Origin of the sequence: uncultured Alteromonas sp., from assembly GCF_963976965.1 — a bacterium.
Taxonomy (GTDB): domain Bacteria; phylum Pseudomonadota; class Gammaproteobacteria; order Enterobacterales; family Alteromonadaceae; genus Alteromonas; species Alteromonas naphthalenivorans.
Genome location: NZ_CAXBMP010000005.1, coordinates 1 through 57,671 on the forward strand (window position 1 = coordinate 1; position 57,671 = coordinate 57,671).

Here is a 57,671-nt window from a genome sequence, read left to right on the forward strand (position 1 = left end):
TAACCCACGAAAATGCGGGGGCTAGCACTTTTACAGGGAGTCATTGTGTCTATGTAGTAAAGTAAATTTTAAGGAAGTAGAGAATATGCCTGAATGGGGAAAGACTGCGACGTGGTTAATGTTAGTTACTGCTATCGTAGTGTTTTTGGCTGCTGTATTTGTAGTTGGTTCAACGATTGGGAGGCTATTCATATTAGGGGCTATTGAACTATCCATTCCCCAAATCGGAATCATTTGTGCTGGGGTCACTTCTGTTTCTGTTTTTGTACGTTGCGTTAAAAAATTGGAAGGTCGGGTAAAGAACGTGGGTGTGTAACATGCCACTTTATAAACAGCATGGATATAAAATTCAGTGGGTTTAACACGGGTATTCTAAAACAGATTGTAAGTAAAGTACTGCTAATAAGGTTTTCAAAATGGGCAATGAAAGTCATAACATGCACCTGCATTCATACTCACTAAGGTAGTTATGAGTATTGAAAAACCAACAATTTGGGGGAATGGTTCATACAAGCCTTCAGCTAAATGTCCTCAATGCGCATTGATAATGCACCTCAAAAACCAATGCCCACACTGTCATTATTGGTTAACTGATTTTGAAAAGCGGAAGCAGCAATACTTTTGGAAACAACAAAAGAGAGCTTCAATTCTAAAAGGTATTGTACTATTTCCTGCATTGCTCTTATTGTTGTACGTGGTTTTTACGTTATTTCTATACTGAGATAGCTATTTTGTATATTCACGCAAGGATGTTCCATGAATATTAGTGTAAATTTCATTTATATCGTTTTAATAGTTTTCTCCATCGCTCCAACCATCCTGTCTGTTTTTCTAGCTCGAAAACAAAAGCGCTCAATGTGGATTGCGGGTCTGGTCACTTTTTTTCTTGGCCTGTTCACATGGATAGGTAGTTGGATTTATCTTGGTGTTATGAATCTCATGCCTCCCAAACATGCAGCTAGTGAGTAGCCGTATAGCATCGCGCTCAACGTTTTACATGACCACATGAGCAAACCATTTGAGCACACGTCAATACGCCTTACACTTCGGCGTCTATCGGGCTAAAAAAGAGTGATAATTTTGCTTAGGTGAGTTATTGAAATATAGAAAGGATTAGAATGGTTACCCTGAGAGACTTCAATCAAAACGATATTGATAGGTTAGTGCACATCTTAAATGATGAGGCGGTCACCAAGTTTCTTTCTACTAAAATCCCTAATCCTTATACAAAAGAGGATGCGGCTTGGTGGGTTAATGAGGGCAGTCAATCTGGCATCATTAAAGCCATTTCTTACGACGATGTTTTAGTTGGTTGCATTGGCGTTAATCGAGGGCAGTTTGAATACGAGCGTTCTGGTGAGGTTGGCTATTGGCTTGATAAGCGCTATTGGCGTAAGGGCATAACAGCCGAGGCTATTCGGCAAATATCTGACTTTGTATTTACCCATACCAATATCGTGAGACTGTTTGGCGCTGTGTTTGCGGGTAACCACGCCTCTATGCAGTTGCTTTTGAAATCAGGCTTTAGCGAAGAAGCTATACTGAAAAAAGCCATTTATAAAAATGGAGGTTTTTACGACAAGCATGTTTTCGCGAAATTGAACTAGATTCATTACTGACTTTTTAACGCTATGTATAGTTAAAGAGCGCTTCTCAGGTAAAACCATAAAAGCTGTAGGGAAATAAAACACTTCTTTTAATACATCCCTAGCGAGCATATATCTCAGCCTTCGTTCAAGTAACAATATGATAACAACATGGGCTAATCACACGTAGTGATGGTATAAATAGAAATATTGTCACTGCGAGCGCCGGTGTGCTCGCCAATAACTTAAAAATTAAGGTGCTATTGTGGACTTTTTACTCAATATTTTAATTTCAGTTGGGTTTGTTATTTTTATCATTTTTATTGTCGGGTTGATGGCGGCAAAGAAGCTAAATTCGAAACAAGATTAACGGAGGCTCCCTCCCCCGTTATTACTGCTACTTATTGATAGATACCGCACTTAAAAAGGCGCAAATTTATCTTGCGGTTGAGATGGTACTGTCCACCTTTCAAGGGCATCAACATCAACGCTTTTTACACTTTGTGGTGGCATCTGACCGCGATTACCATACAACCAGAGTACGAAGTTGGTTCTTTCGCCACTGGTGATAGGCTGTGCCGCATGCGGTACGTTTCCACGGTGAAGCATAGCGCTGCCAGGCGTAAACGTTAGTGGGTTTACTTTCCCTGCTTTTACATCATAAAAATCCACTGTCGAACCCGTAAATGTTTCACCCGGAACGTTTAGATTAATATTTAACGTTACTGCTGACGCGTCGGTATGCGGTCTTATCGACGTATCGGTATTTGGCTGATAATGAATTGAAAAGCCAAAGGTTTGCGCGTCGTATCCCATAATTTCTGGAAACAACAATCGAGCGATAGGGCGCATATATGTGTCTAGCATAGTGCGATAAAACGCTTGGAAACTTGGCGCAGCCAAATAACCTTCTGAACGCTTATCTAGCATGGCACCACGGCGATTTAATACTATGCCGTACGGCGGTCTTAGTGCAATTTTGGCATCCCACACTTTTTCAAGATAGGCGCGTAACTCAACCAGCCTTTCAGGGTCGAAGAATTGGAATTGATACACGTCAGGTGATACCTCTTCTAATAGCGCTTTCACCTCTGTTTCTTTTTCAGGATTTTCCCACGCTTGCGTGACTGCGCTGCGTAATTTGGCATCTAGTAAAGAATCATCAAGGGTGAATAGGTTGTCTTTTTCACTGGCTTCCCACTCGCTCCACGCGTTGCTAAGCAACTCGTTATTTGAACTCCAAAACTGTTGCACGGATGGCGCACGATGAAGCATAGCCTCGCGGCTTGGTAAATCTAAAGCACGTGCTTGCTGTAATTGAGTAAATGTCATAATAAATTATCTCCAATGGCAAAATGGGGGCCAGGCGTTGTATTTCAAACCGGGCCCCAAACCTATGCCTATAATCTATTACACCTGATTTAGTTAATAAATGCGGCTATTCTGGAAACAGAATTAAGATTTAGAAGATAATCAAAAATGGATATTCGCTGCGATGATTTGCGATTTTCGCTTCAGTACATCAGTATTGTTTCCACCAGCGGTGTTAGTAAACTACATCGAATAGTTTTGGAAAAGGAGCATACCAATGAAGTTTCTTATTTTTTTAGGCACTGTTCGGGATAGCACGCCACCTAGGCCCGCTCGTCTTGGGGAGCGCGTGGCAAAAGCGGTAATGGCCTGTTTGCAGCTTCGCTATGACGAGCATGAAGTGGAGTTAATAGACCCATTAGATTATCCCTTAGACGCTATCTTTAAGCCCCATTTTGCCTATGCCAAAGGTAAGGCGCCTGCAGAATTAAATACATTGGCAGAGAAAATTGCCAATTGCGATGGTTATGTCATGGTTAGCCCCGAGTACAATCACTCTATGAGCCCTGCCCTTGCTAATTTGCTTAATCACTTCGGTAGCTCGTTATTTGCTTACAAGCCTAGTGCTATTGTCACTTATTCAGCTGGGCAATGGGGTGGTATGCGGGCAGCGGTAGGCATGCGTACTTTTTTGTCTGAGTTAGGCTGCTTGCCAGTGTCGGCTATGATTCATATTCCCAAGGCGCAACAAGTATTCGAAGAGAATGGTGAGATGTGTTCAGGGGAAGACCAGTCTTCGTGGTTTGATTACTTCACTCGTACTTTGAATCAATTGATGTGGTGGGCAGAAGCAGCCAAGCGCCATAGTGAAGATGTTAACCCTCATGAGGTGATTCAAAATTTTAAAACAGCACCGTCAGAGCGTAATGCGCCCTAAGGTAAAAAGCGCAATGCCTTCTAAATTAAAGAGGGCAATCGGGGCAAACTACCCAACCCGCACGTTGACGTGCTTTTAATTTGAGTTACTGCCGGTAAGTATGACGAAACCTATCTACATCGCTTTAGCTTTGCTGTATAACAAGCCTCTTCTTACCTTGTCGAGCGCACAGGAAACAAAATGAAAATATTAATACGTAATTTAGACAGACAAACTACACAAGAAGAGCTTGCGAGTTTATTCGAAGCTTTCGGTTCTGTGCAGTCTTGCACCATTGTGGTTGATGAAAAGAGCGGTGCCTCTAAAGGCTTTGGATTTGTAGAAATGCCTAAGCCAGGTGAAGCTAAAGCGGCCATTAAGTCGTTAAACAATCATGCGTTAGGCGATGCGAATATCCGCGTTAAGAAAGCAGAAGATAAACCCGAAACAAAGTAAATCCGATACAAAGAAAATAGTGGTAGTGCAAACCCTCCAGCATTGGTTCTCATTTTAAGTGGGATCTATATCAAGCTGGGGTCATATAAAGAAGTGAAGGTATGTATGAATATAGAAATCATAAAAGCAGATTATTTTGACGACGCACATAAGCAAGCTATTCCTTATTTGCTAAACGAATATGCGAAAGATCCTATGGGCGGCGCTGAGGCACTTTCTAAACATACCTACGACAACTTAGTCGATAAACTCTCTACACTACCCCATGCCTTTAGTATTCTTGCTTATGTTGACGGCAAACCCGCTGGGCTAATAAATTGCTTTGAAGCATTTTCTACTTTTGCCTGCAAACCACTTATTAATACTCACGATATCGCTGTGTTGCCAGCGTTCCGTGGTTTAGGGCTTAGCCAAAAAATGTTAGATAAAGTAGAGGAAATAGCGCTAGAGAAAGGCTGCTGCAAGATTACCTTAGAAGTATTAAGTAATAACACAGTGGCAAAATCGGCCTATGAAAAGTTTGGCTTTACCAGCTATGAACTGGCGGAAGGTGAAGGCCACGCGCTATTTTGGCAAAAGAAGCTAGGATAGCCTAAACGTGGAAAACGCACTTTTAATTATAACCACCGTGGTAGTTGGCCTAATTTGCGCCACGGCACTTATATTAGGCGCTATAGACTTACTTGCTAGGGCGTCTGAAATAGGGGTGAAAGGGCTTGTTCTTTACGTGTTGTGCTGGCTCTTGTTAAGCCCATTTATTGCAGCAGTTTCATTGCTGTAGGCTTTTACGTACTGTACAAGATAGTTGCACTTGCCTTCACAAAACGCACGCCATCGTAACTTGCCGCGCCTAGCTCAGTCTTAGCCAAACCTAAGTTCCAGCCTAGCCCCACTTCCACCAAACAAACAGCAGTAAAAAGCCAAACAAATACACCAAGCCTACATAGCTAAGCAATGTTACCCACCAGCTGGCTTTTGCATCTTCATGCAGCGAAGCACTTTTTACCAAACGATGATTTAGCCATGCAAACATGGGCGTGGTAACAAAGGCCAGTGTCATAGCAAAGCCTAACATGGCCAGCAGCGCAGATTTGAAAAACAGTACGATACTAAAACTAATGGCTGCCATAGCCAGTAGCACGGGAACGAATACTGCGTCACGCGCCATTTTCTTTGGTAATACCAACGAAATGGCTTCGGCAATCACGCGGGCATAGCCATCATAAACGGTTAATGCCGACCCGAATATACAAAGAAAGGCTACCACGGCAATAAGCCAGTGTGCCCAATCGCCAATGGTATTGGCGTAAAGGCTAACTAATTGCTGGGAAAAGCCTATACCGCCTGTTGCAAGTGTTTCGCCACTTCCGTGTAATACCAATGCGCCTAAGCCTAAAAAAAGTAAGGCTAGAATGGTGGTCACCGCATAACCTAGGTTAAAGTCGAACAAGGCATTTTTTGGCGTTACTGGTTGGTTTTGGCACTGGCGCCTTAACCATAACGACGTGATGCTAGATATCTCTATTGGTGCGGGCATCCACCCCATAGTGACCACTAAAAACCCTACGGTCGCGAGCGTCCAGGGTGATGGTGATTCAAAGCTAGGTGGCCTAGGCTCTAAATTCACCACTGCGGCGCAAAAGGCAGCGACGGTAGCCAACACCAGCACCCCCATGATGGCTTTTGCCACCCCTTCAAGGGCTTCAAAATGCCCTGCTAGCAATATAAACAGTATAGCCCCTAAAATAGCGGCCGACGCGATGGCAATAGAGACATTGAAAGGCAAAAAATAAGACAACAAACTTGCAGCAAATAACAAAAGTGCGGCGGCATTCACCACTGAAGCCAAGGCATTTAGGCACAATGCCACAATTAAATAACCCTTACCCATCTTATGGTAACCGAACTGCAAGGTTTGCCTAGTACTGATGGTATAGCTAACGCCTGCACGGAAAAAAGGGTACTTTAAAACGTTAACCGCCAGAATAAGTACCACCAACTGCCAACCGAATTTCGCACCAGCTTGGGTGGAGGCAACAAGATGGCTTCCGCCAACGGCGGCAGTGGCCATTAGAACGCCTGGGCCAAGTAACTGCACCATGCGCATGAAGCGTTGATAATGTGTGAGTGAAGTACTGTCGCTCAATCTTTTCCCTTAATCGCAAACTGCTAGAAGCGGTTACGGAGTATACCTATTCCCGTCACAAAATTGCGAGCTTCCAACAGTATTAGATTAAAATGAGTAAGAATTAGTACTTATTTAAAACGTATATAGCGCGCCGGTAAATACAAATTGGCTATCATCAGGGTAATCCCCTCGCTCGAAGCCGTCGCCTTTCAGCAGATAAGCCGCACCAATAGCTAGCCTAAGTGAAGGTTTTACCTCCCAACGCCATCTTGCTTCTAACTGTTGCCCAATGAAGTTATCTACAGACTCTGGGGCTTTTTGATACCACATGGCCTTATAGCTCACCATGATATTATGTTCTTTCGAAGGTTTGGTCACACTTCTCGCGCCCACTGTGTATAAGTTTTTTCGGGGCATAGCCTGATAAACATCTGTTGGGCCAAAATCGAAACGTCTTACACCATAAAGGCTATCAAAGTCGGTAATGGTATTATCTGCGCTATCATTGTCGCCGCTAATCGCGTCTATTTCCGCCCTTAGAAAGGTAAAGTCAGTGATTTTTTTACCCAAATTAGCGTGCACCATCCAGCTTTCTACATCTAGCTCAGTAGTATCACTTGCACTTGCGGTTTGGTGTGACGTGCCGGTTTGCCCAATCACTTCAATATTGGCTTTCCATAACTCTGCAAACGGTTTGGTGTACTCAACGGCAAGTGTATATATGTCACGATTTTTCGTGGCAAGTTTTTCAGAGTCTTCCTCTTTTAACCAGTAACTGTGAAGCTTCACGTTTTTATCTGGTGAAGTGACATATAAACCAAAGAACTCACGCTCACTGTAGCTTTTATCAAAAGCCCGTTCTGCGTCGGCCACTGCCCCGCTGTCGCTGGGTAATCGACTGACTGGCAGCAAGTAAAAACCACGGATGTTCCAATCGCTAACTTGATAATCTACCAGTACCCCATCGAATGCATTTTTGGTATTGCGGTACACGCCTTGTCCTATCAGCCTTCGACTGCCATGATCAAAGGTCACTCGTCCCGCCGTAATACCTTTTAAATATTGACTGTCTTGGGGCGTATAACGAGCGAAAAACTGTAAGGGCTCTAGCGTATTCACCTGCGCTGATTTTAACGTGGGGTCATTATCATCTAGCCATACGCGGGAGTCGGCTAACTCAAGAGTTACATTGAACACATCCCAATTAGCCTGTGCTTTCACTAACAGGCGAGATGAAACTCGTCGATTTACTTGGGCTCTATCTTCACTGGATGAAGGAAAAATAGGGTTATTGAGGTGTTCGTATTTAAGTCTATAAGAGCCACTAATATCAAATCTGGGGGCCTGGGCTTTCAAGGTCTGAGGTTTCAATGTTTTGATTTTCAAACTGTCAGCAGAGCTGATATTTGGGCTAGACGTAACACTTACTTCTGGAATGGGCTCTGCGCTGGCATTGGCATTGGCGGAAAACGCGAATGCGGCAGCCACAACAGTGCAGGGTAAAAAAAGATAAAACGCAACATTCTTAACTGGGTTTAGCCACCCATTTATACTACTGCATGTATACATTTACTGCTCTCTCGCTGGTTTTCCGCCGCTTTGGCAATGCTTATAGCTTGGTTAAAATACCAATTGGCAGACTAATCATTGAGCATATTCTCAACGCCTGAAGTAAATATGTGCATTGAAAGTTTTCCTTATATCTTTGGTATACACAGAGAGTAAATATATGTTTTACCTTACTTTGAGCTCACAAAAAAAGAGAGCAAGCTCTCTTTTTTAATAAAACTCTGGTATAGCCTTTACCGGTTATCGCATTGTCGCAAGTACTAAACCGTTAGCGCCTGTCGAAGTTAACCGGCTTTTTAGGATCTTGGTAAAAACCGTCTTTTAACAACCGTTTAAAGCGAGTTAGTTTCCCTTCTAATGTCAGTTCTTCTAAGCCTTTGTTGAAAAGCTCAATAAGAAGCCTGTCGTCATTTCTCCCCTTTGCTACCAGTAAATGCGTGGTGACGGTAGAGATAAACGGGTCGATAGTCATTACCGCTTGGCGCTGCTCTGCTGTAAAGTCTCGTTGAAGCAAGTACCAACCAGTAAGATCATCTATTGGAAATAAATCTATTTCACCGCTTACTAATGCCTCTAAATTCTCTTTGTCTGTAGCGTAAGTCGTTACTGTTGGGGTATTTTTAATATAAGTCGCTAGCTCGTTATTGTACAAATAGCCTTCTGTCACCCCCATTTTTTTGTCTTTAAGTTCGTCAAAACTCGACCATGACGCTATGTCAGACTTAGCATTTACATAAAAGACTAAGCTTTCGGCAGTGATAGGGTCGCTGTGCCAGAATTTCTCGCCTCTAGCGCGCACAAAATTACCGTAAGACAGTGCATCAAATTCGCCATTCAATGTGGCTTCTACCGCTTCATCCCACGGCATTGAGACAAATTCAACCACCACTCCGGTTTCTAAAAAAGCCTGTGAAATAATGTGGTTAATATAGCCGTTGTGCTCCATCTCTGAAGAGGTGTAAGGTGCATATTCAGTGGTAGCAATTTTAATTTTTAGCCAGGCATGCCCCCAGCTTTGCAGTGGGACTAACGCCAAAAGTAGTGTGAAAATAGCTAATAAACGCATAATCTTCCCTTAGAAATAGATACCTAAATTAATATTCAATCTGTGTGTTGTTTCTTGTCGACCACCTAGGTCTAAGCCCACGCCTGGACCGCCAGAAAACCACATATTTTTCCCTTGAATACTATCTACATAAACAAACAATTTGTCCCAGCCAAAACTACAGCCATTTATCCACTGCGATGAATCTCGGCCTGACGCTTCGTCACCCTGCGCCACACTGTACTCGGTATAACACGTAAGTGAGTTAATACGGGTGAATTTATAAGGTACGGAATACACCAAATTCGCCGAATATGTCGACCCATCGGCAGCCGCTAAGAATGGAAAGGTAAATGCAGAAAGCGAAATTCTATCGGTCGCTTGGCCTTCCGGTGCAGCTAAGTCGTACTCGTAATCAATGTATTGTAGTTCTACTTTAAAATCACCTTGCTGATGACGAACGTGAACGGCGTAAGCCGTCATGTCACCCTCTTCTAGTGTATCTAAATTTAATATATCGCCATATTGGTAAGACACACCAATGTCGGTAGTACTCCTAGGCAGCAGCTTCGCGGTATAGTTTGCACGTAAGTTGTATTGCCCATCTTCTTGGTTACGAAACTCACCATCATCGGCCACATCGAATGAGTAACGGCCAAATTCAGCGGCATCGTTATATTCATCATTCATGAAGTAAGCAGCTTGAAAGTCCCAATTACCGTAATCATGATTTATCTTAATACCGGCTTCATAGTCATCTTCAAAGCCTAAGTAGTAATTTACCGAAAACCAGAAGTTGTTTGAACCAAAGGGCTGTAAGCCGAAAGGAGTTTGGGTGATACCTGCGGTAATGTCGGTCGATTCGTCCCAATGGTAGGTAAGTTCGGCAAAGCGAATAGTGTCGAAATCGGTATTCTCGTACCATCGGTATTCTGCTTTATAGCTAAACTGATCTGACTCGCCAGCGACACCTAACTTAATAGATTCAAATTCGAATCCATCTCTTATCTCAGGTAGCTGCCAGTCTTGATGACCATAGTTAACCCGCACGTGGCCGCTTAAGGTAAAGGGCAGTTCGTCCGCCTTCACTGTTTGCGTATTGCAACCAAGAAGTACAGCTAAGGAAAGTAGTGGAAGTTGTCTGTTCATTCCTTGTCCTAATGTCAATTTACTCACAATGTGATGCACTCCATCATGGAAACCATTACTGTGATATATATTCCTTCAGTACAAATTATATAGAGTGAACCTTACAAAAAGATCATTGTCGTACACGAAATATGTAAAGCGCATTTGTCGATGAAGTACATTTCATTTGCGTTAAATAGTCGGTAATATTTCACAAAATTTACGTAAAACAAGATTCTATGCAGCATCACATTTCAGCTATTACCTTCCTTGTAGACAATTACGACAGTGCTATTGCCTATTTCACCCAAACCCTTAATTTTTCACTTACCGAAGACAGAGATAAAGGGGAAGGATCGCGCTTTGTATTAGTCACACCGAAAGGCAGTGCGACGTCACTCTTGTTAGCTAAAGCTAAATCGGACGAAGATAAAGCGATGATTGGAAAGCAAGCTGGGGGTAAAGTTTTTATGATTTTACATACCGATGACTTTTGGCGCGATCATCAATCAATGTGTGATAAAGGCGTTGAATTTTTAGAAACGCCGCGAGAAGAAGCTTACGGTACAGTAGCTATTTTTAAAGATTGTTTTGGCAATAAGTGGGATTTACTTCAGCCTGCGCCTGCCAACCTTAATTAGGTGTAACTACACCCTCTGGAGATTTGTTTTGTCCCCCATGAAGCGTTCAATCATTACCGACATTGTGGCTATATTAGCCATTGCGATACTCATTGCAACGGCGTTTTATGGGCTTGAAGCCAGAAAAGAAGTTATCTATTTATGTGATAACTTTACGCCAGGGGTATCGAAAAATAGTGTTGAACGACAATTAAATACCACCAATTTACTGGTATGGGATACCGAATTTTTAGCGGTTGGTAGCCGAATAGTGGCCTATAGCCCGCTAAACTTCGGCTACATGCACTGCCGTGTTGAATTCAACAGACAAGACATTGTGGTGTTTTCAGTGGTGGAATAACCCATTTTTCGCTCAGAAATAGTGCAATATTTACAAGTCAGCAACTTACCGTTTACTCTGCGGTTAAAAGTCGTAAAGCTGTGCGTACCAATAGATTTTAAGCTAAGCATGTTATCTAACCACAGCCCTGTATACCCTATCAGCGTAAACGTATAATTACAGCGTGTCTTATCAACTAAGAATCGCCACTTATGCAAAACTCCAATCACAGTGTTATCGAAGATATCTTTGCATTAGTTAGTGCCGGGTTATTCGTGGCATTTGGTGTATTTCTATTCCAGTCTCAAGATTTGATGGTGGGTGGCGCTGCGGGTATCGCATTGCTGGGGACTTACGCAATTGATATGGACTTTGGTGTTCTATTTTTCCTAATTAACTTGCCCTTTTATACCCTTGCTTGGACTCGCATCAGCAAGCGCTTCACATTGAATACGTTTATTTCTGTGACCACGGTATCGGTCTTAACTGAGCAGATCCCAGCCTTCGTCGACATTTCTAGCATTGATCCTATTTTTGCTGCCATTTTTGGTGGCTTGCTTATAGGCGTGGGCATGCTGATTATGTTCAGACATAGCTCTAGTTTAGGCGGCTTGGGTATTTTAGCGTTTTACCTGCAGTCTCGATTTAATGTGCGCGCAGGTACATTTCAACTTACGGTAGACAGCGTTATTCTGCTTTGCGGGCTTTTCTTTATTCCATGGCATTTAGTGCTTATTTCGATTCTAGCCGCGTTCTGCTTAAATATGGTCATTTCGTTAAACCATCGCCCAGAACGTTATATACCTGCGAATAAAGAGAGTGAAAAGTCGCCTGAAAAAAAGGGGCCTAGCGTGCAGTCGTGTGCAACAGTAAACACTAATCTACACGCTCAAAACAACTAGTCTGTTAATTTTTCGCCTGCGCTAAACGTAAAAAACCCGGCCATATCAATGCCGGGTTTTTATATTATTCCTAACGTAACGCTTTGTATCCTTGTCGCTACCCTACTGCTTTTTTCTGCACAGGCTTAAACGGTCGACTTACTAGTCCTCGATTCACCCTAGGGCGAGAAAACGAAGTACGCATACAAACCTCACTTACGTGATATACCCACAACAGTCGAAGATGAAATATTCATCTCAATACTGAAAGTGGGACGTTAGTATAGGCACAAGCGAGTGAAAAACACCCCATTGTTTCGGTGAATGGTCATTCATCAGCGCATTTACAAGAATGTAAACTACTGTAAGTACTAGCGATATTTCACTATGCGAGGTACACGGGCTGATACTCGGGTTAACAATTCGTAATCTATGCTACCGGCAGCTTCTGCCACCTCGTTAATAGGTACATTCTCACCCCAAAGTTCTACCCTATCGCCAATGTTAACGTTCGAAATATGGGTAACGTCGATGGTGATCATGTCCATAGACACACGCCCTGCTAGGCCAACGCGCTCGCCGTTTACGGCAACAGGCGTACCGTTAGGGCAATGTCTTGGGTAACCATCAGCATAACCAATACCTACCGTAGCAATGCGGCTATCTTTTTGCGCCACCCAGTTTTGACCGTAACCAACCGACTCGCCTTTTGGCACATCGCGAAGGGCAATAATACTAGAACGTAACGTCATGGTAGGGGCTAATGCCACATTGGCCGTATTTGGCTGGCCGCCGTAAACCGCAATGCCTAGGCGGTTCCAATCGCCACGGCTTTGTGGCCATTCAATGGTGGCCGGAGAATTAGCGATACTGACAGGAAGCGCTAACTGTGTAGCTATCTGTAAAAACGCACTAAGTTGCTTCTGCGTGAAGTCGTTACTGGTGTCGTCTGCACAGGCTAAATGAGTAACTAGCACGGTATCTTGCGTAATAAGCGACGCATATTGCTTAACAATACTCGGTAGCGTGTTCAGCACGAAACCCAACCGATGCATACCACTGTCGGCTTTTAGCCAAATAGTAGGCCGACGGTCTTCAGGGCAGGCTAACATCCATTCTAATTGCGCTTGATTGTGCATTACTAGAATACAGCCATGTGATGCAGCCATAGCGCACTCTTTAGCTTGGTGTGCACCTTCTAACACTACGATAGGCGCTGTTATCCCTGCCTCTCTAAGTGCAATAGCTTCTTCAATAATTGCCACTGCAAACCGAGGGGATACATGTTGTAGAATACGTGAAACGTTAACTGCACCATGCCCATAAGCATCTGCTTTTACCACCGCCATAGAACGGCTTGTAGGGGCTAATTCTGCTAATAGTTTAAAGTTACTTAAAATAGCATCAGCGTGAATAATGGCTTGGGTTTGACGGCTCACAGTAAACAGATAATCCTTTGTATTTGCATAGGGGCAGAGTGTATCACGAGTTGAATGAAATCGAATTCTCGGTACACAAATTTATGAACGCACGTACGAACTATGCTTCTGTTATCTTTTGCCCTATGGAGCACGCCTTGTTGGTTTGCGCCTCTCTGGTTTACGCTACAGGTTCGCCACATTATAATGCGTTGTAAATATGGTTAATTTGCTCTTACACATATATGCAAATTCAGTATGCTAGCCAAGACCTCCAGCATGAATGTATAGCAAATTAACTCCCATTGTCTTTCGTAAGGTATCACCATGCAGCCCACCGACTCATCACGCAGTATTCACCACCTCGCTAAAGATTTAGAACGGGTAGTGTCTGAAGGGCGAAACCCCAATACTGTAGATATTGATACCCTTTCCACAGAAGGAATGCTGGCGCGAATTAATCATGAAGACGCCAAAGTTGCCCCAAGTGTGGCAACCGAAATTCCTGCCATCGCCAAAGTGGTAAACGCCGCTGCACAAAGCATCGCAAAAGGCGGGCGACTCATTTATATAGGCGCGGGCACCAGTGGCAGGCTAGGTATTTTAGATGCAGCTGAATGTCGGCCAACCTTCAGTGTGCCAGATGGGGTTGTAATCGGCATTATTGCTGGCGGCGAACGAGCGGTTTTACACGCAGTTGAAGGGGCAGAAGATAATCGAGAAGCCGGCAAGCAAGATGTTATTAATATTACGCTTAGTCAACACGACACACTGGTTGGGTTGTCAGCAAGTGGGCGCACGCCTTATGTTTCAGGCGCCCTTGCGTATGCGCAATCTATTGGCGCGGCTACTGCGGCTATAGCCTGTAGCCCAAACTCGGCCATATTTGAACATGCCGATATTGCCATTTGCCCAGTGGTGGGCCCCGAGGCACTTACCGGTTCAACAAGAATGAAATCTGGCACTGCGCAAAAGCTGGTACTTAACATGATAAGTACCGCTACCATGATCAAGCTGGGCAAAACCTTTGAAAACTTAATGGTGGATGTCAACGCAACTAACGAAAAGCTAAAAGCCCGCGCCCTACGCATTGTGATGCAAGCCACTGAATGTAATGAACACGACGCCGCTACCGCGCTAAAAGCATCGAACAACAATGCAAAGCTGGCTATCTTAATGGTGCTAACGGGGGCTAATGCCGACGACGCGGCTAAACAATTGGTGGCCAGCAATGGCTATTTGCGTCACGCTGTAAAACAACCGCTTTAAAAGGCCACCTTCATAAATGCCTATCAAGTCGCTACTTACATTCGTTTTGCTATTAAGCGCTGCTATTACTTTTAGTACGCCAGGCTATGCCAAAGTTCATGAGGAGGCTGACGTTGCCGAACGTAGGTTACAAGTGGGCGCAGCGCAATTTGAAGAATACTTGCCTTTACTTGAAGGCAAACGAGTCACACTGGTAGTTAACCAAAGCTCGATTATAAAAAACTCAACGATAAAAAGCTCGGGTGTAAAAAACAGTTCGTTGGAGCCTATTCACTTAGTCGACGCGTTGCTAAGTCGTGATATCAATGTGGTGAGTATTATGTCGCCCGAACATGGCTTTCGCGGCAAGGCGGGAGCGGGTGAAAAAATAGATAACGATGTTGATGCTAAAACGGGTCTTCCTATTCACTCCCTTTACGGTAAAACGAAAAAGCCAACGGACGACATGTTAGCCAATACCGATATTTTGGTGTTCGACATTCAAGATGTAGGGGTGCGTTTTTATACGTATTTAAGTACCTTACATTACGTGCTGGAGGCCGCTGCTCAGGCGCATATTCCTGTCATAGTATTAGATAGGCCCAACCCTAATGGCACCTTTACTGATGGCCCTATTTTACAGCCTGATTATGTATCGTTTGTAGGCATGCACGCCATTCCTGTATTGCACGGCATGACGTTAGGCGAGCTCGCATTAATGATAGTGGGTGAACAGTGGATTGCGACCGATGCCATTGATGCGAAACAGCCAGCGCAGCAGCAATCTAAGTCGCTGGCGCATCAAACCAAGCAGCAGGCGCTGTTAACGGTTATTCCCGTGGCAAATTATCATAAACAAATGCCTTACTCTCTGCCTGTTGCCCCCAGCCCGAATCTACCTACTGATGCTGCCATTGCCTTATACCCCACCCTTTGCTTTTTTGAAGGCACGGACGTAAGTGTAGGAAGAGGTACACCGCTTCCTTTTCAACTTATCGGCCACCCTGTGGTAGCGCTTGGCGATGAAAGTATAGACGTAGCTGCTAACCAAGCAGCCCCATCCCCTAAACACAATAACACTGCCCTGAAGACTTCGTTATTCGTAGATGCCCCCTTTTCAGGAATAGATGTTGAGATCCTACTTAGCGCTTATGCTCAGTTTAAAGAAGAAGGCATTACCTTTTTCACTCGCCCAGATTTTTTCGATAAGTTAGCCGGAACGGATTCACTCCGACAGGCCATTATCGCGGGGAAAACCAGCAACCAAATACAAGCAAGCTGGGCTGAAGGCTTGGCTACATTTAAACAGCTTCGCGCTCCCTATTTGCTATATCCGGCAACGGCTTCTGAATTACCTAGCGAAGGAAAAGGCAGCGTTGTAAACCGTAAATTTCAAAGCGATGACGCCAAATGAATAGCCACAATACGCCGGAAAAAGCTCAAACCGAGATAGCAGTGGATCACGCAACTGATAACTTTCATGCCTTTTTAACGGGCATTAGTGAATGGTTAGCGCCTGAAAATATTATTGGCGATAAACCTAGGCTAATTGCCCTTGCTACTGACGCCAGCTTTTACACCAAAATTCCTAAGTTAGTCATAAAAGTGCCGAGTATTCACGTTATGTGCCGCGTATTAGCAATGGCAAATCGCTTAAATATTGCCCTGACATTTCGAGCGGCGGGCACCAGTTTATCTGGTCAAGCAATTACAGACTCGGTATTGGTCATGCTAACCCCAGATTGGCAACAGTATGAGGTAATAGATAACGGCGAAGCAATATCATTAGCGCCAGGGGTTATTGGCGCAAAAGCGAATCGAATATTGGCAGGCTATGGCCGAAAAATTGGGCCAGATCCGGCTTCGATTAACGCCTGTAAAGTGGGCGGCATTGCAGCGAATAATGCATCGGGCATGTGCTGTGGGGTGAAAAACAACTCGTATCACACTCTGCGTCACATTCACGTATTGTTGCCCGACGGCAGTGAAGTCAATACCGCTGATGCACAAAGCATTTCCGCGTTTGAGCAAAGCCATAGTGTATTGTTAGCCTCTCTTGCTGCGCTTCGCAACTCGCTACTAGCGAATACAGCATTGACTGAAAAAGTACGCTATCAATATCGCCTTAAAAATACTATGGGGTATGGCCTCAACGCCTTACTTGATTATGACAACCCGCTAGATATTTTTACACACCTAATGATTGGTTCAGAAGGTACATTGGGCTTCATTGCTAACATTACCTACAACACCGTACCTTTGCCTCGGGCGCGAGAAACCGGGTTGTATTTATTTGAAAACTTCAAAGACGCTTGTGCAGTTATTCCTGCGCTAAAAGCCTGTGATGTAGATGCTGTAGAGTTGATGGACGCCAGAGCATTGCGCGCCGTTGCGCCGTTGCTAGACAAGGTGGTGGTTAGCAAACGCAATATTAGCAATCCAGATGCTGTTGCCCTACTTATTGACGTGGGTGCCCCGTCACAGGCTGAACTAGATAGTACGCTTAAGACGGTGCGCAAAATTTTAACCCAGCCAACAGTGGGTATAAGTAAAGAATATGAGCACCCACCTAAACAAGAGCATAAGCAAGAGCAGAAGCAAGGCCAGCCTCTGCAAGATTTTACCGCAGAGCCCAACATCATCGAAAACTTGTGGAGCATTCGAAAAGGGCTATTTCCCGCAGTAGGCGCAGTAAGGCCCACTGGTACCACGGTCATTATTGAAGACGTGGCCTTTCCATTAGAAAGTTTGGCCGATGGGTTAAATGCGTTAGTCGCCTTATTCGAAAAACACGATTACCACGACGGCATTATTTTTGGTCATGCACTCGATGGCAATGTGCACTTTGTGTTTAGCCAAGGTTTCAATACCCCAAATGAAATCAACCGCTATCAGGCCTTTATGGCCGATATAAGCGTGCTAGTGACACAGCGCTTTGCGGGGAGCTTAAAGGCCGAGCATGGAACGGGGCGTAATATGGCGCCGTTTCTTACTGCACAATGGGGTGATGAAGGTGTGGCGTTAATGCGCGCGCTAAAAGACATTATCGATCCTAAGGGTATTTTAAACCCAGGGGTTATTTTAAATGACGACCCTCAAGCGCATATTACTCACCTTAAGCCGATGCCTGCAGTACAAGACACGGTAGATGCCTGTATTGAGTGCGGCTTTTGTGAGCCTCAGTGCCCCTCGCTTAATTATACGTTGTCGCCCCGTCAACGTATTGCATTAAAGCGCCGACAAACGTCTTTGACAGAACCTGCGGCTGTTAATGAAATTAACGAAGCGTTTTCACACCTAGCCGTAGATAGCTGTGCAGCAACGGGGCTATGCGCTAGCGCTTGTCCGGTAGGCATTGATACTGGGCAGTGGATAAAACAAATACGTGGCCAGCGTACTAGAGGTTCTGCGACCAAATTAGTCAGTGATCTTGCCGCTAAACATACCGATAAGGCGTTATCAATTGCACGTTTTTCACTAAACATCGGCCATAAAGTAAAAGGGGTAATTGGCGAAAAGGCATTTAATTCTATTACAGGTGCACTACATTTACCCCAGCTTCATAGTGCTGTTCCCCAAGCTTCGCAATATAACAAAAATACTTCGCAGTATAAAAACGAACCAGATTTTAACGCTACTACTCACGCTAATGAAACAGCTTCTGAAGCACATAAAGCGACTGAAAAAGAAGCTGGGTACATCGCCGAGTTACCTACCCATTTAGGGCAGCAAAACTGTTCTGAGAATACCGCTGGGAAAGTGACTGAGAAAATGGCTAGGAAAGCGCTTTCTGAGGCGCTTTCTCAGACGGTTTCAAAAGTAGTTTACATGGTAAGTTGCCCAAGCAAAGTTTTCGGTGGCAACGCTAATGAAAAAAGTGTTATTCAGGCTGTGGTCTCTTTGTGTGAAAAAGCCAACGTGGAAGTGGTGTTCTCTAGCGCAAAAGACCATTGTTGTGGCCAGCCTTGGGATAGTGAAGGTGAAGCAATCACCGCGAGAGATAAACTCGCGGCGTGGACACAAGAAGTTTACACACTTTCAGAACAAGGACGCTGGCCTGTCATCATTGACAACAGCGCTTGTGCTTATAACGTAACTTCAAAAAACACCAACAACTCAGACTTCAACAAAATAGAGATATTGGAAGTTAGCAAGTATTTACTTCAGTACATTTCACCTCGGGTAAAGGTGGTTAAAACAGATGCCCCTACAATGCTTCATATTGGATGTTCAAGTACTAAGCTAGATTCAGGGGTTGCTATTAACGCGTTGACGAACCTTTGTACTTCAAACGTTATTGTTCCTACTGACATCACCTGTTGCGGCTTTGCGGGTACTAAGGGCTTCACTAATCCGGGTTTGAACCAAAGTGCACTGGCACCGCTTGCCAGTCAGGTGCCTGAAGATTGTTATAGAGGGGTATCGAATAGCGCAACCTGCGCGATTGGTTTAAGCCTGCACAGTGGGGTGATTTATTCACACATCGCGGTGCTGCTCGACGAGGTCAGCCAGCCGCTTTTCTAACGTCGCTTTGTGTGTTTTCAACTGTTCTTTTTCGTCACCCTCTGCGGTCTCAAGTTGCTTGCTGATAGCCACAATTTGCTCGGCTAATCCTTCTCGATTTTTCTCGTGCTGCTCAGCCTCTTCCGCTTTATCAAAAATGATGGCCTCGGGATTAGTTTCCTCATCTTCCTGAGAAGCAGCTGCCTCTTTTGATGAGCCAGGTTGCCGAGGAATCATTTGCACACCGTCTACTTGAGGCCGCTGATTCATGAAGGTCGGTGAGACAATTTCAATGCCCGTGTTATGCAATGCATCAAGCACCGATTTGTGTAATCGCGAGCGCGCACTTAGCATGCTTTTCACTTCTTTAAGCAAGCCTGCAACTCGGTAGCTTACCGAGAAATCTCCTAAGGAGATCACTTGAACGAAAGGGTCTTCTAATTCAGCATTGGCCGCTGCAGTTAGTAAGTGCTTCTCAACCTCTGAATGGTGAATATCGTATCCTAAACTTAAATCAACCGAGACAATCGCACCTGAGGCACGTGTTACTCTCACCGGTGTGTTCACCATTAGGGTGTTTGAAAAAGCAATTAACTCACGAGTTTCGGTTTGAATTTCCGTATCTAGTAAGCCCATCTCAGCTACCCTTCCGCTGTAATCTTCTACGCGAATAAAGTCTCCCACTTTGAACGGTTTATTTACCCGTAATACCAAACCCGCCATCAAATTTCCCACCATGGTGGTAGATGAAAACGCGATGACACCGGATAACAAAACGCCAATTAAGGCGATCACCTGATTGCGCGTACTTTCGTTCACCGGAAGTGCCATGGAGATGACGACCAAACCTACAATAGTAAGTACTAACAAAGTAACTTGGCGTGGCAATTTTTCTTCACTGGTTAAGTGAGATTGTCGCGCAAGTAGCACGTAATGAAGTGCACCTAGCCCCAATACCACCAGTACAATTGCTAGTACTAGCGGAATAAAAGGCATGAGAAAAGCCACCACTGTATCCACACTGAAACTCCATTTTATTCTTATTGCCAAGTCACACTTAACTTAGTGTTTCGCCGTATGGCGTCGTATTTTTACGTTACTTTGTTTTTAGTTTATTAGCACGAATCACTGTAAACCACTAAACTTAATTATTTATTATCAATAATTTACACGCAACATCGATTATTTGAATTTCTACTAACTGGCCGGCGCTATAACACTAACACTAACACTAACACTACTCAGATGCGCCGCTCCACTGAACAGGCACATAGTCGTTGGGTCTGTTCAGGCCTAATATGGTTTCTATTAGAGCATCAAAAATAGGGCTATATATCTCACTATCTACGTTGTAACTGAATGTAGCAATAGCGATATCGGTGTGCGGCTGCATTTCTTTAGCTATATAGGGCATACGAAGCGGCACTAAAACCGTGGTAAGCCCTTGTTTTTTAGCTTGTTGCAAGGCTGATTTAGTAAATCTATGCACATCATCTAGCGGTGCCCTTGAAGCCATCGCTTCTTCATTATCGAAGCCTTTCATCTCATAAACGGCATGTTGCGGTGAGATATCCCCCACGATTAACAGGTCAGCTTGCTTCAATGCATATTCGAAGGTGGCTTTGTTTGGCAGCTTAGTAAGCGGCAGGCAAGCCATTCCCAGCGTGGGCGCAATACTAGTCAAACTTTTTTCAAGCGCTAAACACCTAAGCGCATCAGGCATTAACGCCAGCCAGGTTTTCTGAGTAACAGGGAGTTTTTCGGCGCCATAAAGTGATGTGATCGCCGCCCTAGAAAGCGCTTTCTCAATTTGAATATTACGTGTTTTTTTAACATTATTCTGTACGTCTGAAACCCGCCAGGAAAGCGCTTTCTCAGCGTACCTATTCAGGCTAAATTTAGCTTTAAGCAACGCAATGCGTTGTACGGAAGTTGCAAGCTGTGTTGAGGGCACTTCACCACTGCTTATTCGCTTACTTACCTTGCCCATTAATGCAGCAAACATGTTGATATCTTGTGGCGTTCTAATGGTGAACGGCATTAAGGCAATGTCGGCACCCGCTTGATAGGCTTTTATCATGGCATCTTCTGGTGAGAAGTATTTAGCAATGCCCGCCATATCTAATGCATCGGTAACAACCACGCCTTGGTAACCCAGCTCGTTTCGCAATACATCGTGGAGAATCTTTCGTGACAAAGTTGCGGGAATGGTCATCTCCCTTCCCTGTTTGTCTTTGACGGTAGTGCTATCTAATGATGGGTATTGGATATGCGCACTCATCAACATACCTGGCGGGTTTCCACCGCTGATAATTCGGCTAAAAGGTAATAGGTCACCTTTTAGCGCTTGCGCTTTTGAATGCTTGACGTTGGGCAGGCCGGTGTGGCTATCTGTTTGTGTATCGCCATGACCAGGAAAATGTTTAATAGCACTTATTACACCACTTGATTGCAAGCCATCTACAAATGATTGCCCTAGTACCGCAACATCGCTAGGTGTTTCGCCAAAACTACGTACATTAATGACTGGGTTTTTAGGCTCACTGTTAATGTCTACGGACGGGGCGAAATTTGTATTTATCCCTAAGGAGCTCAAACTACTACCAATGCCCTTCGCTACGTTTTCGGAAAAAGCCGTGCCGTGCTGATAGTAGCTTGCCCCTATTGCCAAATTTCCGGGAAAAGGCGTGAGCATAGAAGAAGGTAAGCGAGCCACTCTTCCCCCTTCTTGGTCTACAGCAATAAATAGCGGTGGCAGCTTCGCTTTTGCCATGGCCTGTTGCATGGCGTAGTTCAACGCTATTAGCTGCTTGTTGGTTTTAATATTTTCAGAAAATAAGATAACGCCACCAATGTTGTGGGTGATGAGTAAGTCTTTAAGCGCATTTGGTAGCGTGGTTACCGGCTTTTTACATGCTTTCGAGCTAGTGCCATCATCGCAGTAGAATCGAAAATCTAGAATGATTTTTTGGCCAAGAGATTTTTTTATCTGTTCATGCTGGTTTGATTGGTTCGCATAAGTACTAGGCAACAGTAAAATGCATAGACTAAATAAAAAAACGCGAGATAAAACGGTTGCTAACGAGGGAATAAGGCGCAAATAAGATCCTAGGTAATTATAGATTTTTTAACAGTTAACGGTGTACTTATAACGATAAGTTAAGCTTTGATACGCATAATAATTGCCATAGTATCAAAAACCAATGCATACAGAATAAATACGTGTCATTCTGTGGAATTAACCGTGTGCTCTGCGGTACGCTAGTCGCTATTGCTCACATTAATGCATATGAATGGCTAATAGATGTGCAGTTTACTAGCAAGTCGATGGTTTCACATTCTCGAACATCGACGTTTCGATTTAGTATCAACGTACAAGCTCAGATATTCGCTCTTTAAGCGAATGGCAGTATTTCACAATAATAAAGTATGGAAAGTAGTATGGATTGGGTATCAATTATCCCCCCATTGGTTGCGATCATTGTCGTATTCTGGAAAAAAGAAGTTATCTTGGCATTGCTATTAGCGGTGCTGTGCTCTGAAGCACTTATTTTGTTAACTGCAAGCCCCGCCACCAGCTTTCTTGCGCCAATAAATGCTATAGAACGCGTAGTCGATACCGCTTCCAGCCCAGGTAATACCCGAGTCATTCTATTTTCTGTATTAGTAGGCGCGCTATTAGCATTTATTCGCGACTCTGGCGGAGTAACGGCTACGGTTAACTACTTAGTTGGTAAAGGGGTAGCTAAGAATAAGAAACAAGTTGGCAGCCTGACTATGTTTACCGGTATTGCGGTATTTATAGAATCGAATTTAAGTGTGCTAACGGCAGGTATTTTTGCCCGAGGGTTATTCGACCGCTTCGGCATGAGCCGCGCCCGCTTAGCGTATATTATCGACTCCACCAGCGCACCAGTATGCATACTCATTTTACTCAATGGTTGGGGTGCATTCATATTAAGCTTGCTCGACACCTACGAACTGCCAGCGTCATCAGCCTCAATATTATGGGGCAGCGTGTTTTTTAACTTCTACGCTATTTTTACCTTGCTAATTGTGGCTTACACCATAGCTGCAGACAAAGTGCACGGCCCATTGGCAGTGGAAGAGAAAACCCTATCGAAGACAGACATTCCCCAACAAACAGAAACGGCCACCAAAGCGCGTTACATGTTAGTGCCATTGCTTACCATGGTATTAAGCATGGTGGGCTTTATGTTTTGGACCGGTAATGGCACTTTATCTGAAGGCAGTGGCAGTAAATCTGTGCTTTATGCCACGGCACTTGCCACCGCTATCGCTTATGGTCTTTTACTTTGGCACAAACGCTTTACCCATAAAGAAGCCGTGGAAATCGGCTTTAAAGGCATGGGGGAATTGCTTCCCCTCGTCACCATTGTGCTGCTATCTCTTACCTTAGGGAATAGTTTAAAAGACTTAGGCACTGGCGTATTTGTTGCCGGTGTGGTGGGTGAATACCTACCCCTTGTTTTCATCGTACCTATGTTGTTTATTGCAGGGGCGGTAATGTCGTTTACCACAGGCACCTCGTGGGGCACATTTGCCATTCTTATCCCTATTGGCGTGCCACTAATTCAAACCCTTGGATTACCGCCTTCGTTAGTAGTTGCAGCTATTTTAGGTGGTGGTATTTTTGGCGATCACTGTTCGCCTATTTCCGACACCACTGCCGTATCGTCGTTAGCCGCTGGTTGTGACGTATTAACCCATGTAAAAACCCAGTTTCCTTACGCGCTTGTGGCAGGCGGGTTAACTTTGGTGGGTTATCTTATTGCTAGCATTATTATGATTGGCTAGCGGGAATTACGACAAGCTTGCGCTAGGTCTATTTTTCACAATTCTGATAATAAGTTTTATCTAAGTTTCTCAATTTTAAGGAGTTAGACGGTGTTGAAGAAAACGTTTTTTCTGTTCTCATTTGTAATTCTGACAGCGTGTAGTCAAACAGGCGTTGAAGTAACGCAAACTCAACAGCAAGCCGTCGCGATGCCCGATACTTTTAGTGCCGACGCCGCATATGCTGTTTTAGAAGACGGCGGTAATGCGGTAGATGCTGCCATTACGGCGCAGTTTGTGCTGGCAGTGACTTTACCTGAAGCAGGTAATGTGGGCGGCGGAGGCTTTATGACCATTGCGTTTGAAGGCATCACTGACTTTCTTGATTACCGTGAAATGGCACCGTCTGATGCACACCGAGATATGTACTTGGATGACGAGGGGGATGTGAAACCTTACGAATCACTTTTTGGCGCGAAAGCAGCAGGTATTCCAGGCACGGTTGCCGGTATGTGGGCTGCCCATCAGAAATACGGCAGTTTGCCGTGGAGTCGCTTAGTAGCACCTGCGGTTGAACTTGCTGAAAATGGCTTTTTAGTGCCTGAAAAACTTGCTAGCAACATCACTCGATATTTAGCTCGTACCCGCGAACAAGGATTAAACAGCAACTTTGCTAGTTACTTTGAACAAGCTAAAGCCAATACAATATTCAAGCAACCTGAATTAGCCACTACGTTAAAGGCGATTCAACAGCATGGCCAATATGGGTTTTACCAAGGCGAGGTTGCTGAGAAAATTGTTTCCTTTATGCAAGAAAACGGTGGGCTAATTAACCACACCGACCTTGCGGCTTATAAAGCCGTATGGCGTAAACCTCTTGAACTGAATTGGCAAGGGTTCACACTAGTTACAGCACCACCACCAAGTTCAGGCGGCGTGGCGGTAGCCCAGTGGATTGGTATGCTTGAAAGCTATGGAAGCAATCATACACTGCCAGATCATAACAGCGCGGAATACCTGCATGTTATGTCTGAAATTGGTAAACGCGTATTTGCAGATAGAGCAGAATACTTAGGCGATCCTGACTTTGTTGAAGTCCCTGTAGCTAAGCTTGTTGCTCCTGATTATATCAAAGCCCGCGCTGCGCTTATTCAACCCAATAGTATTTCAGACACGCCAAGTGTTAAACCTGGCTTGAAAGAAAGTGAAGATACCACCCACTTTTCTATTATGGATAAATGGGGCAATGCTATTGCCAACACCACCACTATTAACCTTACCTTTGGTAGCGGCGTGGTAGTAACGGGTGCAGGGTTCTTGCTTAATGATGAGATGGATGATTTTAGTGCTAAGCCTGGCGTGCCTAATTTCTTTGGTGCTGTTGGCGGTGAAGCGAATGCCATTTCGCCTTATAAGCGCATGCTATCTTCAATGACACCTACCCTAGTAACACAAGGCGGTGATGTGGTTTTAGCAACCGGCTCGCCTGGTGGCACAACCATTATTTCGTCGGTAGCACAGTCGTTATTAAACGCATTATTGTTTGATTTTGATGCCACAAAATCTGCTAACGCTCCTCGCTTTCACCACCAATTACTGCCTAAAGATACTATTCGTGTTCACCCGGGGTTTGACGAGTCAACATTGGCTGAATTAACTGACATGGGCTACACCATAGATGCCCGCCGCTTTGGAGATGTGCATTTAATTAAGCGCACCTCACAAGGTGTAGAGGCGGCTTCTGAAGCAAGTGGTCGCGGTAAAAGCATAGTGTCTGCGCGCTAAATCGTGCTATTGCTGTAGCGCTTTCGCCCTAGAAAGCGCTCACGGTTCAATACAGGCTAATCAGTCGCAAATAACTGTTCGATAGAGGCAAATGCTTTGAACTCCAGCGCATTACCGCAATAGTCCATGAAGAACATAGTGGCTTGCTCGCCTGGCTGATCTTTAAATCGAATGTAAGGCTCTATAACAAATTCAATATCGGCGGCGCTTACTTTGTCAGCCAGCGCCTGCCATTGAGACATTTCAAGCACCACGCCAAAATGCGGAACGGGCACAGCATGGCTATCTACCCCATTATGGGAAGGGGGTGAAGGCATTTTCTCAACGCAATGGGTAACCAACTGATGACCGAAGAAATTCCAATCAATCCATTGGGTATCACTGCGCCCTTTTTCACAACCTAATAGTTCGCCGTAAAAGGCCTCTGCATTGGCAAGGTTACTGACGGGTATTGCTAAATGAAACGGCTGCGCCATGGTCACGTCCTATAAAAATTTCTTTAGTAACGATAGTTTGAATTTAGAAAATGGCGCATAACGTACGGGGGCATCTAAAGCGAAAGCCCGCTTCATTACGGTTTTGACATGACTAAAAGTATCAAACCCTGCTTGGCCGTGATAACTGCCCATGCCGCTATTACCCACCCCACCAAAGGGAAGTTCTGGGTTAGTCATAAATATCATCGTATCGTTAGTACACACACTGCCAGAGCTGGTTTTATCAATAATACTATTAAGTACTTTATCGTCGTCGCTGAACGCATAAAGCGCTAGTGGTTTTGGCCTATCGTTGATAAAACCGATAGCTTCGTCGATAGAGGCAACAGGCACTATGGGTAAAATAGGTCCGAATATCTCTTCTTGCATAATAGCGCTGTCTTTCGCGGGGTCGAGCACCAAGGTGGGTGTCATGGCAGGTCGCGCTTCGTTAATATCGCCACCGTAAACCACATTTACACCATCTAGATATCCTTGAAGGCGATGCAAGTGGCGAGTATTAATAATGTTGCCATAATCATCTGAAGAAAATGGGTTTTTACCAAACTGAGATTTGAGCTCTTTTTTAATGGCGTCTATTAGCTTTTGTTCAAAACCTTTCACTACTAGCACGTAGTCGGGCGCAATACAGGTTTGCCCGGCATTCATCCACTTACCCCAAACGATTCGACGCGCGGTAATTTTCAAGTTGGTGCTGCTATCAACAATACAAGGGCTTTTACCGCCAAGTTCTAACGTAACAGGGGTTAAATGCCTAGCGGCTGCAGACATGACAATTTTGCCAACTGCTTCTCCGCCAGTATAAAAAATATGATCCCATTTACACGCAAGTAATGCCGACGATTCTTCCTTCCCGCCTTCAATGACTTCTACACATGAAGTATCCATGTACTGGGGGATGAGTTTTGCCACAATCGTTGAGGTTTCAACGGCCAGCTCAGACGGCTTTAACACCGCGCAATTACCCGCTGCTAGTGCTGCAATGTAAGGCGCTAGCAACAACTGAAGGGGGTAGTTCCACGCGCCTATGATAAGCACTGTACCCAAAGGTTCTGGTTGCTGAAAGCTTTTACCCGGCCACGCAATAAGTGGGGTGGATACCTTTCGAGGCTGCATCCATTTATTTAAATGCTTTAGGGTATGCTTAATATCCGTTAGCAAAAAGCCATGTTCAGCCACGTAGGCTTCACTTTCACTTTTGCCTAAATCTTGATGAAGTGCATGTAGAATATCTTTCTCATTTTCAATCAGCAGGCGCTTTAGCGCGTCTAATTGACTCTTACGCCATTCTAGTGAGTGGGTTTTGCCAGATTTAAAACTAGTTTGAAGCGAGGCCACCGTATCAAGAAAGCAAATGCTGGGTTCTACGGCGTGAAGCGTTGGTTGATTAGACATAATACATTCCACCTACATATGAAGACTGTTGACCTGCTGGGATTTAAATTCAGGTTCAGGGGCAATCGGATAAGCTGTTATTCATCTTATAGTAATGAGGGCGATAAAACACAACCCAATTATTTTGTTAATTGATGTTTAATTATTACCTGAATATCAGTTGACTGCCTACACGAAAAAGCCCGGTACTTAAAAATAAGTACCGGGCTTTTAAAGTGTCTAACTAGACGGGTTAGTTTACGCGTCGTATGGGTTACGTAAAACAATCGTCTCGTTTCGATCAGGCCCGGTAGAAACGATATCTACTGGAACACCGGTAAGGTGCTCTAGGCGCTGAATATAATTTTTCGCAGCTTGTGGTAAGCCCGCAAACGTAGTGACACCATACGTGTTGTCGCTCCAACCTGGCATTTCTTCATACACTGGGGTGACTTTATCGTAACCGTCAGCCGCCATTGGAGGCACGTCTTTTACGTTACCGTCTGCATCTTTATAACCGATACAGATTTGTAAAGTTTCAAGGCCGTCAAGCACGTCTAGCTTCGTTAAGCAGAAACCGGTAATCGAGTTGATTTGTACCGCACGTTTCATTGCCACGGCATCGAACCAACCAGTACGGCGTTTACGACCGGTAGTCGCGCCGAACTCATGACCTTTAACACCTAAATGATTACCCACTTCGCAATCAAGCTCGGTAGGGAATGGGCCAGAACCTACACGTGTGGTGTATGCCTTAACAATACCCAATACATAATCTAACTTTAACGGACCAAAACCAGCGCCGGTGGCTACGCCGCCAACAGTAGTATTAGAAGACGTTACATAAGGATACGTACCGTGGTCGATATCAAGTAATGTACCTTGCGCACCTTCGAACATGATTGGCAAACCCGCTTTGTGGGCTTTATCTAGTTCGTCGGTAACATCAACCACCATCGCTTTAAGGATGTCAGCAACGGCCATGGCACCTTTTAAGGTTTCATCAAAATCGACCGCTTCTTCACCGTAGTATTTAGTCAATGTGAAGTTGTGTACATCAAGTACTTCTTTGAGCTTAGCTGCAAAGTCTTCTGCATTGAATAAATCGCCAACGCGCAAACCACGGCGAGCCACTTTATCTTCGTACGCTGGACCAATACCACGGCCAGTAGTACCAATTGCTTTAGCACCACGGGCTTTTTCACGCGCCACATCTAAAGCAATGTGATAAGGAAGAATAAGCGGGCATGCTTCACTGATTTTCAAACGCTCACGAACTGGAACACCACGCTCTTCAAGCATAGTCATTTCAGTCATCAGAGCGTCAGGGCTGAGTACTACGCCGTTACCAATAATGCAGGTAACGTTGTCACGCAGAATGCCTGATGGGATTAAGTGAAGAACGGTTTTTTCACCGTCGATTACTAGAGTATGACCTGCATTGTGACCGCCTTGATAGCGAACCACAAATTTTGCTCGATCAGTAAGTAGGTCTACTACTTTGCCTTTACCCTCGTCACCCCATTGAGTGCCGAGTACCACAACGTTCTTTGCCATGAATCATATTGTGTAAGAAAATTAGGCGGGGATTCTACCAAAATTTCATACCCTTTATCATCTGTTTTATGCGCAAAAATACGCCAGTTATTGCAGATTTATGGACTTTATTAGTCTGAACCTCGCTAACCATCTGTATATTAGAGCTATTTTTAGTTACGCATTCGAGCTTATTAAGACAAGTAAAAAAGGCAAACCACACCGATGACAACTAAAACACCGCCGGTTTGGCGTAATTGATTGGTCGGCATCTGACTTATTTGCAATAAATATAAGCGCCAGCGCGTAGGAAATAACAAAGGGCCAATTCCCTCTACAATAAGCACTATTGCTAGCGCGGGCCAAAGCCAGTCCATTCTATACCTCATTGTTTTATTTAAATTATTGTTACCTAAACCGTGTAACATACCATAAAGCGTACTAGCAGCTAGCGGCGCTTAAGGTAATCACGTAAGCATAGTAATCACTCATCAGAGAATAACGCACACATAAATACCTTATTTTGCTAACCTAATGGTTATTTGAGTATTTAATATTCAACCTACTGAAATTTTTCACTTTTTTTAACGCAAAATAGTGCAAAAAATCTATCATCTGCTATACGTAAAGTATTGCACTTAATCACACGGAAACAAATTCATGCGTTTTCCTAAATATGGAAACTATGCGTTAGATATCTCTGGGAATGTATTGGAAGTGTTTGCTACGGGTGCGTGGAATTTAAAAACCGCTGAAGCCTTTTCTGAAGAAATGCATGACCTAGTGGACAGGTTCGAAGATAAACCATGGGGCGCCATTCTAGATGGCCGCAGATGGGTATTGTCTACGCCAGATACACAACAAGTCGTCATTGACGCTATTAAATATAGCATTACTAAAGGGCTACGACGCTCTGCCTATGTGTTAGACACCGGCATGGTAAAGCGCGCGCAGCTAGAATATACCCACCCTGCCAAAGAAAGAGACTTTAATCTTCAAGGCTATGAAAGAAACTACTTTCAGCATTACTTCTCGGCGCTTAATTGGCTAGACAAAGAAGGCTTTTCACCTATAGCCAAAACGTAAGGGCACATAAGCGCCCTTACATTCAATGTTAATAAAGCAAGCTGTAGACCTTGCGTCTATATTCAGATTTGAGCGCATCACCGTCGGTTAATGCATTAATCATATCCAGCATTATTTTACGTGCATCCCCAAAGCCTAGCTCTTTTTTAAGTACGCTGAGCAACAAGGATAACGCCTCTTCCGATTTATTAGCTTGGTGTAACTGCACAGCCAAATCCACTTTAAGTTGTAAGTCATCTGGATTAGCCGCTACCGACGCCTGCAATTGGCGAATTTCAGGTGTATCAGCTGCCTGTTCAGCAAGTTCTATTTTACCGTTAAGGGTATTATAACGCGCATCTTGATCGACTAACTTAATCTCGTCCAACATGGCTTTAGCCTGTGTTATCGACCCTGTCTCAATGTAGCAATCAATAACCATATACTTGGCATTGATGTTGTCAGGGCTCATCTCTAAAACTTGTTTCGCATTCGATAAGCCTTCTACATAGTCGCCCCGTTGAATAGCTTGTCCTGCCGCCGCAAGAAAATCATCTTCTGGATTAGGCAGATACTTAGCTAGCATCTCACGAATTTGCGCTTCGGGTTGCACACCCGCAAAGCCATCTACAGGTTGACCGTTTTGCACTACCATTACGGTCGGCAAACTACGGATACCAAATTGGCCTGCAACTTCCTGCTGCGTTTCACAGTCTACTTTGGCAAGAATAAGGTGTTCGGCATACTCTCCTGCTATCTTTTCTAAGATAGGCAGTAAATCTTTACATGGCTCACACCAGTCTGCCCAAAAATCAATAAGCACTAGCTTTTCTTGTGATGCTTCTAAGATAACTTGCTGAAAATTTTCAACAGTGATATCAACGATAGTTGCCGCATTGTTCGCAACAAGATTGTCCATAACGTGGGCCTTTTAAAACATTTATTTTCTGACAATGAATATGGGGTAACTGATAGCAAAAAACAACCGCTACAAAAAATCGGCAACAATGTCGTATTCACGACATACTTACCTTGGCTGGCGTGTTAATTTGTTGTTAACTCACGCATAACGATACTCACTGGAGGGCTACGTCATGGCTACCGAGTCAAACGTTCAAACTCAATTTCAATCTTTTAGCGAGTTCTATCCTTATTACCTTGCAGAACATGCCAATGTAACCTGCAGAAAATTACACTTTGTTGGTTCTTGGTTAGTGTTAGGTGTCATCGCCAGCAGCTTAATTACGAGTAACTTCGCATTGTTATGGCTGATCCCAGTAGTAGGCTACGGCTTTGCGTGGGTGGGGCATTTCTTTTATGAGAAAAATAGGCCTGCGACTTTTCGCCACCCGCTTTATAGCCTGCTGGGAGACTGGGTGATGTTTAAAGACATTCTAATAGGTAAAGTAAGTCTTAGCGCTTAACGACGGTAAAACCCTACCACCTTTTCAGTACAAAAAAACAAAAGAGCCAGACGCACGCAGTGAAGTGACACCCAGTACGCTGGCTTTTGAAATCATAGTCTCAGTATTTAGCCGTTTTCAACACGGCAAAAATAAGGCTACGCCACTCATTTACTTGGCAGGGGTAAGCTTTAACACTTTGCCGTTGGTGGCATCGGTTAGCAGATAGATAGCGCCGTTAGGCCCAACTTCTACATCACGAATACGGGCTTGATTGTCACGCACATATTCATGCTGCTCACCAGGCTTACCGCCATCCATCTCGATACGTCGTAAGTGAGTGAACTTTAACGAGCCTACCAACAAATCTCCGTTCCACTGTGGAAACAAGTCACCTTGGTAGAACGTCATACCGCTTGGTGCAATAGAAGGGTCCCAGTAAAGTACTGGTTGTTCCATGCCATCCATATGCGTTTTATCACTGATAATGTCGCCGCTGTAATCAATACCATAGGTAATGACCGGCCAACCGTAGTTTGCACCTTTCGACAGCAGGTTAACTTCATCACCGCCCTTTGGCCCGTGTTCCATTGCCCATACTTCACCCGTTTCTGGGTGAATGGTAATGCCTTGAACATTTCGGTGGCCGTAACTATAAATTTCAGGCGCTTTACCGTCAGTAAAAGGGTTATCGCTAGGCACACTGCCATCGCGGTTAATTCGCACAATAGTACCGAAATGGTTATCGGTATTTTGCGCTTCCTTCATATATTTATAACGGTCGCCCAGGGTGATAAACAATTGCTTGTTCGCATCAAACGCTAAGCGACAACCAAAATGAAAGCCATTATCAATAAGTGGCGCGGCACTAAAGATAGTTTCTACATTTACCAGCGCATTACCGCTTAGTGTTGCTTTGGCAACACTGCTGCCACTTCCACCCTCGCCAGGTTGGCTGAAACAAAAGTAAACCGTGTTGTTAGCTTCAAACTCAGGGTCGATAGCAATATCTAACATACCGCCTTGGTTGTTCGCTTCTACCTTAGGCACATTTGATAAGCGTGGCGATAGTTCACCGGATTGACTTAGGCGCCTAATACCGCCCTCGCGCTCGGTAATCAGCATGTCACCGTTAGGGAGGAAGGTCATCCCCCAAGGGTGAACTAACCCTTGTGCTAATTCAGTAACAACAAGATTTTCATCTGTCGGTGTTTTAGCGTCTGCTTGTTGCGAAAACGCTGGCTGAGTTGCCCCAGCCAGCGTTAATGTACAAACAGACAGCACGTTAATCATAGTGCGTGTCATAATTTTTCCGCCGTGAAGTATATTCCGACTTATTTTGCCAACATTGCGCGAAGCATCCAAGCAGACTTTTCGTGAACGCGCATACGATCGCCAATAAGTGCAGCAGAAGACTCGTCATCTGCGTCTTGCGCTAACTTAAGTGAATCACGTGATGTTTTAACTACTTGCTCATGACCATGGGTAAGTAACGCCACCATTTCTGATGCTTCAGGTACACCTTCCACTTCATCAATTGCGCTTAATTCAGCGAATGATTTGTAAGTACCTGGCGCCGAAACACCCAGTGTACGAATACGTTCAGCAATTTCATCTACGGCTTCTGCAAGCTCTGTGTATTGCTCTTCAAACATCAAATGTAGTTGTCTAAATTGTGGACCTTCTACATTCCAATGGAAGTTATGGGTTTGTAGGTAAAGCGTGTAAGAATCTGCTAATAGTTTTTTAAGGCCTTCAGCCACTGCATTACGATCTTCTTCTGAAATGCCGATATCAATCTTGCTCATATATCTCTCCTTGGGTTAGCAACTAATTCACTAATTTAGAATTGGAAATACCATTCAAATGTTACCTTAATGATACTCTAAGAATATTGATTTGGATTATAATTTTAACGATTGTACACATCTACTTTGACGATTTACTTCAATGATGATGCTGATGACCTGCTTCTTTATCCATTCCTTTTACCGGTAATTCTACGATGTAGTCAGCGGCGGAATCAAAAGACAAGGTCAATGACACACTATTGCCTTCAACAAGACCTTTTTCTAATCCCAACAACATCACGTGATACCCGCCAGGCGCAAAGGAAAGCGAATCATTTGGCGCAATGACTATCCCTTCTTTTACTTCTCGCATACGCATCATGTCATCATTCATTTCGGTGGTATGAATTTGCGCGTCGCTGGCAATATCACTGCTGACCGAAACGCCCGTTATTTTAGTCGGTGTTTCGCTTTGATTATGCAAAGTGAAATAAAGTGCTGCAGATTGTGCCATTGGAAACGTAGCGCGGGCGTAACCGTCACTAATAGAAATAGGGTGCGTAGCTTGAACCCTGCACGCCGACAGCGCAAACATAAACAGGGCGAGTAATTTAAAGGGTAAAGAATGAGTAATAGGTGTCATACCGCTGCTTCCAAAAAAAAGTTGGCTGCTAGTGTACGGTAGGTTTATTTAATAAAGAAGAGAATATAGAAAATCTGGAGATATATCCCGAAAGGGAAAAACTATAACAACGAAGCTAACCTAGAAAGCACTAGGTCAAAACATTGTATGAAGACCTTTATGTGAGAGAATGGTGCCGACTGCCGGAATCGAACTGGCGACCTACTGATTACAAGTCAGTTGCTCTACCAACTGAGCTAAGTCGGCACACTTTTCACACCCGCTGGGTTAACAGCGGATGCGTATAATAGCCACAATTAAAAGGTTGTCAACCTTTTAAACGTTTTGCCTCGCCAATCAGTTTCGGAAAGTACTCTAACGGCAAATATTGGCTCAAATCGTGTAATTTTTCGCCCAATTTTGCGTAGTTGTCAGTAGTCACATTAATATGACCCATCTTGCGTTTTTCGCGCACCGACTTTCCATACCAGTGCAAATGACTGCCATCAATACTCAAAAGTTCTCTTGAGAAACTGCTGCAGCCAATAATATTAATCATTGCGCTTGGGCCAATAGCCGATGTGTCACCCAAAGGTAAACCACAAATGGCACGAAGATGATTTTCAAATTGACTGGTTACTGCTCCCGATTGACTCCAATGACCAGAATTATGCACTCTTGGCGCAAGTTCATTAACCAGGAGTTCATCACCACACTGAAATAATTCCACCGCTAACACGCCGACATAGTCCATGCCTTCAGCCAGTTTCACGAAAATATCGTGCGCTTTGGCTTGAAGTGCTTCGTCCACGTGGGTAGCAGGGGCAACCGACACATGAAGTTGGCCTTGATAATGTAAGTTTTCAGCAAGCGGGTAAGTGCGCACATCACCCTGCTTATTTCGTACTCCAATTAATGAAAGCTCACGTTCAAAAGGCACCATCTTCTCTACCACAAGAGGCACTTTCTCTAAATTTAAGGTAGCTAAAGCCCGTTTAAGCTCAGGCAACTCTTCTTTATTGGCTAATCGCCATTGGCCGTAACCATCGTAGCCATCACGACTGGATTTTAGAATGAGCTTTTCACCAAGCGTTTCAATGCATTCATCAAGCTGTTCTAGGTGAGTCACAATGCGGTGCGCACTGTTAGCGACCTTCATGCCCTCAAGCAATGCTTTCTCTCGCACTCTATCAGCACCGACTAAAATGCTTTCAATGCTGGGCATTAACTTACCCGTTTTGGTAGCTTCTTCAAGCAGGTGCTCTGGCACGTGCTCAAATTCTACCGTGAGTGCATCAGCACCTTCTAAGGCTTGATCTAAGGAAGTATCTAAAGGGCTTTTACTTACAGGGTGCACGACAGTATCGTTGTTTACGTCGACAGCCTGCACTTCAATGCCAAGCGGACTGCCCGCCAAATACATCATTTGCGCCAATTGGCCTGCACCGTAAACGACTACTCTCATTCGTCAAGCTCCAAAGTATTGCTAGAAGCCAATACTGTTTCAGTCTGCTGCTTTCGAAAGGTAATAACCGCATCGCGCACATTCGTATCTTGCAATGCCACCACTTGCGCCGCTAGCAAACCTGCATTGGCTGCACCCGCTTCGCCGATGGCTAATGTGCCAACCGCAACGCCTTTGGGCATTTGTACAATTGATAACAGGGAATCAAGACCACTTAATGCTTTAGACTTTACTGGACAACCGAATACTGGCAAGTGCGTGTGCGCAGCAATCATTCCCGGTAAGTGTGCTGCACCACCTGCGCCAGCAATAATGGCACTAAAGCCTTCATCTGCTGCCCCTTCGGCAAATTCAACCAACAAGTTTGGCGTTCTGTGTGCTGACACCACTTTTGCGTCGAATTCAACACCAAACGACTTCAGCATTTTTGCTGCTTGTTGCATGGTGGGCCAGTCTGAGGTCGAGCCCATAACTATTGCGACTTTTGCCATCTAGAAATCCTCTGAGATAGGTAAATTGGATAACCGGAAAAGCCCGCGATTGTAGCCTAATTCGCCAACAAATCCCACATATTAGCCGTAAGTGATCTGGCAAGGCCTTCATTTTCGTAAAACCCCTATATAATTACAAATAGTTAATCCTTCCAGTGCCACTTGGTATTCTTTATGACTACCTTTTTCACTTGGCTGGTTGTGGGCCTTCATAAGGCTAAGGTAAACGGAGGTATCGATAATGTCGAAAGCACATCAAACAGACGTAATTGATGACGCGATTAAAGAAGTACAGGTTGTAGTATCAGATTTTCTCAATCGAGAAGCCGCGCCTGGCATTTTACTGATGATTGCTACTGTACTGGCACTTATCATTGCTAACTCCCCTCTTAATCACCTATACGACCAATTAATTAGCCTTCCAGTGCAAATTTCAGCGGGCACGTGGGCAATTGATAAACCCTTATTGTTATGGATTAACGACGGCTTTATGGCCGTTTTCTTCTTTCATGTTGGGTTAGAGCTAAAACGTGAAATATGTGAAGGCGAGCTATCAAACCCTAAAGACATTGTTTTACCTGCCACCGGTGCGATTGGTGGCATGCTTTTACCTGCTCTGATTTACGTAGGCATTAACTGGGATAACCCTGTGGCCATTGCCGGTTGGGCAATTCCAGCGGCAACCGATATTGCCTTTGCATTGGGTATTTTGGCGTTATTAGGAAGTCGAGTACCCACTAGCCTTAAGATTTTCTTAGTCACCTTAGCCATTATTGATGATATTGGCGCTATTGTGATAATTGCGCTTTTCTATACTAACCACATCACTATGGGGGCGCTGTTAGTGGCAGCGGCGTGCTTACTGCTGTTGTGGCAAATGAACAGACGAAATGTAGTGGATATTCCCGCCTATATGATGGTAGGTATTATATTGTGGGTAGCCATGCTCAAATCTGGGGTGCATGCTACGCTAGCAGGTGTGATATTAGCGGCTTTTATCCCTATGCGAGATAGTAGGGATGAAACCTATTCACCGGTTACGCGCTTAGAACATAGCTTGAATAGCACGGTAAGTTTCGCCATTTTACCCCTTTTTGCTTTCGCTAATGCAGGAATAAGCTTCGGTAATATTAGCCCCGAGGGTATTTTCCACCCCGTTACTTTTGGCATATTTTTAGGCCTAGTACTCGGTAAGCAGGTTGGTGTATTTGGTTTTTGTTATCTGATGATTAAACTCAAGCTAGCGACCTTGCCTGATGACCTTAACTTAAAACATATTTACGGGTGTGCACTGCTGTGTGGTGTGGGCTTTACCATGAGCTTATTTATTGGTGGTTTGGCTTTTGAAGAAACCGGTATTAATCAGATTTTTGATGAGCGAGTAGGTATTTTGGCCGGGTCAGTTGTATCAGCAATCTTGGGTTACATTGTATTGTATTTCGTAGGCAATAAACCGGTTAACAATGAAGGTAAGATAGCCTCAAACGCGAGCAAGCTCACGGGCAATACTGTCGATTAATACCTGCTTCCTAATTGGCTTGCTTAAATGTGCATTCATACCCGCGGCTAAACATGCCGCTTTATCATCTGCATAAGCATTTGCCGTTAGTGCGATAATGATTACTTTGTCTTTATTTTTAGCTTGTTGGCGAATGTGTTTCGAGGCAGTCAGCCCGTCCATAACGGGCATTTGGTAATCCATCAAAATGACATCAAACGCATGACGCTTTGCGGCTTCAATCGCTTCCATACCGTTTTTAGCCCTGAAGCGCTTAACGCCAACAGAGCCAAGCATATCCATTACAATATCGGCATTTACATCGTTGTCTTCAGCAAGCAATACCCGTAATGTACTTGGTAAAGACTGTACTTTTAAATTGGAGGAAGCTTCTTGCGCTTCGCCTTTCTCACACGGAAAACTAAAACAAAACGTGGTTCCCGTGCCTTCATTGCTATCAACTGAAATACTGCCACCAAGTAGCTCCACTAAGCCTTTTGTGATGGCTAAGCCCAATCCAGTTCCACCATAATCTCGGGTTATAGTGGCATCAGCCTGTTCAAATTGGTCGAATATACTCTCTACTTTTTGTGCAGATATGCCAATGCCCGAATCAGTAACCGAACAAGAGAGCTCGCCCTGTCTGTACTTGGCCTCAACCAAAATGATGCCTTGGTGAGTAAACTTAATTGCATTACTGACCAGGTTATTAATGATTTGACTAAGCTTACCACCATCAGTAATGACCGCTTTTGGCACACTTTCATCAATATTAACGTTAATCGAAATGCCCTTCTTACTAGCACTTCGCTCATATAGCACACTACATGCATCGATAGTTTGCGCGACGGAAATACTACGCTTATCTAGCAACATTTTACCAGATTCAATTTTTGACCAATCTAAGATGCTATCAAGGATCATTAATAGGCGGCTGGCAGAAGTCGAAATCGTTTCCGTTCTATGCCGTGCCCCGCTAGGTAAGGGTAATTCCATCATTAATTCACACGATCCAATAATGCCGTTCATTGGGGTACGTATTTCATGGCTCATATTGGCTAAGAATTGGGTTTTAGCCACGCTCGCCGCTTTTGCTTCTTCGAGCGCCTTAGCTAAATGTCGCGTTTTCTCTTCTATCTTATTTTCTAAGCTATGGTTAAACTCAGCAAGCTCTACGTTCAACGTTTGTTCTTTAACGCGGGCAAATTCAAGGGCTTTAAATGCATCAACTAGGCGCCCTTCTAAGCTGCTGAACTCGTCATTAAGTGAAGCGAGTTCCTGTATATGCAACGTACTCCCCACCAAGTTAGGCTCTCTACGCACTTCTGAGGGCGTAAAATTGGCAATATAACGTATAAGCCCGCGAATAGGAGACTCAATCATTCGTGCCACCACAGAGCCCATAAATGTACCAAATACAGACAAGACAAGTAGCAACAATAAATCAGTCAACAAATACTCACTCATTACCGACAACAAACGTCGATAATCGTAGTAATAGCTAACCTGCCAATTTGCAGTAGGCAGCTGACCTTGCAGCCTCAACCACTCCTTATTGAGCGGTCCGTCTTCAATTTTTATATCACACTCACCTTCGCACAAATACGAAGGTGCTTTGTTCAGTGGTTTTAAGCCTAGCTCTGATGATGCGTAAATAACCTCGCCCTTTGCATCTTCGAGCAAAAGCGAAAACCCATCGAGATTAAGGGCATCTACTGAAGAGAAGCTGCGTAAAGATAATGAGCCCTCCACGATACCAACAGGTACGCCATACTCATTAATAATAGGTGAAGACATGGCGACAATGGCGTCGTTTCCAAACCCTTGGCCTTGGAAAACGTTAGAAAGATACGGCCCGCCCATTTCCATTGCCTGAGAAAAATAAGGCCGATAAGCCACATTTGCAGCCCCAGCTACCTGTGCTTTATTTAGCAGCCCAGGTGGGTAGGAATGGGTTATATTCCCACTTTCATCAGCCACTAAGAAAGTGATGAATTCAGGATAGTGCGCGGCTAAAACTGAAAGTTGATTGTTGCTAGCCTCTTCTAATTTTTCAATTGCATAGGGCGTAGAAAGTGACTGCGAGGCAACCGCTATCGCTTTTTGGTGTTGCCCAATAAAATCGGATAGTTGTTGCTCTAATACCGCGACACGTTGTTGCATGTAGCGAATAATTTGTGCTTCTTGATCGTCTTGATAAAGTGCCACAGATAAATACACCACCGCCATGGAGGCGGCAAAAAAACAACCTGAGAAGAAATAACTGAACAGGAAATGCAGTGAAACTTTTTCTTTTGAACCTGTATTAGTGTGTTTAAGCCCTTTATTCGCTAGAAAGACAAAATGCCCAGAGATAAGCCCAAACACGCCACTTACCCAAGTAACAAGCACGCCAGAAAACATCATCGTTGGCTGGTCGGCTTCGTAAAGCGCGTGCTCTAATAATAAAATGGGGAGGAAAATAAGTGACCAAAAACCAGCACCAACTTTAATGACTCGGCTCAGGGATTTTTTATATCCAAATAAACTTACTACGATAGGCAGTAAAGACAGGCTTTCTTTACCCACAATACTGCCGTGAGTTAGCCATAAGGGGACGCAGATAATTAACGCAATAGGAATTGCGACTATAGGAGGGAACCGTAGTGCGGCGTATACGCCAACCCCTACCCCGAATACAGCGATACCGCTGCTATCAAATGGCGCAGGCACTGCATTTAATGCAATACCCACAACCACTACAAGTAACAGGTGTAATACCAGAGATAACGACCACCGATGTTTATCGTACAACAACGCCCCCCACTGGCATCACCATGATTAATGTTGCGCCATGTAATCTAACGTAAAGTTAGTCAGTAGTTTCACGCCTAACTTCATACCCGAATCGTCTACGTAAAATTCAGGTGTGTGGTGAGCAGGGCTATCTTGCTCGGAAACATCTAGAGGCTTACCACCTACCCAAACGTACAAACCTGGTACTTTTTCTTGGAAAAAGGAAAAGTCTTCAGCACCGGTAACCGGCTTTGAAACGATAGCATTTTCAGCCCCTGCGGTGCGTTGCATGGTTGGTACCATGGCTTGCGTAAGTGCGGGATCGTTATAGGTAATGGGGTAGTAGTAATCTAAAGGAAGCGTAAGTTCCGCTTTTGCGCCCATGCTCTCGGCGATAGCGTTCACTTTTCGCGGAAGCGATTCGTAAATATGTTCACGGGCCGCTTTATTTAGTGTGCGAATGGTGCCTACCATCTCTACTTCATTGGGAATGATGTTAGAGCGGTTTCCACCATGAATTGAGCCAATAGAAACCACTGCTGCATCGTCAATAAGCTTAAGTTCACGACTAACAATGGTTTGAATAGACATGATCATTTGCGCCGCAGTGACCACTGGGTCGACACTTTTCCACGGGTATGCGCCATGGGCTTGCTTACCATGAATAACAATTTTGAACGGGTCTACCGCAGCCATGGTGCCACCAGAATTGTAGCGCACTGTGCCTACATCAGTGTTCGAACTAATATGTAACCCGAAGATAACGTCTACATCAGGGTTTTTAAGTACCCCTTGTTTAACCATGACTTCAGCACCGCCGGTTTCACCAGCAGGGGCGCCTTCTTCAGCAGGTTGAAAGATAAACTTCACTTTACCTTTAAGTTCGCCTTTAATACTGGTCAGTATTTTTGCCGCCCCCATTAGCATGGCCATGTGCGTATCGTGCCCACATGCATGCATAACAGGCACTTCTTGGCCGTTATATTCACCCATTTGCGTAGAACGGTAGGACAAATCACCCTGTTCTTTAACCGGTAAGCCGTCCATATCTGCACGAAGTGCAACTACAGGGCCTGGTTTGCCGCTATCGAGTATTGCAACTACGCCAGTGCTGGCCACACCCGTTTCAACTTCTAGGCCTAGCGATGTTAGGTAGTTAGCTACGTATTTTGCGGTGTTAAATTCGCGATTAGAAAGCTCAGGGAATTCGTGAAAGTGGTGGCGCCATTCAATAACGTCTGTTTCTACTTCCGTAGCCAATGCATCAACATCGACTTGTGCAAAGGCAAAAGTGGCACAACTTGCCATTGCGAGCGAGATTAACTTTCGATACATAACATCTATTCCGTTGTAGAGTAAAACGCCAGAATAAACTATCTGGTAGCTAAAAAATACGAGTACCAATTGCGGTGTGACTTTTAAAACTAACCTATTTAATGGGCAGTGAACATTAGACAGAAGTATAATAAGAATTATTTCGATTAAGTGGGTAGTGAAATTCGGACACAAAAAAAGCGCCCTTAGGCGCTTTTTCTATAAAAACGGGTTAGCTCTTTTGACGCTTCATTGCGTTGAAGAACTCATCGTTAGTCTTAGTCATAGCGAGCTTATTAATAAGGAACTCTATGGCATCAATCTCTGACATCTCGTGCACAATTTTGCGTAAGATCCACATTTTCTGTAGTTCTTCTTGTGACGTTAATAGCTCTTCACGACGGGTACCTGAACGGTTGAAGTCGATAGCTGGGAATACACGCTTTTCAGCAATCTTACGATTTAAGTGTAATTCCATGTTACCGGTACCTTTAAACTCTTCATAGATAACTTCATCCATTTTAGAGCCAGTATCGATAAGCGCTGTAGCGATAATAGTTAAGCTACCACCTTCTTCAACGTTACGTGCAGCACCAAAGAAACGCTTAGGCTTATGCAGTGCATTGGCATCAACACCACCGGTAAGTACTTTACCTGATGATGGGATAACCGTGTTGTAAGCACGTGCCAAACGAGTAATTGAGTCAAGTAAGATAACCACATCTTTTTTGTGCTCAACCAGGCGCTTCGCTTTTTCGATAACCATTTCAGCTACCTGAACGTGACGGCTTGCAGGTTCATCGAACGTTGAAGCAACCACTTCACCTTGTACCAGGCGATGCATTTCTGTTACTTCTTCTGGACGTTCGTCGATAAGCAATACCATCAATTCACATTCTGGGTGATTGGCTGCGATAGACTGGGCAATATTTTGCAGTAGTAATGTTTTACCTGCCTTTGGCGGCGCAACAATAAGACCACGCTGACCTCTTCCGATTGGCGACGCTAAATCAAGTACACGAGCCGTGATATCTTCGGTTGAGCCATTACCACGCTCCATACGCAAGCGATCGTTTGCGTGTAAAGGTGTGAGGTTTTCAAATAAAATTTTGTTTCGTGAGTTCTCTGGTTTATCAAAGTTTACTTCACGAATTTTAAGTAATGCGAAATAACGCTCACTGTCTTTCGGAGGACGAATTTTTCCTGCGATAGTGTCGCCGGTTCGTAAGTTAAATCGACGAATTTGGCTTGGTGATACGTAAATATCATCAGGCCCTGCTAAATACGAAGAGTCTGCTGACCGCAAGAAACCAAAACCGTCCTGTAAAATTTCCAGAACCCCGTCACCGAAAATATCTTCGCCGCCTTTCGCATGCGATTTCAGTATCGAGAATATGATGTCTTGTTTTCTAGCGCGAGCCATATTTTCCAGGCCCATTTCTTCGGACATGGCGACTAATTCGCTAATCGGTTTGTTCTTTAATTCTGTTAAATTCATACTGGTGGGTCTTTGTGCTTGGGGTTTGCTTACAGGACTGGTAGTCACTCTGTTCTAATTTTTGATTTGATTATGCCTGAATAGAGGCTAAGCAGAATGCTGCTCGGGTGAGCGCTAAGGAAAAGTTAGCACTAAAATTAATCAACGTCCAGCGTTTTACTCGTCAATTGTTAAATAACTTGTATTCACACTGTTGTAGGCGTTGTAACTACTTATTTTCACGTGAAAATAAAAAACCGGTAGCTCGGCCACCGGTTTTTTCTGTACTACTCTATTTTACTAAAGGTTTTCGTTTAAGAACTCAGCTAACTGAGTTTTAGATAACGCACCTACTTTCGTTGCCGCCACGTTACCGTTTTTGAAAAGTAGTAATGTAGGAATACCACGAATACCATATTTAGGTGGAGTTTCGTTATTTTCATCGACATTCAACTTGCCAACTGTTAACTTGCCTTCAAACTCGTTCGCAACTTCTTCTAAGATTGGCGCGATCATTTTACAGGGGCCACACCATTCGGCCCAAAAGTCAACCAGTACAGGACCTTCAGCATTGATAACATCTGCTTCGAATTTATCGTCAGATAACTGGATAATTTTGTCGCTCATTCTTTTCTCCATTTTTGGTCGGTCGCTGATTTGTTTCAGCTCTACCATAAGTGTTATATAGAAACCGTTTTTAATGCAAGCACTGATAAGCTATAAGCTATGCCTACTCACTTAACTGATACTCATTTTTCCGACCTGCCGATTAATAGCAAGGTTGTTGACGCCTTAACGGCGGCAAATTTTAATAATTGTACACCAATACAGGCGTTATCTCTGCCTCCGTTGCTTGAAGGCTTAGATATTGCCGGACAAGCTCAAACGGGTACAGGTAAAACTATTGCCTTCTTGGTTGCTACTTTTCACTATTTGCTAAGCAAAGCAGATAATGACGAGAACAGCAAATCAAAAGGACCTCGAGCCATCATAATGGCACCGACGAGAGAGTTAGCCGTTCAGATTTTCAACGATGCCAAACTGCTCAGTGAGCATACCGGTTTATCGCTTGGATTGATTTATGGGGGCGAAGGTTACCAAAGTCAACGGGAAACCCTAGAAGAAGGGGTAGATATCATTATTGGTACGACAGGACGCATTCTGGATTATTATAAACAGAACGTGTTTACCTTGAATAATATTCAAGTTGCCGTACTTGATGAAGCCGATCGCATGTTCGATTTAGGCTTTATTAAAGATATCCGCTTTTTGTTCCGTCGCCTACCGCCTGCTACTGAACGCCTAAGCATGCTGTTTTCAGCTACACTTAGTTATCGCGTTCAAGAACTCGCTTACGAACACATGAACAACCCAACTCACGTTCAAGTTGCGCCAGAGCAAACGACGGCGACACGGGTCTCGCAAGAGCTGTTCTACCCTTCAGATGATGACAAGATGCTGCTGCTTCTTTCGCTATTTGAAGAAGAATGGCCAGATAAAGCTATTGTGTTTGCTAACACCAAATACAGTTGTGAGCGCGTGACCGACTGGCTTACCGCCGATGGCCACCGTGTGGGCTTGTTAAGCGGCGATGTACCACAGAAAAAACGCTTGGGTATTTTGGAAGACTTTACCAAAGGTAAGCTAGACATTTTAGTGGCTACGGATGTTGCCGCACGTGGCTTACATATTGATTCTGTCACCCATGTGTTTAACTATGACTTACCTGATGATGCAGAAGACTACGTTCACCGAATTGGTCGAACCGGTCGCGCTGGTCAAAGTGGAATAGCAATAAGTTTTGCGTGCGAAAAATACGCGATGAACTTGCCAGATATTGAAAAATATATTCAACATGCTATTCCTGTTACTGATTACGATGCGAGTGCTTTGCTTGATGATGTAAATGCGCCTAAACCAAGACGCAGACGCACACCAAACACGAGAAACTCGTCTCGACGCGGCAACGGTAAAGGTCGTGGCAACAGTGGTGGAAATAGAGGTAAGCCGTCTAACCGCGGAAATAGTAACTAACATTCGAGACAATATGCAGGCAGAACTTCAACACGACTCTGAAAGCTATGGCGAGTATTACGCCGCTGTAGACTTAGGCTCTAATAGCTTTCACATGGTCATTGTTCACGTAGTTAATGGTAGCGTTCAGATCATTGGTAAGGTGAAACAGAAAGTACGTTTAGCGGCAGGGTTGAATGACGACTTTGCACTAGATGAAATGAGCATGGAGCGTGGTTGGCAGTGCCTGCAAACCTTTTCCGAACGGTTACAAGATATTCCTCCCTCAAATATTAAGGTAGTGGCTACCGCTACCTTACGCCTTGCGACTAACGCCCAAGTGTTTATTGGGAAAGCCGAACAAATTCTCAAGCATAAGCTCAACGTGATAAGCGGTGAAGAAGAAGCGCGCCAGATTTATCTTGGCGTAGCCTATACCTCTGCGAATCAAGGTAATAGCTTAGTGATAGATATAGGCGGTGCCAGTACTGAAATTGTTATTGGCAACGACATGCAACCCATCCACTTAAAAAGTTTAGATATGGGCTGCGTGACCTTTATGGAACGCTATTTTGATGGCGGAAAAGTCACTGCTGAAAACTTCGAAAATGCCAAGCAAGCGGCGAAAGCATTACTTTTACCCGAAGCGGACGCCTTTCTTTGTTTTGATTGGGAAAATTGCTTAGGTGCCTCTGGTACTCCACAGGCCATCACTGAAATACTGGTGGCGCAAGGCATTAGCGATTCAATACGACTAGATTACCTTTATCACCTAGAAAAACAATGTGTTGAATGTGGTGAAATTAACCAGCTTAACATTAAAGGTTTAGAAGAAAATCGCAAGGCCATTTTTCCTTCTGGCTTAGCCATTTTAATTAGTTTATTCGAAGCCTTAGCCATTCAAAATATGAATATTTCTGGTGGCGCCCTTCGTGAAGGGCTTATTTATGGCATGTTAGATAACATGCAGGAGAATGACCGTCGCGATCAAACGCTAAACCAGACGATGGCGCGTTACCATATCGATAAAGCACAAGCGAATTCAGTTAAAAGTGTAGCAACCCAGCTGTGTTCACAGTTATGTTCACAGCAAAATATTTGTCACCTTGATACCGAAGCTATTTTAGGTGCAGCGGCACTTCTTCATGAAACCGGCTTGCATATAGAGTATAAAAAGCATCATGAGCATGGCGCTTACATTCTGTCTTTTATTGACTTGCCAGGCTTCACACGCTTGCAGCGAGCGGCTATTCGCGACCTTGTTGCCCATCATCGTTTAACCATCCCCACTGATGCTTTTAGCAATTACCATGATGACTCTCAACCTATGTTACAGGGTTTGCTTAGGCTATTACGTATTTCTGTGGTGCTGTGTTTACGAAGACAAAACAAGCATATTCCCCATGTAGACTTAGTCTGCGAGGGTGATAAATGGGAAATCTCCTTCCCTGATGGCTGGCTGAAAGCTCACCCGTTGATTAACGCTGAATTGGCCAATGAAAGCTGGTTACAGCACAAAGCAGGCTGGGAACTCGTCTGTAAATAGCCGGTGCAATAAAGAACCAAGAATAAAAAAGGGATGCGACATTAAGTCGCATCCCTTTTTTTTAGCAACTGGCCTATTGGCCTATATGCTTTTCTCTTTATTTCTCTATTCGCTTTTCTCTTTATTTCTCTATTCGCTTTTCTCTTTGCTTTTCGGTCGCTGCGCTAGTTGCCAGCGAGAAGTGCTGCCGCTTTAGGGGCGAAGTAAGTAAGAATGCCGTCTGCGCCAGCGCGTTTGAAAGCCAATAAAGATTCTAGAATTACCGCCTCTTCGTTTAGCCAACCATTCGCAAATGCCGCTTGATGCATGGCATATTCGCCGCTGACTTGATACGCAAAGGTAGGTACCTTTAACTCGTCTTTGCAACGGCGCACAATGTCTAAATAGGGCATACCTGGCTTCACCATCACCATATCAGCACCTTCTTGCACGTCTAAGGCAATTTCGTGTATGGCTTCGTCGCTGTTAGCAGGATCCATTTGATAGGTTTTCTTATCACCGCCTTTTATGTTCGCTGAAGAGCCGACAGCGTCGCGAAATGGTCCATAATAAGCAGATGCGTATTTTGCTGAATACGCCATAATGCAGGTGTTAATAAACCCCTCGCGTTCAAGTGCATCACGAATAACCCCAATACGTCCATCCATCATGTCAGAAGGTGCCACAATATCTGCGCCTGCTTCTGCATGTGACAATGCTTGTTTGACTAACACATCGATAGTCACATCATTCATCACGTAACCGGCCTCATCCACCAAGCCATCTTGCCCGTGAGACGTAAAGGGGTCTAATGCGATATCTGACATTAACATCACATCAGGAAAATGTGCTTTTAATGCACGCATAGCCGTTTGTGCAAGGCCATCTGGATTAAACGCTTCTTTGGCACACTCAGTTTTAAGTGACATAGGAGTAACAGGAAACAGGGCTAGCGTACGAATACCAAGCGCTACCCATTTTGCCGTTTCTTCTAATAATAAATCGATAGATAGACGCTCTACCCCTGGCATTGAAGGCACTTCTTCACGCTGGCCAGTGCCAGGAAGAACGAATACAGGGTAAATAAGATCGTTGGTAGTAAGATGTTGCTCGGCAACTAAATCTCGCAGTGCATCTTTGGCACGAAGGCGTCGCATACGACGAGCCGGGAATGAAGCATTCATAAATTATCCTGAAATCGGTTTAAAGAGTACTTTGTTTCGTCCTGATTCTTTCGCAGCATAAAGCTGCTCATCAGCCAACCGAAGCAACGCTGCAGCATGATCTTCATCCGTGATAACACTGGTGGCCAGCCCTGCACTTATGGTTAGTTGTATTGCTTCTCCATCGAACGTGATGGGAGATTTTTCGATACGATCGCGAATCGCTTCTACCACATGATAGGCGCCATCGCTGTCGGTATTCGGGAGAATAAGCGCAAATTCCTCCCCGCCTATTCGACATAAATCATCGGATAAACGAAGCAGCATACTTTGAATAATACCTGTTATATGGATAAGACAAGCATCTCCGCCAGCATGTCCGTACTTATCATTAATACGTTTAAAATGGTCAATATCAATGACTGCAATAGACAAAGGTGTTTGCTCGCGTCGACTCCTTCTGCCTTCTGATTTTAACTTTTTATCAAAGTGACGACGATTATTAATACCAGTAAGCGGATCGATTGCCGTTAGGCGCTCTAATTCTTGGTTAACTTCAGACAGCTCACGCAAGGTAATTTCAAGCTCTAACGTTCGCTCTTCAACTTTGTATTCTAAGTCATCTTGGTAACGCTTTTGCACTGCTAGTAAATCTTCTTTTGCCTTACTCGCCTGCTGCTCTTGTTCAAGGGCAAACGCTTGCGTGGTAATGAGTTCATCGTAACTGTGGCTATAATTAATTGCCAAAATAAGGGCTAAAATCACTGTTTCGACGGTGCCAGCGATAATAAGTAAATAACTCGTAGAAATACCTAAATTAATTATATTCACGCTATCTAGGCTAACAACAAAGCCGCTAACCAATAAAAATAGCCACGCCACAGAGAAATATCGAGCAATCGCCACGCCTTTAAAAGATAGCCAACCACCTGTGTACATTGCTACAAACACAATTATCGTCAACATAACTAAATACAGCTTTATCGCGAATGGGTAAGGCAGCAATGTACTCGTTAATATACAGATCCCAAATGCCCACGCTGCTACCTTGGAAATTTTATCGACCAAAGGGCTAAATTCAGCAATAGGCAGTAAATGCCGGGAAAACAGTACGGCAAACAAAATCGTCGCATTACCAAAAATGAGTACCGCCTTACCCTGCAACCATACCTGTTCAGGCCATAAATAGGCATACCCCAACCCCTGCAATGAAGCCAAGGTTAAGCCTAAGCTCAGTGCATAGCCGGTATAGAATAAAAACGAGCGATTTTTGGTAGTAAAAAATAAGAAAATATTGCTTATGGCCATGGCACATAAGAAGCCGAAAAACAGCCCTAACGCTAGATTTTGGCTTGCTGCGTATTCTATAAATTCTTTTTCTTCCCATACCGCGATGGGCATGCGAATAGTGCCGCTAGATTCAACGCGAACCACTACGGTTTGCGGTTTAGCACTTAAGGGCAAGGAAAATAGCGGCGTATTATTTGCGATGGGACGTACATCAAAGGCGAGGTTATCTCCCGCGTGGTAACGCACAACGGGTGAACTTGATGACGGCGGGTAAACCGCAACTTCCACACTATCTAGCAAAGCATAGTCAATCTCGAAAAGGTAACTTACTGCGAGGGAACTATCAGGCGTGACAACAAAAGAAAACCAATGTACGTCGCTGCTCATTCCTAAATTAACTGGCGACAGCGTTGGCGTCCACCGTTCTGGGGAGTTATCCGCGGTGTTATCAAGTACTGTTTCAAAAGTTAACCGCTCCTCGGGATCGCTAATAAAGGCTAACTGAGAAATTCGGCTATTTGTGGTTCGCTCGGGTACTACACTCAGTGCAACAAACGCAAAAATCGATACCGCAATAACGGTAATAATGAAGAGATAAAGATCGTAATTGCGAACCTCTTGACGATTTATGTGCATTACCATTAATCACTGATACAAAATAAACGACAAGTATTAGCATAACTGCTATCTCGCAATTTATCAGGGGCAACCTGCATTAGTTCGCTAATTTGTTCACCAATATGGGGTAATAGCGCAGGCTCGTTGTTACGTTTTCTTGGACGTAGGGTTTTGGGGAATAAGTAAGGGGCATCAGTTTCTAAAATGATACGTTCTAAGGGAATGGTTGGAATGGCGCTACGAAGGGCTTCTCCGCGCTTTTCATCGCATGCCCAGCCGGTAATGCCAATATACAGCCCCATGTCTAAATACGTAGTAAGCTGCTTGGTATCGCCTGTAAAACAATGGGCAATACCGCCGCTAAGAGACGGCAGCACCTTTTGCAGACAGGACACTTGTTGTTCAAACGCATCTCGCTCGTGAAGATACACTGGCAAGTTCAATTCTACCGCCAACGCTAATTGGGCCTCGAACACACTTATTTGAACATCTTGGGGAGAAAAGTTGCGATTAAAATCTAAGCCACACTCGCCCACTGCCACTACGCCAGGCTCTTTTGCCATGCTTCTTAATCGCGCGTAATCACTATCAACGACATCTTTAGCATTATGGGGGTGTATGCCTAAGGTATAGCTGCATATCTGCGGGAACTGCTGATGAAGTGCTGCTGCCGCATCCCACTCATTAGGGTGAGTGGTAATGATACACAGCTTGGAAACACCGGCGTCCAGAGCATTTGAAATAATCTCTTGAGGATTAAATCTGCGATCTAATAGATTAACGCCAGCGTCAAACCAGGGCATATTATTTTACACGTTTTACTTTCATGCGTTTGTTAAGCCCTTCTTTTTTCAAATAGAAAGCACCTAATAATCCACGCTCAATGAGCACGGTTTCACCCTCTTTTACTTTCAACGTGGTATCTGTAGTTTGCTGCCAAACCGAACCGTTATCAAAGGTTAAAATGAGCTTACCCCGAGCGGTTTTCTTAATCTTAGTTACCTTACCTGCGAATGTGTCGGCTAAGGTTTCGGTTTTTACTTTGTGCTCTAAACCAAACTGTTCGTCTTTAGGCGCTGGGGTTTTGGTTACCGGTGCTTCGCGGCGACGTTCAGAGGCAACAGTCGGTGTATTGCTAGGTATTGCTGCGGGTATACCCGCCTGAGTACCTGAGAGGCGGTTTACTTGCTTTTCTACGCGGTCATAACACACTAAACGTTGAAGGCTATTCTTAGTCTCGCTGCACTTAGCTAGTGCCTCGCCTACGGTTTCCGCTTGTGCTAAAAAGGCACTAAAAGGGAGCACACTTACTAGTAGTAATAATGCACGTTTGTTCATAGTAAATCCTTTGTTCTACTTAATTGTTATTCGATTTCAGTGCCAGTTTCTTCGTCGCTATTCCGGCGGCCTTTACCCGCATACAAACTGCCTACCACGACACCTATTTCAAACAGTATCCACATAGGAATAGCTAAGAGCGTTTGAGAAATAATATCTGGTGGCGTAAGTAACATGCCCACCACGAACGCACCAACTACTACATAGGGGCGTTTTGCTCGAAGTGACTTTGCATCGGTTACCCCTGTCCAGCACAGTAAGATAATGGCAATGGGAATTTCAAATGAGACCCCAAAAGCAAAGAAGAGTTTCAATACAAAATTAAGATAACTAGAGATGTCGGTACTGACCGTAACACCTTCTGGTGCCACACTATTAAAGAACGCAAATGCGATAGGAAATACCACAAAATACGCAAAGGCCATGCCCGCATAGAACAATAAAGTACTTGAGAGTAGAAGCGGCGCAACAAGCTTTTTCTCGTTACGATAAAGCCCCGGCGCAACAAAGCCCCATACTTGGTAAAGTACATAGGGAATAGCGATAAAGAATGACAACACCAGCGTAAGTTTAAACGGTGCGAAAAAAGGTGAGGCAACATCGGTAGCAATCATGCTAGCGTTTTCTGGCATAGAATCCAGCAACGGCAACGCGAGCCATTGATAGAGGTCTTGCGAAAAGTACGCCAAACACAAAAATACCACCAGCACACTTAACAGTGCTTTTAGGATGCGGCTACGAAGCTCAATTAAATGAGATATTAAATTGTTTGCGTCAGACATTTACTGTTTTTTATATGGTTCCTGAACCGACTCAGCCGCTTTTTTAAGCTCATCAACACTTTGTTCAAGCTCTGGCGAGAGATCTTTCAAGCCTTGCTGCTCAGCTTTCTTCAGGTTTTCGTGTAATTCGTGCACGCGCAACTGATGCTCAACTTCTTGCTTAAAGCCCGTTGCTGTATTTCGTACACTTCGAATAGTGTTAATGGTGGACCGCATGGCACCTGGCAAACGTTCTGGACCTAGTATCAACAAGGCCATCACACCAATTACCAATAGCTCCCAAAAGCCAATGTCAAACATCAGGATTTTTCTTTAACGTCGCTCTGCGTTTTCGTTGAAACAGTGTCAGCAGTATCATTGTCTTCTACCTGCTTCTTCTGCTCGAAATCGGCATCTTGTTCGTTTTCAGTTACTGCTTTTTTGAAGCCTTTGATTGCGCCACCTAAGTCGGTGCCAATCCCTTTCAAACGTTTTGTGCCAAAAAGTAAAACTACAATTACTAAGATAATGAGTAACTGCCAGATTCCAATACCGCCCATAAAAATAATCTCCGATACAACAGTAAGGACAGTATGCCACCCAAAGCGCTAGCTTTCACGTGAATATTTACGTGGATGAATAATCGTTGACGTTTATTATCACAACAAGCATCCTGATGGTAATTAACTGATACGGATATCATTTCACCGAGTAATCGTTAGAGGGAGTTTGGGTTGTTATGTTGTGTTTAGCAGTCTCATTGTGTTTATTGCTTACTGACCAGAGTGATAACCAGCCTATTCCTACCCATGAGGTAGTGAATAATGCACAAAACAATGTTGAACCTCACCAGCCTATGCAATGGTTTGATGTGTGGCAACGCAGCTTCACCGACTCTATGGACTTTACCGTAAGTAAGTTCGATGGCTTGTTCTCCGATGGTTCACAAGCCAAAGGAAAGGCGAAAGCAGAAGGGAGAATTCAACTTAGCTGGGAGCCTAGAACCAGAGATATCGCAGAAACCGATCTTCGTTTTCGTATTCGTGTTTCACTCCCCCACCTCGAAAATCGCGTAGACTTGCTATTAAGTGACAACGAAGATGAAACCCAAAGCGATACGATAAAAGCGGCGCGTTCTCCCTCACTGGGAAGACAAGACAATACGACCATTTCGCTGCGGTTTCGCCCCAATATAAACTCTCACTATTCATTTCGTGTTGGTGCAGGAAGACGGGATCAGCTCTATGTAAAAGCTCGTTACCGTGATGCCTATGCATTTAACTCCCATTGGGCCATGCTTTACGACACTGAAATATATCAATACACGCGGGATCAATTTGGCGCAGAGTTAGGCACCTCTATCCAGCATGTTAGTAGTAACAACAACGTCACTCGGTTAAACAACCGCTTTTATTTTCGAGACAATAGCAACGACTGGTTGTGGCGACACGAGATACAACACTTGTACCCTATCAACAACCACAATGCTTTGGTTTATAGCTTTATGGTGGAAGGCTTGAATAAACCTACCTATCAAGTAGAAGAGGTGTACACAGGTTTACGTTGGCGCAGCAATCCAATAAGAGAATGGCTTTATTTCGAGGTAGAACCATTTGTATTATGGCTTCGAAGTGAGGACTTCTCGCCGTCTTATGGTATGGCACTTCGCTTAGAAGCTTATTACGGAAAAGGCGAGTAACTCTCGTTACTCGCCCTTTTTCATTTCTTTGGCGCTTTATGTGCTTCGCTTTGCACGTTAATTTTCACCCGTTAAGGGCGTAACGCGCGCTCGCCTCTTGCTAAACCACACACGCCTGTGCGTGATGATTCAATCACTTCCGCACATTGGGCCATGGTAGCCGCAAAAGCGTCTAGTTTGTCGGTAGTGCCCGTAATTTCAATGGTGTAGTTATTCGCATGAACATCTAAGATGCGCCCACGGAAAATATCACTATTGCGCTTTACTTCAGCACGTACTGATTCAGTGCGAGTCGCCACTTTAATTAGCATCAACTCACGCTCAATATGAGTGCCTTCAGTTAAATCCACCACTTTAAGCACATCAATAAGCTTATTCACTTGCTTAGTAATCTGCTCAATGACTTTATCATCACCATGGGTAATGATGGTAAGGCGAGATAAGCTGCCATCGTCAGTAGGGGCTACACAAAGAGAGTCTACGTTGTAACCACGCTGTGAAAAAACACCTACGATACGAGATAACGCGCCAGGTGCGTTTTCCATTAATACAGAAATTATACGTTTCATTAGGTACGCTCCGTCTTACTTAAGCGCATATCATCCATAGCGCCAAACTTAATTTGCATTGGATATACGTGCTCGTTCTGATCTACCGCTATGTCCATAAACACAAGGCGGTCTTTAAGACTGAAACATTTCTCCATCGCTGCATCTAATTCATCTAATTTATCTACTTTGATACCTACATGGCCATAAGACTCTGCAAGCTTCACAAAATCTGGCATTGAGTCCATATAGGAATGCGAGTGACGACCTTTGTAAATCATATCTTGCCACTGACGAACCATGCCTAATGCGCGGTTGTTCAAGGTAATGATTTTAATCGGCAAGTTGTACTGCAAACAGGTAGATAGTTCCTGAATATTCATTTGAATACTACCGTCACCCGTTACCACTACCGAGGTAGACTCAGGGTGTGCAAACTGTACGCCCATCGCTGCAGGTAAACCAAAGCCCATGGTGCCTAAGCCACCTGAGTTAATCCACTGGCGAGGTTTATCAAATGGATAATATAAGGCAGCGAACATTTGATGTTGACCAACATCAGAACTTACATAAGCTTCACCATTGGTGTGCTTGTAAATGGACTGGATAACTTGCTGTGGCTTAATTACCGTATCGCCTTGCTCGTAGTTCAAACATTCACGAGAGCGCCACTGGGTAATTTGTTGCCACCAATCCGCTAACTTCTCTTTTTGACCAGACAAGTCTTTATTAACAAGCTGTTCTAAAATTTGGTCGAGTACTTTATCGACTGAGCCAACTACCGGAATATGCGCGTTAATGGTTTTAGAGATAGACGCCGGGTCGATATCCACATGAATAATATCGGCATGCGGACAGAATTTCGCTACGTTGTTAGTAACGCGATCATCGAAACGTGCACCCAAGGCAATAATGCAATCAGCATTATGCATGGTTTTGTTTGCTTCAAGTGTGCCGTGCATACCTAGCATACCCACGAACTGCTCGTGTGTGCCTGGCATGGCACCTAGCCCCATTAACGTACAGGTAACTGGTGCATTTAACTTTTCAGCTAATTCGATAACTCGTGACGACGCTTCAGATGTAACCGCGCCACCACCAACATAAAGTACTGGACGTTCGGCTTTTACCAAAGAAGCGACGGCTTTCTTAATTTGCTTTGTATGCCCACGCTCGGTTGGGTTATACGAACGCATTGTCACATCGGTTGGGAACACGTAAGGGTGATCTTCAGCAACATTAACAATGTCTTTTGGTAAATCGACTACCACTGGGCCAGGGCGACCCGTATTTGCAATGTAATACGCTTTCGCAATGGCTTCTGGAATATCTACCGCGCGCTTTACTAGAAAGCTGTGTTTTACGATTGGACGAGAACACCCTACCATATCAGTTTCTTGGAAGGCATCTTCACCAATATGCATTGAAGGTACTTGCCCAGACAATACAACCATTGGAATTGAATCCATATAAGCGGTAGCAATACCGGTGATGGTATTGGTTGCGCCAGGGCCTGAAGTGACGAGGACTGTGCCGGTTTTGCCAGTTGAACGTGCATAACCATCCGCCATATGAGCGGCTGCCTGTTCATGACGCACGAGGACATGTTCGACATCTTCTTGCGCATATAAAGCGTCATAAATGTCTAGTACGGCACCACCTGGGTAGCCGAACACATGTGTTACTCCTACATCTTTTAGCGCTTCTACCACCATGGCAGCGCCCGACATCATTTTCACAGTTCTCTCTCCTGTATCGGTTTGGTGTATTGTCAGCGAATGTTGACGATGAGCGGACTATAACGAAGGAAGTAGGAAGATAAAACACCAAACCGCACAAAAGTGAGATATATATCCCAATATTCAAGATAATTAGGATGAATCTTTTGATGCGATGAAATTAATAGCTAATATTAGGATGAGCTTCACAATAATTTAACAATTAATCGTCATCTATATTTATTTCAAGGTCATTATCGTCATCTATTTCGACAGTATCGTCTGTATCTTCGGTTACTACTCGCTTTGAACCATAAATACTGGCCGCTTTGGGCCGGTTGATTCGGGTTTGATATTTGACCCAAGCTTTTGCCTGAGGTGTTTGTGGCTCACATTGCCCTAACGCAGCATTAAGATAGTTAATTTCAACATCAGAACTAGGTTCAATCTTGCCATCTACTAAGGCTGCAAACAAACTACCATGGGCTTGCAATAACTTGCTTTCAGAAATTGAAAAGTCACCGGAGCGAGCGAAGCCATATGGGTAGTGCTTTTTATCTGCAAACGGACGGTTAATCAGTTTCTCTCTGGATAACGTTGTCATATGACCCCTTATCTCAGCCTTTATAGCTATTATCATACTCCCCATCGTGCGCCGATGAGGACCCATTAGCCGCGCATCTGTGTCGCTTGGCTCATTACACTGATAATTAGATAGTTGGGATTAAGAATGCTGTCAAACTGAAAAACGAGATAAGAGAAAACTTAATAAAACTGTAAAATGCTTAGATAGAACATGCGCGTTACACAGGCAACGCACACATGGTAATCGTGAGTACTCGGCCTATTTTTTAAATACAGGTACTACTTTCTGCTTTTAGGCACCCAAGCCCAAATCATTTCACACAAAACCGGCTCGATACCTTGAGCATCGGTTACTTTAACCGCTACCGTAACTTCGCCTTTCTCTTGAGTTTGCATTAACGCTATTTGTTCATCGGTAAGGTGCGCTACTGCATGCATATCACCCTGTGCGCGCTTCACATATTTAAAATTCATTTCTTTGATAAGCGGTAGTTTGTCGCCAGGTAAGTTAACCCCAACTACGAAGCCCGTAGAAGACTCCGCTAGCAATGCCATTGCAGCCGCATGCACACTGCCAATATGGTTTTGCGCTTTCTTGTAGTTTTTTTGGCGAAACGTTACCGACTTTAAATCGGTTTCCAGAATATCGATACTGACCGTGCCCGTTAGTTTCACTTTGTAGCGGAACATCCACGTCAGCATGCGTTGACGTAGCCAAGTTGGATAGGTATTGGCTTTTTTCGCAAAGTTGCGCAACGGGTTTGGTACGGACATAATTTTCTCTCTGAAATACACTTCTTCTGGTTAGACCAGTGAGGTTATGCTGCCACCGCAAAGGATGCAAGTAGTTTTAACAATACCCTAACAATTTTTGGAGGGTAAGCGTGTGTGCTTCATAATGTCTCCAGCGACCAATCGAACGGGTATTAATCGCTTCTCGAACTTGAACTTTACTCGCGGTAGATACTGGCAAGGTGTTCCGCTCTACATGTAGACACTGCTCTTCCCAACTTAAATTACAAAACGAAAGTAACTTGGGGACTTCTTCATTAGGGTTTACCGCCAATGCTTCATAAGGTTGGATATACACGTTGTCAGGAAATTTCTGCGCCCACGCTTCCATTACCTTTTTAAATCGTAAGTAAAAACGCCCGACGACATTCAAATCATAAGCATAAGCGTAGTAAGGGCTATGAATAGAAAATAGTTGGCGATAATTGCCCACACAGGTATCCATAGGGTCACGCATCAAGCAAATGATTTTGGCATTCGGTAAAGCACGACGAATAAGATCAACATAAAAGAAATTAAACGGCAGCTTGTCGACTAGACGTTGCCCGTCTTGCTTAAGATACGCGGTTCGCGCTAGGTAGCA

Annotated in this window: 55 protein-coding genes and 1 tRNA gene (1 of these 56 running past the window's edge); 21 read left to right on the plus strand and 35 right to left on the minus strand. The window is 44.2% G+C overall.

The features are described from left to right. Positions 1–85 precede the first annotated feature (85 nt). The 3 genes from AAC006_RS05445 to AAC006_RS05455 all read left to right on the plus strand — a co-directional run bounded on the left by AAC006_RS05445 (position 86) and on the right by AAC006_RS05455 (position 1,607). A complete protein-coding gene (locus tag AAC006_RS05445; protein WP_013785566.1) occupies positions 86–316 on the plus strand; it encodes a hypothetical protein in 231 nt (76 codons plus the stop codon). Positions 317–756: 440 nt separating this feature from the next. Then, the gene (locus AAC006_RS05450) at positions 757–969 is read left to right on the plus strand and encodes a hypothetical protein (protein WP_013785567.1); all 213 of its coding nucleotides are present in this window, start codon (positions 757–759) and stop codon (positions 967–969) included. 149 nt (positions 970–1,118) lie between these two features. After that, positions 1,119–1,607: a GNAT family protein gene (locus AAC006_RS05455; protein WP_013785568.1), complete on the plus strand. Its 489-nt coding sequence runs from the start codon at positions 1,119–1,121 to the stop codon at positions 1,605–1,607. A gap of 399 nt (positions 1,608–2,006) precedes the next feature. Here the strand turns inward: AAC006_RS05455 and AAC006_RS05460 are convergent, their stop codons facing one another. Continuing rightward, entirely contained in the window at positions 2,007–2,918 is a 912-nt protein-coding gene (locus AAC006_RS05460) for a 2OG-Fe(II) oxygenase family protein (protein WP_013785569.1), read from the minus strand. Positions 2,919–3,174: 256 nt separating this feature from the next. Here AAC006_RS05460 and AAC006_RS05465 point away from each other — a divergent pair, with 256 nt between their 5' ends. The 4 genes from AAC006_RS05465 to AAC006_RS05480 all read left to right on the plus strand — a co-directional run bounded on the left by AAC006_RS05465 (position 3,175) and on the right by AAC006_RS05480 (position 5,050). After that, positions 3,175–3,834: an NAD(P)H-dependent oxidoreductase gene (locus AAC006_RS05465; protein ID WP_126872888.1), complete on the plus strand. Its 660-nt coding sequence runs from the start codon at positions 3,175–3,177 to the stop codon at positions 3,832–3,834. A gap of 180 nt (positions 3,835–4,014) precedes the next feature. Next, positions 4,015–4,269, plus strand: coding sequence for an RNA-binding protein (locus AAC006_RS05470; protein ID WP_013785571.1), 255 nt, complete (start codon positions 4,015–4,017; stop codon positions 4,267–4,269). A gap of 105 nt (positions 4,270–4,374) precedes the next feature. Continuing rightward, positions 4,375–4,860, plus strand: a complete 486-nt coding sequence (locus tag AAC006_RS05475) for a GNAT family N-acetyltransferase (RefSeq protein ID WP_013785572.1) — start codon at positions 4,375–4,377, stop codon at positions 4,858–4,860. Between the two features lie 7 nt (positions 4,861–4,867). Continuing rightward, complete coding sequence (locus AAC006_RS05480; RefSeq protein WP_013785573.1) at positions 4,868–5,050, plus strand: hypothetical protein; 183 nt, start codon at positions 4,868–4,870, stop codon at positions 5,048–5,050. A 102-nt stretch (positions 5,051–5,152) separates the two neighbouring features. Here AAC006_RS05480 and AAC006_RS05485 read toward each other — a convergent pair whose 3' ends face one another. From AAC006_RS05485 to AAC006_RS05500, 4 genes are all read right to left on the minus strand, one after another. After that, a complete protein-coding gene (locus tag AAC006_RS05485) occupies positions 5,153–6,376 on the minus strand; it encodes a divalent metal cation transporter (RefSeq protein WP_049791839.1) in 1,224 nt (407 codons plus the stop codon). A gap of 153 nt (positions 6,377–6,529) precedes the next feature. Continuing rightward, positions 6,530–7,966, minus strand: a complete 1,437-nt coding sequence (locus tag AAC006_RS05490; protein WP_126872889.1) for an alginate export family protein — start codon at positions 7,964–7,966, stop codon at positions 6,530–6,532. Positions 7,967–8,234: 268 nt separating this feature from the next. Further along, positions 8,235–9,032, minus strand: a complete 798-nt coding sequence (locus tag AAC006_RS05495) for a transporter substrate-binding domain-containing protein (RefSeq protein WP_126872890.1) — start codon at positions 9,030–9,032, stop codon at positions 8,235–8,237. 9 nt (positions 9,033–9,041) lie between these two features. Then, positions 9,042–10,160 (minus strand): hypothetical protein, encoded by a 1,119-nt coding sequence (locus AAC006_RS05500; protein ID WP_126872891.1) that lies wholly within the window; start codon positions 10,158–10,160, stop codon positions 9,042–9,044. 218 nt (positions 10,161–10,378) lie between these two features. Between AAC006_RS05500 and AAC006_RS05505 the strand changes: the two genes are divergently transcribed. The 3 genes from AAC006_RS05505 (at position 10,379) to AAC006_RS05515 (ending at position 12,001) form a co-directional block, all read left to right on the plus strand. Then, on the plus strand, positions 10,379–10,780 hold the full coding sequence (locus AAC006_RS05505) for a VOC family protein (protein WP_013785579.1): 402 nt from the start codon (positions 10,379–10,381) through the stop codon (positions 10,778–10,780). 37 nt (positions 10,781–10,817) lie between these two features. Next, positions 10,818–11,120, plus strand: a complete 303-nt coding sequence (locus AAC006_RS05510) for a hypothetical protein (RefSeq protein WP_013785580.1) — start codon at positions 10,818–10,820, stop codon at positions 11,118–11,120. 191 nt (positions 11,121–11,311) lie between these two features. Next, positions 11,312–12,001, plus strand: a complete 690-nt coding sequence (locus AAC006_RS05515; RefSeq protein WP_126872893.1) for a YitT family protein — start codon at positions 11,312–11,314, stop codon at positions 11,999–12,001. Between the two features lie 350 nt (positions 12,002–12,351). Here AAC006_RS05515 and alr read toward each other — a convergent pair whose 3' ends face one another. Next, entirely contained in the window at positions 12,352–13,419 is a 1,068-nt protein-coding gene (gene alr, locus AAC006_RS05520; RefSeq protein WP_126872894.1) for an alanine racemase, read from the minus strand. A gap of 306 nt (positions 13,420–13,725) precedes the next feature. On the opposite strand from alr, the gene murQ reads away from it, so the two are divergent. The 3 genes from murQ to AAC006_RS05535 are packed head-to-tail and all read left to right on the plus strand — an operon-like array spanning position 13,726 to position 19,170. Beyond that, the gene (murQ, locus tag AAC006_RS05525) at positions 13,726–14,667 is read left to right on the plus strand and encodes an N-acetylmuramic acid 6-phosphate etherase (RefSeq protein WP_013785583.1); all 942 of its coding nucleotides are present in this window, start codon (positions 13,726–13,728) and stop codon (positions 14,665–14,667) included. A gap of 16 nt (positions 14,668–14,683) precedes the next feature. Then, complete coding sequence (locus tag AAC006_RS05530; RefSeq protein WP_126872895.1) at positions 14,684–16,060, plus strand: DUF1343 domain-containing protein; 1,377 nt, start codon at positions 14,684–14,686, stop codon at positions 16,058–16,060. Continuing rightward, the gene (locus AAC006_RS05535; protein ID WP_126872896.1) at positions 16,057–19,170 is read left to right on the plus strand and encodes an FAD-binding and (Fe-S)-binding domain-containing protein; all 3,114 of its coding nucleotides are present in this window, start codon (positions 16,057–16,059) and stop codon (positions 19,168–19,170) included. Before AAC006_RS05530 ends, AAC006_RS05535 begins: the two co-directional genes overlap by 4 nt. Here the strand turns inward: AAC006_RS05535 and AAC006_RS05540 are convergent. Further along, a complete protein-coding gene (locus AAC006_RS05540; RefSeq protein ID WP_312847919.1) occupies positions 19,123–20,145 on the minus strand; it encodes a mechanosensitive ion channel domain-containing protein in 1,023 nt (340 codons plus the stop codon). The two genes, AAC006_RS05535 and AAC006_RS05540, sit on opposite strands and share 48 nt — an antisense overlap. Before the next feature lie 241 nt (positions 20,146–20,386). Beyond that, a complete protein-coding gene (locus AAC006_RS05545; RefSeq protein ID WP_126872898.1) occupies positions 20,387–22,249 on the minus strand; it encodes a glycoside hydrolase family 3 protein in 1,863 nt (620 codons plus the stop codon). 341 nt (positions 22,250–22,590) lie between these two features. Between AAC006_RS05545 and AAC006_RS05550 the strand changes: the two genes are divergently transcribed. After that, the gene (locus tag AAC006_RS05550) at positions 22,591–23,967 is read left to right on the plus strand and encodes a Na+/H+ antiporter NhaC family protein (RefSeq protein ID WP_057794231.1); all 1,377 of its coding nucleotides are present in this window, start codon (positions 22,591–22,593) and stop codon (positions 23,965–23,967) included. A gap of 126 nt (positions 23,968–24,093) precedes the next feature. Continuing rightward, positions 24,094–25,731, plus strand: coding sequence for a gamma-glutamyltransferase (gene ggt / locus AAC006_RS05555; RefSeq protein WP_339890940.1), 1,638 nt, complete (start codon positions 24,094–24,096; stop codon positions 25,729–25,731). Positions 25,732–25,787: 56 nt separating this feature from the next. On the opposite strand, the gene AAC006_RS05560 is transcribed toward ggt, so the two are convergent. From AAC006_RS05560 to AAC006_RS05575, 4 genes are all read right to left on the minus strand, one after another. Next, positions 25,788–26,207, minus strand: coding sequence for a VOC family protein (locus AAC006_RS05560; RefSeq protein ID WP_129736140.1), 420 nt, complete (start codon positions 26,205–26,207; stop codon positions 25,788–25,790). Positions 26,208–26,216: 9 nt separating this feature from the next. Beyond that, positions 26,217–27,623, minus strand: coding sequence for an aldehyde dehydrogenase family protein (locus AAC006_RS05565; protein WP_208805954.1), 1,407 nt, complete (start codon positions 27,621–27,623; stop codon positions 26,217–26,219). A gap of 237 nt (positions 27,624–27,860) precedes the next feature. Beyond that, the gene (locus AAC006_RS05570; protein WP_126872903.1) at positions 27,861–29,159 is read right to left on the minus strand and encodes an adenylosuccinate synthase; all 1,299 of its coding nucleotides are present in this window, start codon (positions 29,157–29,159) and stop codon (positions 27,861–27,863) included. Between the two features lie 173 nt (positions 29,160–29,332). Next, positions 29,333–29,515: a DUF2065 domain-containing protein gene (locus AAC006_RS05575; protein WP_013785593.1), complete on the minus strand. Its 183-nt coding sequence runs from the start codon at positions 29,513–29,515 to the stop codon at positions 29,333–29,335. 283 nt (positions 29,516–29,798) lie between these two features. Here AAC006_RS05575 and AAC006_RS05580 point away from each other — a divergent pair, with 283 nt between their 5' ends. Beyond that, complete coding sequence (locus AAC006_RS05580) at positions 29,799–30,224, plus strand: hypothetical protein (protein WP_013785594.1); 426 nt, start codon at positions 29,799–29,801, stop codon at positions 30,222–30,224. Between the two features lie 28 nt (positions 30,225–30,252). On the opposite strand, the gene trxA (AAC006_RS05585) is transcribed toward AAC006_RS05580, so the two are convergent. Next, complete coding sequence (trxA, locus tag AAC006_RS05585; RefSeq protein WP_013785595.1) at positions 30,253–31,122, minus strand: thioredoxin; 870 nt, start codon at positions 31,120–31,122, stop codon at positions 30,253–30,255. 175 nt (positions 31,123–31,297) lie between these two features. Here trxA (AAC006_RS05585) and AAC006_RS05590 point away from each other — a divergent pair, with 175 nt between their 5' ends. Further along, on the plus strand, positions 31,298–31,627 hold the full coding sequence (locus AAC006_RS05590) for a DUF962 domain-containing protein (RefSeq protein ID WP_126872904.1): 330 nt from the start codon (positions 31,298–31,300) through the stop codon (positions 31,625–31,627). Between the two features lie 150 nt (positions 31,628–31,777). On the opposite strand, the gene AAC006_RS05595 is transcribed toward AAC006_RS05590, so the two are convergent. From AAC006_RS05595 to purE, 6 genes are all read right to left on the minus strand, one after another. Continuing rightward, positions 31,778–32,911: a PQQ-dependent sugar dehydrogenase gene (locus AAC006_RS05595; protein ID WP_126872905.1), complete on the minus strand. Its 1,134-nt coding sequence runs from the start codon at positions 32,909–32,911 to the stop codon at positions 31,778–31,780. A gap of 29 nt (positions 32,912–32,940) precedes the next feature. Further along, positions 32,941–33,414, minus strand: a complete 474-nt coding sequence (locus AAC006_RS05600; protein ID WP_013785598.1) for a Dps family protein — start codon at positions 33,412–33,414, stop codon at positions 32,941–32,943. A 139-nt stretch (positions 33,415–33,553) separates the two neighbouring features. Then, complete coding sequence (locus tag AAC006_RS05605) at positions 33,554–34,039, minus strand: copper chaperone PCu(A)C (protein ID WP_126872906.1); 486 nt, start codon at positions 34,037–34,039, stop codon at positions 33,554–33,556. 170 nt (positions 34,040–34,209) lie between these two features. Continuing rightward, positions 34,210–34,285 (minus strand) — tRNA-Thr (locus tag AAC006_RS05610). A 61-nt stretch (positions 34,286–34,346) separates the two neighbouring features. Then, the gene (locus AAC006_RS05615) at positions 34,347–35,483 is read right to left on the minus strand and encodes a 5-(carboxyamino)imidazole ribonucleotide synthase (protein ID WP_126872907.1); all 1,137 of its coding nucleotides are present in this window, start codon (positions 35,481–35,483) and stop codon (positions 34,347–34,349) included. Continuing rightward, positions 35,480–35,974, minus strand: coding sequence for a 5-(carboxyamino)imidazole ribonucleotide mutase (gene purE / locus AAC006_RS05620; RefSeq protein WP_126872908.1), 495 nt, complete (start codon positions 35,972–35,974; stop codon positions 35,480–35,482). Before purE ends, AAC006_RS05615 begins: the two co-directional genes overlap by 4 nt. Before the next feature lie 241 nt (positions 35,975–36,215). On the opposite strand from purE, the gene nhaA reads away from it, so the two are divergent. After that, positions 36,216–37,493, plus strand: coding sequence for a Na+/H+ antiporter NhaA (nhaA, locus tag AAC006_RS05625; protein WP_013785602.1), 1,278 nt, complete (start codon positions 36,216–36,218; stop codon positions 37,491–37,493). Here nhaA and AAC006_RS05630 read toward each other — a convergent pair. The 4 genes from AAC006_RS05630 to trxA (AAC006_RS05645) all read right to left on the minus strand — a co-directional run bounded on the left by AAC006_RS05630 (position 37,455) and on the right by trxA (AAC006_RS05645) (position 43,665). Then, complete coding sequence (locus AAC006_RS05630) at positions 37,455–40,265, minus strand: ATP-binding protein (RefSeq protein ID WP_126872909.1); 2,811 nt, start codon at positions 40,263–40,265, stop codon at positions 37,455–37,457. The genes nhaA and AAC006_RS05630 overlap by 39 nt on opposite strands. Positions 40,266–40,292: 27 nt before the next feature. Continuing rightward, entirely contained in the window at positions 40,293–41,582 is a 1,290-nt protein-coding gene (locus AAC006_RS05635) for an amidohydrolase (protein ID WP_126872910.1), read from the minus strand. A gap of 211 nt (positions 41,583–41,793) precedes the next feature. Then, a complete protein-coding gene (gene rho, locus AAC006_RS05640) occupies positions 41,794–43,059 on the minus strand; it encodes a transcription termination factor Rho (RefSeq protein ID WP_013785605.1) in 1,266 nt (421 codons plus the stop codon). Positions 43,060–43,338: 279 nt separating this feature from the next. After that, positions 43,339–43,665 carry a thioredoxin TrxA gene (gene trxA, locus AAC006_RS05645; RefSeq protein ID WP_013785606.1) on the minus strand — a complete coding sequence of 109 codons (327 nt, stop codon included), beginning with the start codon at positions 43,663–43,665 and terminating at the stop codon, positions 43,339–43,341. A 99-nt stretch (positions 43,666–43,764) separates the two neighbouring features. Between trxA (AAC006_RS05645) and rhlB the strand changes: the two genes are divergently transcribed. Then, positions 43,765–45,072 carry an ATP-dependent RNA helicase RhlB gene (gene rhlB / locus AAC006_RS05650; protein WP_126872911.1) on the plus strand — a complete coding sequence of 436 codons (1,308 nt, stop codon included), beginning with the start codon at positions 43,765–43,767 and terminating at the stop codon, positions 45,070–45,072. 13 nt (positions 45,073–45,085) lie between these two features. Beyond that, positions 45,086–46,597 carry a guanosine-5'-triphosphate,3'-diphosphate pyrophosphatase gene (locus AAC006_RS05655; protein ID WP_339890941.1) on the plus strand — a complete coding sequence of 504 codons (1,512 nt, stop codon included), beginning with the start codon at positions 45,086–45,088 and terminating at the stop codon, positions 46,595–46,597. Positions 46,598–46,761: 164 nt separating this feature from the next. Here AAC006_RS05655 and hemB read toward each other — a convergent pair whose 3' ends face one another. The 7 genes from hemB to tatA are packed head-to-tail and all read right to left on the minus strand — an operon-like array spanning position 46,762 to position 52,306. Continuing rightward, a complete protein-coding gene (hemB, locus tag AAC006_RS05660; protein ID WP_126872912.1) occupies positions 46,762–47,760 on the minus strand; it encodes a porphobilinogen synthase in 999 nt (332 codons plus the stop codon). A 3-nt stretch (positions 47,761–47,763) separates the two neighbouring features. Then, complete coding sequence (locus tag AAC006_RS05665; protein WP_185864171.1) at positions 47,764–49,665, minus strand: diguanylate cyclase; 1,902 nt, start codon at positions 49,663–49,665, stop codon at positions 47,764–47,766. Between the two features lie 5 nt (positions 49,666–49,670). Next, the gene (locus tag AAC006_RS05670; protein WP_126872914.1) at positions 49,671–50,450 is read right to left on the minus strand and encodes a TatD family hydrolase; all 780 of its coding nucleotides are present in this window, start codon (positions 50,448–50,450) and stop codon (positions 49,671–49,673) included. 1 nt (position 50,451) lies between these two features. Continuing rightward, positions 50,452–50,985 carry a hypothetical protein gene (locus AAC006_RS05675; protein ID WP_126872915.1) on the minus strand — a complete coding sequence of 178 codons (534 nt, stop codon included), beginning with the start codon at positions 50,983–50,985 and terminating at the stop codon, positions 50,452–50,454. Positions 50,986–51,011: 26 nt separating this feature from the next. Then, complete coding sequence (tatC, locus tag AAC006_RS05680; protein ID WP_013785613.1) at positions 51,012–51,767, minus strand: twin-arginine translocase subunit TatC; 756 nt, start codon at positions 51,765–51,767, stop codon at positions 51,012–51,014. Then, on the minus strand, positions 51,768–52,067 hold the full coding sequence (gene tatB / locus AAC006_RS05685; RefSeq protein WP_013785614.1) for a Sec-independent protein translocase protein TatB: 300 nt from the start codon (positions 52,065–52,067) through the stop codon (positions 51,768–51,770). Beyond that, positions 52,067–52,306 carry a Sec-independent protein translocase subunit TatA gene (gene tatA / locus AAC006_RS05690; protein ID WP_013785615.1) on the minus strand — a complete coding sequence of 80 codons (240 nt, stop codon included), beginning with the start codon at positions 52,304–52,306 and terminating at the stop codon, positions 52,067–52,069. Before tatA ends, tatB begins: the two co-directional genes overlap by 1 nt. Before the next feature lie 179 nt (positions 52,307–52,485). On the opposite strand from tatA, the gene AAC006_RS05695 reads away from it, so the two are divergent. Next, a complete protein-coding gene (locus AAC006_RS05695) occupies positions 52,486–53,445 on the plus strand; it encodes a hypothetical protein (protein ID WP_126872916.1) in 960 nt (319 codons plus the stop codon). A gap of 71 nt (positions 53,446–53,516) precedes the next feature. Here the strand turns inward: AAC006_RS05695 and ilvN are convergent, their stop codons facing one another. From ilvN to AAC006_RS05720, 5 genes are all read right to left on the minus strand, one after another. Next, complete coding sequence (gene ilvN, locus AAC006_RS05700) at positions 53,517–54,014, minus strand: acetolactate synthase small subunit (protein ID WP_013785617.1); 498 nt, start codon at positions 54,012–54,014, stop codon at positions 53,517–53,519. Further along, complete coding sequence (locus AAC006_RS05705; RefSeq protein WP_013785618.1) at positions 54,014–55,732, minus strand: acetolactate synthase 3 large subunit; 1,719 nt, start codon at positions 55,730–55,732, stop codon at positions 54,014–54,016. Before AAC006_RS05705 ends, ilvN begins: the two co-directional genes overlap by 1 nt. Before the next feature lie 202 nt (positions 55,733–55,934). Next, a complete protein-coding gene (locus tag AAC006_RS05710; protein ID WP_129736096.1) occupies positions 55,935–56,315 on the minus strand; it encodes a DUF413 domain-containing protein in 381 nt (126 codons plus the stop codon). A gap of 260 nt (positions 56,316–56,575) precedes the next feature. Then, positions 56,576–57,070, minus strand: coding sequence for a DUF4442 domain-containing protein (locus AAC006_RS05715; RefSeq protein WP_013785620.1), 495 nt, complete (start codon positions 57,068–57,070; stop codon positions 56,576–56,578). Positions 57,071–57,146: 76 nt separating this feature from the next. Continuing rightward, positions 57,147–57,671: the end of a sulfotransferase gene (locus tag AAC006_RS05720; protein ID WP_339890887.1), read on the minus strand. Its footprint extends 1,062 nt past the window's final position; 525 of the gene's 1,587 nt are visible here — the last part of the coding sequence; its start codon lies beyond the right edge, outside the window — the gene reads right to left on this strand; it ends in the stop codon at positions 57,147–57,149.

Coding starts and splice junctions, on each gene's coding strand:
- AAC006_RS05445 (WP_013785566.1), top strand. CDS start 86: ATGCCTGAATGGGGAAAGACTGCGACGTGGTTAATGTTAGTTACTGCT.
- AAC006_RS05450 (WP_013785567.1), top strand. CDS start 757: ATGAATATTAGTGTAAATTTCATTTATATCGTTTTAATAGTTTTCTCC.
- AAC006_RS05455 (WP_013785568.1), top strand. CDS start 1,119: ATGGTTACCCTGAGAGACTTCAATCAAAACGATATTGATAGGTTAGTG.
- AAC006_RS05460 (WP_013785569.1), bottom strand. CDS start 2,918: ATGACATTTACTCAATTACAGCAAGCACGTGCTTTAGATTTACCAAGC.
- AAC006_RS05465 (WP_126872888.1), top strand. CDS start 3,175: ATGAAGTTTCTTATTTTTTTAGGCACTGTTCGGGATAGCACGCCACCT.
- AAC006_RS05470 (WP_013785571.1), top strand. CDS start 4,015: ATGAAAATATTAATACGTAATTTAGACAGACAAACTACACAAGAAGAG.
- AAC006_RS05475 (WP_013785572.1), top strand. CDS start 4,375: ATGAATATAGAAATCATAAAAGCAGATTATTTTGACGACGCACATAAG.
- AAC006_RS05485 (WP_049791839.1), bottom strand. CDS start 6,376: ATGCGCATGGTGCAGTTACTTGGCCCAGGCGTTCTAATGGCCACTGCC.
- AAC006_RS05490 (WP_126872889.1), bottom strand. CDS start 7,966: ATGTATACATGCAGTAGTATAAATGGGTGGCTAAACCCAGTTAAGAAT.
- AAC006_RS05495 (WP_126872890.1), bottom strand. CDS start 9,032: ATGCGTTTATTAGCTATTTTCACACTACTTTTGGCGTTAGTCCCACTG.
- AAC006_RS05500 (WP_126872891.1), bottom strand. CDS start 10,160: ATGAACAGACAACTTCCACTACTTTCCTTAGCTGTACTTCTTGGTTGC.
- AAC006_RS05505 (WP_013785579.1), top strand. CDS start 10,379: ATGCAGCATCACATTTCAGCTATTACCTTCCTTGTAGACAATTACGAC.
- AAC006_RS05510 (WP_013785580.1), top strand. CDS start 10,818: ATGAAGCGTTCAATCATTACCGACATTGTGGCTATATTAGCCATTGCG.
- AAC006_RS05515 (WP_126872893.1), top strand. CDS start 11,312: ATGCAAAACTCCAATCACAGTGTTATCGAAGATATCTTTGCATTAGTT.
- murQ (WP_013785583.1), top strand. CDS start 13,726: ATGCAGCCCACCGACTCATCACGCAGTATTCACCACCTCGCTAAAGAT.
- AAC006_RS05530 (WP_126872895.1), top strand. CDS start 14,684: ATGCCTATCAAGTCGCTACTTACATTCGTTTTGCTATTAAGCGCTGCT.
- AAC006_RS05535 (WP_126872896.1), top strand. CDS start 16,057: ATGAATAGCCACAATACGCCGGAAAAAGCTCAAACCGAGATAGCAGTG.
- AAC006_RS05540 (WP_312847919.1), bottom strand. CDS start 20,145: ATGCCTTTTATTCCGCTAGTACTAGCAATTGTACTGGTGGTATTGGGG.
- AAC006_RS05550 (WP_057794231.1), top strand. CDS start 22,591: ATGGATTGGGTATCAATTATCCCCCCATTGGTTGCGATCATTGTCGTA.
- AAC006_RS05560 (WP_129736140.1), bottom strand. CDS start 26,207: ATGGCGCAGCCGTTTCATTTAGCAATACCCGTCAGTAACCTTGCCAAT.
- AAC006_RS05565 (WP_208805954.1), bottom strand. CDS start 27,623: ATGTCTAATCAACCAACGCTTCACGCCGTAGAACCCAGCATTTGCTTT.
- AAC006_RS05570 (WP_126872903.1), bottom strand. CDS start 29,159: ATGGCAAAGAACGTTGTGGTACTCGGCACTCAATGGGGTGACGAGGGT.
- AAC006_RS05575 (WP_013785593.1), bottom strand. CDS start 29,515: ATGGACTGGCTTTGGCCCGCGCTAGCAATAGTGCTTATTGTAGAGGGA.
- AAC006_RS05580 (WP_013785594.1), top strand. CDS start 29,799: ATGCGTTTTCCTAAATATGGAAACTATGCGTTAGATATCTCTGGGAAT.
- trxA (WP_013785595.1), bottom strand. CDS start 31,122: ATGGACAATCTTGTTGCGAACAATGCGGCAACTATCGTTGATATCACT.
- AAC006_RS05590 (WP_126872904.1), top strand. CDS start 31,298: ATGGCTACCGAGTCAAACGTTCAAACTCAATTTCAATCTTTTAGCGAG.
- AAC006_RS05595 (WP_126872905.1), bottom strand. CDS start 32,911: ATGACACGCACTATGATTAACGTGCTGTCTGTTTGTACATTAACGCTG.
- AAC006_RS05600 (WP_013785598.1), bottom strand. CDS start 33,414: ATGAGCAAGATTGATATCGGCATTTCAGAAGAAGATCGTAATGCAGTG.
- AAC006_RS05605 (WP_126872906.1), bottom strand. CDS start 34,039: ATGACACCTATTACTCATTCTTTACCCTTTAAATTACTCGCCCTGTTT.
- AAC006_RS05615 (WP_126872907.1), bottom strand. CDS start 35,483: ATGAGAGTAGTCGTTTACGGTGCAGGCCAATTGGCGCAAATGATGTAT.
- purE (WP_126872908.1), bottom strand. CDS start 35,974: ATGGCAAAAGTCGCAATAGTTATGGGCTCGACCTCAGACTGGCCCACC.
- nhaA (WP_013785602.1), top strand. CDS start 36,216: ATGTCGAAAGCACATCAAACAGACGTAATTGATGACGCGATTAAAGAA.
- AAC006_RS05635 (WP_126872910.1), bottom strand. CDS start 41,582: ATGTATCGAAAGTTAATCTCGCTCGCAATGGCAAGTTGTGCCACTTTT.
- rho (WP_013785605.1), bottom strand. CDS start 43,059: ATGAATTTAACAGAATTAAAGAACAAACCGATTAGCGAATTAGTCGCC.
- trxA (WP_013785606.1), bottom strand. CDS start 43,665: ATGAGCGACAAAATTATCCAGTTATCTGACGATAAATTCGAAGCAGAT.
- rhlB (WP_126872911.1), top strand. CDS start 43,765: ATGCCTACTCACTTAACTGATACTCATTTTTCCGACCTGCCGATTAAT.
- AAC006_RS05655 (WP_339890941.1), top strand. CDS start 45,086: ATGCAGGCAGAACTTCAACACGACTCTGAAAGCTATGGCGAGTATTAC.
- hemB (WP_126872912.1), bottom strand. CDS start 47,760: ATGAATGCTTCATTCCCGGCTCGTCGTATGCGACGCCTTCGTGCCAAA.
- AAC006_RS05665 (WP_185864171.1), bottom strand. CDS start 49,665: ATGCACATAAATCGTCAAGAGGTTCGCAATTACGATCTTTATCTCTTC.
- AAC006_RS05670 (WP_126872914.1), bottom strand. CDS start 50,450: ATGCCCTGGTTTGACGCTGGCGTTAATCTATTAGATCGCAGATTTAAT.
- AAC006_RS05675 (WP_126872915.1), bottom strand. CDS start 50,985: ATGAACAAACGTGCATTATTACTACTAGTAAGTGTGCTCCCTTTTAGT.
- tatC (WP_013785613.1), bottom strand. CDS start 51,767: ATGTCTGACGCAAACAATTTAATATCTCATTTAATTGAGCTTCGTAGC.
- tatB (WP_013785614.1), bottom strand. CDS start 52,067: ATGTTTGACATTGGCTTTTGGGAGCTATTGGTAATTGGTGTGATGGCC.
- tatA (WP_013785615.1), bottom strand. CDS start 52,306: ATGGGCGGTATTGGAATCTGGCAGTTACTCATTATCTTAGTAATTGTA.
- AAC006_RS05695 (WP_126872916.1), top strand. CDS start 52,486: ATGTTGTGTTTAGCAGTCTCATTGTGTTTATTGCTTACTGACCAGAGT.
- ilvN (WP_013785617.1), bottom strand. CDS start 54,014: ATGAAACGTATAATTTCTGTATTAATGGAAAACGCACCTGGCGCGTTA.
- AAC006_RS05710 (WP_129736096.1), bottom strand. CDS start 56,315: ATGACAACGTTATCCAGAGAGAAACTGATTAACCGTCCGTTTGCAGAT.
- AAC006_RS05715 (WP_013785620.1), bottom strand. CDS start 57,070: ATGTCCGTACCAAACCCGTTGCGCAACTTTGCGAAAAAAGCCAATACC.